50 protein-coding genes, 1 tRNA gene and 3 riboswitches (2 of these 54 running past the window's edge) are annotated in these 57,671 nt (G+C 62.5%); of the genes, 22 read left to right on the top strand and 29 right to left on the bottom strand.

Annotation, left to right across the window (positions count from 1 at the left end; genetic code table 11):
- The 3 genes from CVS28_RS04445 to speB all read right to left on the bottom strand — a co-directional run.
- Positions 1-499: the 5' portion of a CG0192-related protein gene (locus CVS28_RS04445; protein ID WP_103480785.1), read on the bottom strand. The gene continues 143 nt to the left of window position 1, outside the view; 499 of the gene's 642 nt are visible here — the first part of the coding sequence; it begins with the start codon at positions 497-499; its stop codon lies off the left edge, out of view.
- Between the two features lie 123 nt (positions 500-622).
- Positions 623-2,317, bottom strand: a complete 1,695-nt coding sequence (locus CVS28_RS04450) for a thiamine pyrophosphate-binding protein (RefSeq protein ID WP_103480786.1) — start codon at positions 2,315-2,317, stop codon at positions 623-625.
- A complete protein-coding gene (gene speB / locus CVS28_RS04455) occupies positions 2,314-3,450 on the bottom strand; it encodes an agmatinase (RefSeq protein WP_103466200.1) in 1,137 nt (378 codons plus the stop codon). Before speB ends, CVS28_RS04450 begins: the two co-directional genes overlap by 4 nt.
- A gap of 278 nt (positions 3,451-3,728) precedes the next feature.
- Here speB and CVS28_RS04460 point away from each other — a divergent pair, with 278 nt between their 5' ends.
- On the top strand, positions 3,729-5,708 hold the full coding sequence (locus CVS28_RS04460; RefSeq protein WP_103480787.1) for an APC family permease: 1,980 nt from the start codon (positions 3,729-3,731) through the stop codon (positions 5,706-5,708).
- Positions 5,709-5,831: 123 nt separating this feature from the next.
- Here CVS28_RS04460 and CVS28_RS04465 read toward each other — a convergent pair whose 3' ends face one another.
- The 4 genes from CVS28_RS04465 to CVS28_RS04480 form a co-directional block, all read right to left on the bottom strand.
- A complete protein-coding gene (locus tag CVS28_RS04465; RefSeq protein WP_207797158.1) occupies positions 5,832-6,851 on the bottom strand; it encodes a DUF2804 domain-containing protein in 1,020 nt (339 codons plus the stop codon).
- A complete protein-coding gene (locus tag CVS28_RS04470) occupies positions 6,848-8,722 on the bottom strand; it encodes a glycoside hydrolase family 2 protein (RefSeq protein WP_103480788.1) in 1,875 nt (624 codons plus the stop codon). The genes CVS28_RS04465 and CVS28_RS04470 overlap by 4 nt, the downstream gene beginning before the upstream one ends.
- Positions 8,719-10,104, bottom strand: coding sequence for an MFS transporter (locus CVS28_RS04475; RefSeq protein ID WP_243399691.1), 1,386 nt, complete (start codon positions 10,102-10,104; stop codon positions 8,719-8,721). The genes CVS28_RS04470 and CVS28_RS04475 overlap by 4 nt, the downstream gene beginning before the upstream one ends.
- Before the next feature lie 70 nt (positions 10,105-10,174).
- Positions 10,175-10,762 carry a helix-turn-helix domain-containing protein gene (locus tag CVS28_RS04480; RefSeq protein WP_103480789.1) on the bottom strand — a complete coding sequence of 196 codons (588 nt, stop codon included), beginning with the start codon at positions 10,760-10,762 and terminating at the stop codon, positions 10,175-10,177.
- A 197-nt stretch (positions 10,763-10,959) separates the two neighbouring features.
- On the opposite strand from CVS28_RS04480, the gene CVS28_RS04485 reads away from it, so the two are divergent.
- Positions 10,960-12,432, top strand: a complete 1,473-nt coding sequence (locus tag CVS28_RS04485; RefSeq protein WP_243399707.1) for a sodium:solute symporter family protein — start codon at positions 10,960-10,962, stop codon at positions 12,430-12,432.
- A gap of 169 nt (positions 12,433-12,601) precedes the next feature.
- A riboswitch (SAM riboswitch) is annotated at positions 12,602-12,715 on the top strand.
- Positions 12,716-12,728: 13 nt separating this feature from the next.
- Complete coding sequence (locus tag CVS28_RS04490) at positions 12,729-13,016, top strand: hypothetical protein (RefSeq protein ID WP_103466126.1); 288 nt, start codon at positions 12,729-12,731, stop codon at positions 13,014-13,016.
- A gap of 110 nt (positions 13,017-13,126) precedes the next feature.
- On the opposite strand, the gene CVS28_RS04495 is transcribed toward CVS28_RS04490, so the two are convergent.
- The gene (locus CVS28_RS04495; RefSeq protein WP_103466125.1) at positions 13,127-13,354 is read right to left on the bottom strand and encodes a biotin/lipoyl-containing protein; all 228 of its coding nucleotides are present in this window, start codon (positions 13,352-13,354) and stop codon (positions 13,127-13,129) included.
- A 208-nt stretch (positions 13,355-13,562) separates the two neighbouring features.
- Between CVS28_RS04495 and CVS28_RS04500 the strand changes: the two genes are divergently transcribed.
- The gene (locus CVS28_RS04500) at positions 13,563-14,654 is read left to right on the top strand and encodes a VIT1/CCC1 transporter family protein (RefSeq protein ID WP_306418495.1); all 1,092 of its coding nucleotides are present in this window, start codon (positions 13,563-13,565) and stop codon (positions 14,652-14,654) included.
- 80 nt (positions 14,655-14,734) lie between these two features.
- Here CVS28_RS04500 and CVS28_RS04505 read toward each other — a convergent pair whose 3' ends face one another.
- Entirely contained in the window at positions 14,735-15,856 is a 1,122-nt protein-coding gene (locus tag CVS28_RS04505; protein ID WP_243399692.1) for an LOG family protein, read from the bottom strand.
- A 98-nt stretch (positions 15,857-15,954) separates the two neighbouring features.
- Here CVS28_RS04505 and CVS28_RS04510 point away from each other — a divergent pair, with 98 nt between their 5' ends.
- Positions 15,955-16,260, top strand: a complete 306-nt coding sequence (locus tag CVS28_RS04510; protein ID WP_103480791.1) for a rhodanese-like domain-containing protein — start codon at positions 15,955-15,957, stop codon at positions 16,258-16,260.
- Positions 16,261-16,346: 86 nt separating this feature from the next.
- Here CVS28_RS04510 and CVS28_RS04515 read toward each other — a convergent pair whose 3' ends face one another.
- Positions 16,347-17,174, bottom strand: coding sequence for an aldo/keto reductase (locus tag CVS28_RS04515; RefSeq protein ID WP_103480792.1), 828 nt, complete (start codon positions 17,172-17,174; stop codon positions 16,347-16,349).
- Positions 17,175-17,199: 25 nt separating this feature from the next.
- A complete protein-coding gene (locus tag CVS28_RS04520; RefSeq protein ID WP_103480793.1) occupies positions 17,200-18,387 on the bottom strand; it encodes an MFS transporter in 1,188 nt (395 codons plus the stop codon).
- Positions 18,388-18,540: 153 nt separating this feature from the next.
- Between CVS28_RS04520 and CVS28_RS04525 the strand changes: the two genes are divergently transcribed.
- Both CVS28_RS04525 and CVS28_RS04530 read left to right on the top strand, forming a co-directional pair.
- Positions 18,541-18,999: a MarR family winged helix-turn-helix transcriptional regulator gene (locus tag CVS28_RS04525; protein WP_103466120.1), complete on the top strand. Its 459-nt coding sequence runs from the start codon at positions 18,541-18,543 to the stop codon at positions 18,997-18,999.
- 46 nt (positions 19,000-19,045) lie between these two features.
- On the top strand, positions 19,046-20,416 hold the full coding sequence (locus CVS28_RS04530; RefSeq protein ID WP_103480794.1) for an NAD(P)-binding protein: 1,371 nt from the start codon (positions 19,046-19,048) through the stop codon (positions 20,414-20,416).
- A gap of 117 nt (positions 20,417-20,533) precedes the next feature.
- Here the strand turns inward: CVS28_RS04530 and sucD are convergent, their stop codons facing one another.
- From sucD to CVS28_RS04560, 6 genes are all read right to left on the bottom strand, one after another.
- Positions 20,534-21,436: a succinate--CoA ligase subunit alpha gene (gene sucD, locus CVS28_RS04535; RefSeq protein ID WP_103466118.1), complete on the bottom strand. Its 903-nt coding sequence runs from the start codon at positions 21,434-21,436 to the stop codon at positions 20,534-20,536.
- Positions 21,437-21,451: 15 nt separating this feature from the next.
- Complete coding sequence (gene sucC / locus CVS28_RS04540) at positions 21,452-22,621, bottom strand: ADP-forming succinate--CoA ligase subunit beta (protein ID WP_103466117.1); 1,170 nt, start codon at positions 22,619-22,621, stop codon at positions 21,452-21,454.
- A gap of 172 nt (positions 22,622-22,793) precedes the next feature.
- On the bottom strand, positions 22,794-23,537 hold the full coding sequence (locus CVS28_RS04545) for a hypothetical protein (protein WP_103480795.1): 744 nt from the start codon (positions 23,535-23,537) through the stop codon (positions 22,794-22,796).
- Between the two features lie 84 nt (positions 23,538-23,621).
- On the bottom strand, positions 23,622-27,569 hold the full coding sequence (locus CVS28_RS04550) for a beta strand repeat-containing protein (protein WP_103480796.1): 3,948 nt from the start codon (positions 27,567-27,569) through the stop codon (positions 23,622-23,624).
- A 78-nt stretch (positions 27,570-27,647) separates the two neighbouring features.
- On the bottom strand, positions 27,648-30,209 hold the full coding sequence (pcrA, locus tag CVS28_RS04555) for a DNA helicase PcrA (protein WP_103480925.1): 2,562 nt from the start codon (positions 30,207-30,209) through the stop codon (positions 27,648-27,650).
- A gap of 160 nt (positions 30,210-30,369) precedes the next feature.
- Entirely contained in the window at positions 30,370-31,218 is an 849-nt protein-coding gene (locus tag CVS28_RS04560; RefSeq protein WP_103480797.1) for an inositol monophosphatase family protein, read from the bottom strand.
- Positions 31,219-31,250: 32 nt separating this feature from the next.
- Here CVS28_RS04560 and CVS28_RS04565 point away from each other — a divergent pair, with 32 nt between their 5' ends.
- The 5 genes from CVS28_RS04565 to CVS28_RS04585 all read left to right on the top strand — a co-directional run bounded on the left by CVS28_RS04565 (position 31,251) and on the right by CVS28_RS04585 (position 33,938).
- On the top strand, positions 31,251-31,877 hold the full coding sequence (locus CVS28_RS04565; protein WP_103480798.1) for a hypothetical protein: 627 nt from the start codon (positions 31,251-31,253) through the stop codon (positions 31,875-31,877).
- 62 nt (positions 31,878-31,939) lie between these two features.
- Positions 31,940-32,011 (top strand) — tRNA-Arg (locus tag CVS28_RS04570).
- An 83-nt stretch (positions 32,012-32,094) separates the two neighbouring features.
- Entirely contained in the window at positions 32,095-32,985 is an 891-nt protein-coding gene (gene rarD / locus CVS28_RS04575) for an EamA family transporter RarD (RefSeq protein WP_103480799.1), read from the top strand.
- Positions 32,986-33,044: 59 nt separating this feature from the next.
- On the top strand, positions 33,045-33,380 hold the full coding sequence (locus tag CVS28_RS04580; protein WP_103480800.1) for a YnfA family protein: 336 nt from the start codon (positions 33,045-33,047) through the stop codon (positions 33,378-33,380).
- A 147-nt stretch (positions 33,381-33,527) separates the two neighbouring features.
- Entirely contained in the window at positions 33,528-33,938 is a 411-nt protein-coding gene (locus CVS28_RS04585; protein WP_207797159.1) for an NUDIX hydrolase, read from the top strand.
- Between the two features lie 396 nt (positions 33,939-34,334).
- Here the strand turns inward: CVS28_RS04585 and CVS28_RS04590 are convergent, their stop codons facing one another.
- Entirely contained in the window at positions 34,335-36,227 is a 1,893-nt protein-coding gene (locus CVS28_RS04590; protein ID WP_103480802.1) for an ABC transporter ATP-binding protein, read from the bottom strand.
- 305 nt (positions 36,228-36,532) lie between these two features.
- Between CVS28_RS04590 and CVS28_RS04595 the strand changes: the two genes are divergently transcribed.
- The 7 genes from CVS28_RS04595 (at position 36,533) to CVS28_RS04625 (ending at position 40,755) form a co-directional block, all read left to right on the top strand.
- Positions 36,533-37,348 carry a transporter substrate-binding domain-containing protein gene (locus tag CVS28_RS04595; protein WP_103480803.1) on the top strand — a complete coding sequence of 272 codons (816 nt, stop codon included), beginning with the start codon at positions 36,533-36,535 and terminating at the stop codon, positions 37,346-37,348.
- 50 nt (positions 37,349-37,398) lie between these two features.
- Positions 37,399-38,058 (top strand): amino acid ABC transporter permease, encoded by a 660-nt coding sequence (locus CVS28_RS04600; RefSeq protein WP_103466105.1) that lies wholly within the window; start codon positions 37,399-37,401, stop codon positions 38,056-38,058.
- On the top strand, positions 38,045-38,848 hold the full coding sequence (locus CVS28_RS04605; protein ID WP_103480804.1) for an amino acid ABC transporter ATP-binding protein: 804 nt from the start codon (positions 38,045-38,047) through the stop codon (positions 38,846-38,848). Before CVS28_RS04600 ends, CVS28_RS04605 begins: the two co-directional genes overlap by 14 nt.
- A gap of 152 nt (positions 38,849-39,000) precedes the next feature.
- Entirely contained in the window at positions 39,001-39,396 is a 396-nt protein-coding gene (locus tag CVS28_RS04610; protein ID WP_103466103.1) for a hypothetical protein, read from the top strand.
- 45 nt (positions 39,397-39,441) lie between these two features.
- A complete protein-coding gene (locus tag CVS28_RS04615; protein ID WP_103466102.1) occupies positions 39,442-39,858 on the top strand; it encodes a hypothetical protein in 417 nt (138 codons plus the stop codon).
- A 50-nt stretch (positions 39,859-39,908) separates the two neighbouring features.
- Positions 39,909-40,328: a hypothetical protein gene (locus CVS28_RS04620; protein ID WP_103466101.1), complete on the top strand. Its 420-nt coding sequence runs from the start codon at positions 39,909-39,911 to the stop codon at positions 40,326-40,328.
- Positions 40,318-40,755 (top strand): hypothetical protein, encoded by a 438-nt coding sequence (locus CVS28_RS04625; protein WP_133159050.1) that lies wholly within the window; start codon positions 40,318-40,320, stop codon positions 40,753-40,755. Before CVS28_RS04620 ends, CVS28_RS04625 begins: the two co-directional genes overlap by 11 nt.
- 55 nt (positions 40,756-40,810) lie before the next feature.
- Here the strand turns inward: CVS28_RS04625 and fdhD are convergent, their stop codons facing one another.
- The gene (gene fdhD, locus CVS28_RS04630; RefSeq protein ID WP_103466099.1) at positions 40,811-41,644 is read right to left on the bottom strand and encodes a formate dehydrogenase accessory sulfurtransferase FdhD; all 834 of its coding nucleotides are present in this window, start codon (positions 41,642-41,644) and stop codon (positions 40,811-40,813) included.
- 63 nt (positions 41,645-41,707) lie between these two features.
- Between fdhD and CVS28_RS04635 the strand changes: the two genes are divergently transcribed.
- Positions 41,708-44,035 carry an FdhF/YdeP family oxidoreductase gene (locus tag CVS28_RS04635; protein ID WP_103480806.1) on the top strand — a complete coding sequence of 776 codons (2,328 nt, stop codon included), beginning with the start codon at positions 41,708-41,710 and terminating at the stop codon, positions 44,033-44,035.
- A gap of 85 nt (positions 44,036-44,120) precedes the next feature.
- On the opposite strand, the gene CVS28_RS04640 is transcribed toward CVS28_RS04635, so the two are convergent.
- Positions 44,121-45,149, bottom strand: a complete 1,029-nt coding sequence (locus tag CVS28_RS04640) for an ornithine cyclodeaminase (protein ID WP_103480807.1) — start codon at positions 45,147-45,149, stop codon at positions 44,121-44,123.
- 123 nt (positions 45,150-45,272) lie between these two features.
- On the opposite strand from CVS28_RS04640, the gene CVS28_RS04645 reads away from it, so the two are divergent.
- Complete coding sequence (locus CVS28_RS04645) at positions 45,273-45,704, top strand: Lrp/AsnC family transcriptional regulator (protein WP_103480808.1); 432 nt, start codon at positions 45,273-45,275, stop codon at positions 45,702-45,704.
- Positions 45,705-45,775: 71 nt separating this feature from the next.
- Here CVS28_RS04645 and CVS28_RS04650 read toward each other — a convergent pair whose 3' ends face one another.
- From CVS28_RS04650 to CVS28_RS04680, 7 genes are all read right to left on the bottom strand, one after another.
- A complete protein-coding gene (locus CVS28_RS04650; RefSeq protein ID WP_103466095.1) occupies positions 45,776-46,729 on the bottom strand; it encodes an alpha/beta hydrolase family protein in 954 nt (317 codons plus the stop codon).
- The gene (locus CVS28_RS04655; RefSeq protein ID WP_103480809.1) at positions 46,720-47,928 is read right to left on the bottom strand and encodes a molybdopterin molybdotransferase MoeA; all 1,209 of its coding nucleotides are present in this window, start codon (positions 47,926-47,928) and stop codon (positions 46,720-46,722) included. Before CVS28_RS04655 ends, CVS28_RS04650 begins: the two co-directional genes overlap by 10 nt.
- Positions 47,929-47,932: 4 nt before the next feature.
- Positions 47,933-48,232, bottom strand: coding sequence for a DUF6457 domain-containing protein (locus tag CVS28_RS04660; RefSeq protein ID WP_103466094.1), 300 nt, complete (start codon positions 48,230-48,232; stop codon positions 47,933-47,935).
- Positions 48,233-48,240: 8 nt separating this feature from the next.
- On the bottom strand, positions 48,241-48,972 hold the full coding sequence (gene mobA, locus CVS28_RS04665; RefSeq protein ID WP_103480810.1) for a molybdenum cofactor guanylyltransferase: 732 nt from the start codon (positions 48,970-48,972) through the stop codon (positions 48,241-48,243).
- A gap of 126 nt (positions 48,973-49,098) precedes the next feature.
- Positions 49,099-49,881, bottom strand: a complete 783-nt coding sequence (locus CVS28_RS04670) for an NlpC/P60 family protein (RefSeq protein WP_103466194.1) — start codon at positions 49,879-49,881, stop codon at positions 49,099-49,101.
- A gap of 4 nt (positions 49,882-49,885) precedes the next feature.
- Positions 49,886-50,087: riboswitch (cyclic di-AMP (ydaO/yuaA leader) on the bottom strand.
- Between the two features lie 151 nt (positions 50,088-50,238).
- Entirely contained in the window at positions 50,239-50,982 is a 744-nt protein-coding gene (locus CVS28_RS04675; protein WP_103466092.1) for a M23 family metallopeptidase, read from the bottom strand.
- Between the two features lie 68 nt (positions 50,983-51,050).
- Positions 51,051-51,281, bottom strand: a riboswitch (cyclic di-AMP (ydaO/yuaA leader).
- 119 nt (positions 51,282-51,400) lie between these two features.
- Positions 51,401-52,096: an iron-dependent transcriptional repressor DtxR gene (locus tag CVS28_RS04680; protein ID WP_103480811.1), complete on the bottom strand. Its 696-nt coding sequence runs from the start codon at positions 52,094-52,096 to the stop codon at positions 51,401-51,403.
- 251 nt (positions 52,097-52,347) lie between these two features.
- Here CVS28_RS04680 and serC point away from each other — a divergent pair, with 251 nt between their 5' ends.
- Positions 52,348-53,475, top strand: coding sequence for a phosphoserine transaminase (serC, locus tag CVS28_RS04685; protein WP_103480812.1), 1,128 nt, complete (start codon positions 52,348-52,350; stop codon positions 53,473-53,475).
- Between the two features lie 97 nt (positions 53,476-53,572).
- Here serC and CVS28_RS04690 read toward each other — a convergent pair whose 3' ends face one another.
- Positions 53,573-57,268 (bottom strand): beta-xylosidase family glycoside hydrolase, encoded by a 3,696-nt coding sequence (locus CVS28_RS04690; RefSeq protein ID WP_165788066.1) that lies wholly within the window; start codon positions 57,266-57,268, stop codon positions 53,573-53,575.
- A 207-nt stretch (positions 57,269-57,475) separates the two neighbouring features.
- A protein-coding gene (locus CVS28_RS04695; protein ID WP_103466193.1) for a DUF3027 domain-containing protein crosses the window boundary here: on the bottom strand, positions 57,476-57,671 show its end. It continues 335 nt past the right edge of the window; only the last 196 of its 531 coding nucleotides appear in the window; the start codon falls outside the window, past its right edge — the gene reads right to left on this strand; it ends in the stop codon at positions 57,476-57,478.

The following is a 57,671-nucleotide window of genomic DNA, read 5'->3' on the forward strand; positions in this document are numbered from 1 at the left end:
CGGGGATGGACGTGACACCGCCCGCTGTGAGAGGCGTGCCCAGGTCCAACGCCGGCAGTTCGACGTCGGATGCTCCCGTGCTGCTGATCTGCGCTGTTTCGGGCAGGGTTTCCATTTTCCCGTCCGCTTCCCGGAATTGGGCGGCCTGCGGTTTGCCGATCAGCAGTGCCGCGGCGAGCTCGGCCACGTACACCGGATCGCCCGTGGCGTCATAGACCCAGCGGCGACCCAGGACCGAATGCTCCATGGTGCCTATCAGGAACGCCTCGGCACCAGCCAGCGGCGCTCCGCGGTAGGTCAGCGGTGCTTGGTAGACCTGATTGCCGGCACCCACCAGCTGGGTCTCAATGCCCACTTCACCTGCGGGGTCGTCGAAGCGGAAGGACCCCAGCCGCACCAACGGTGAGTCACCGCCGTCGAACCAGTCCTGCAGCGGCAGCCAGTCGGCCAGGAGTTCCATTTTGCTGGGCCGCAATTCGGCCGCGTATACGATCGCCATGGCCTCAGTCTATTGCGGCACCCGCCCGGTCCCGCCTGCCGAACGGGCAGTAGTTGTTGATGTTTTTGTAAAACATCAACAACTACTGCCCGCTCACGAGGCAAAAAGGGGGGAGGTGAGAGGTTAGAGGTCCAGGTGGGTGGGGCCAAACATCTTCAACAGCACGTCAACCACGACGACGTTGGGACCGTCTGCAGCGAAGCCCGCCTTGAGCGCCTCCCCCACATCCTCGGCCTTCACTCGCTGGGCCGGCACACCAAAGGCCTCCGCCAGTTTCACAAAGTCGGGCCGCGCCAACTCGGTGTGCGTGGCCTTGCCAAAGGTGTCGATCATGTATTCGCGCAGGATGCCGTAGCCGCCGTCGTCCACAATGAGCCAGGTGACGGGGGCATTGTGCTGCTTGGCGGTGGCCAGCTCCGAGATGGAGTACATGGATGAACCGTCGCCGGCAACTGCCAGCACACGGGACGGTTTGCCTTGGCTTTGCAGGCCAAGCGCCCCGCCGATGGCTGCCGGGAAGCCGTAGCCCAATCCGCCGGCGCCCTGGGCGGAGTGGAATTCCCCGTCCTTGGCATCCCAGCAGCTCCAGCCCCAGTAGGCGGAGATGGTCATGTCCCAGAACGTTTGCATGTCGGCCGGGACTGCCGCACGAATGTCGGCCATGAACTTGCGCTCCAGGCCCAGGTCCTGTCCGTCGAGGCGGGCCTGCACCTTCGCCAGCGTGTCCGCCACAACGGCCTGCGGCGTGGCGCCGTGCCAGTCCGCATTTTCAGCAGGGGGTTCGGTCAACGCGGCATCGAGCATTCGCAGGGCCTGGCCCGCGTCGGCCCTGATGCCCAGCGCAGGGCGGTTGGATTCGAGCACCCGGGGTTCGGCATCGATCTGGATGATGCGCCCGCGCGGCTCCATGGTGAAGTAGTTGCTGGAGACCTCACCCAGGGAGGAACCAATGACCACCAGCACGTCGGCGTCCTCGAGAACCTCGGTGACATACCTGTCCTCCACCCATGACTGGAGGGAGAGTTCGTGGTTCCACGGGAACGCGCCGTTGCCGCCGGGCGTGCAGACGACGGGGGCGTTGAGCTTCTCGGCCAGCGACAACAGCGGGGCGTGGGCGCGGCCGCGCCGCACACCGCCGCCAGCCACAATGGCAGGTCGCTTGGCAGCGGAAAGCCACTTCACAGCTTCGCGGACCAGCTCAACGCGGGGCGGGTTGTCGAAAGGCTCAGCCAGGGCATCTTCGACGGCGGGCACAAAGATGGGATCCAGCAGCACGTTTTGCGGCACTTCAAGCCAGACAGGACCCTGCGGGGAGGAAACGGCTTCCGTCCATGCGTCCTGGATGGCTGAGGGAATGCCGGACGCGTGCTGGATGAGGCGCTGGCTTTTGGTCACGTTGGCGGCCGATGCCTTCTGGTCATCCAGCTGGTGCAGCATGCCCTTGCGGCGGGCGCCCAGGCCCTCCAGCGGGATCTGGCTGGCCACAACAATCATGGGCACGCCGGTTGCGTAGGCCTCCTGCAAGCCGGCCAGGGCTGTCAAAGCACCGGGGCCGGTGGAGAGGAACAGCACGCCCACTTCGCCGGTGGCACGGGAGTAGCCGTCGGCGGAGAACGCCGAGTTGTTCTCCACCCGGGAGGAAATAAAGTGCAGCGGGGAACGGCTCAAGGCGTCAAACAAGCCCAGGGCATGCTGGCCGGGTATGCCAAAAACAGTCTTGGCGCCCAAGGCGGCCAGGGTTTCCACCACCAGGTCACCACCATTGCGCTGAACTTCAGCCGGCTCAACCACGGAGGTCTCGCTAACCGGGGCGGTCACTTGTTTCCACCCTCGGTGAGCTGGGCCCCCAGATGCGAGGGGTCCCCGGCCGAGCCTGCGAGGTTGGGGAGCGTCTGGGGAGGGGCAAAGCCGGCCGGCCGGCGTCGTCCTTCAGCATCAAGGGCCTGGGCAGCGTAGCCGTTCGGGGCGCCGAAGCGGTCCCCCGGAACAAAATTGTCAGCCATCAGGGTCACCAGTTCGTAGCCCACGTGACTTGCCGCGATGCCCGTGATTTCGGCGTGGTCGTAGGCCGGGGCCACCTCCACAATGTCAGCACCCACCAGGTTCATGCCGCGGAAGCCGCGAATGATCTCGATGAGTTCGCGGCTGGTGAGGCCGCCAGCCTCGGGGGTGCCGGTGCCGGGGGCATGCGCCGGGTCCAGCACGTCAATGTCAACGGAGATGTACAGCGGGCGGTTGCCGATCCTGTCGCGGATCTTCGCCACGGTTTCCAGCACGCCCTGGTAGTAGACGTCGGCGGCCGTGACAATGCCAAAGCCGAAGCGGTGGTCGTCGTCCAGGTCCTTCTTGCCGTACAGCGGGCCGCGGGTTCCCACGTGGGAGATGGCCTCGGTGTCCAGGATGCCTTCCTCCACAGCGCGGCGGAAGGGGGTGCCGTGCGTGTATTCGGCACCAAAATATGTATCCCAGGTGTCCAGGTGCGCGTCAAAGTGCAGCATGGCAACGGGCTCGCCGGCGCGCTCTGCGGCGGCACGCAGCAGCGGCAAGGCAATGGTGTGGTCGCCACCGATGGTCAGCAGCTTGGCGCCGTCGGCCGTCAGATCCAGCGCATTTTGCTGGATGGTCTCAATAGCCTCATTGATATTGAAGGGATTCACGGCCATGTCGCCGGCGTCGGCCACCTGGCAGTTTTCAAACGGGGAAACGTCCCAGGCCGGGTTGTAGGGACGCAGCAGACGCGATGCCTCACGCACATGGTTGGCGCCGAAGCGGGCACCCGGACGGTAGGAAACGCCGCTGTCGAAGGGAACTCCGACGACGGCCACATCGGCCTTGGAGACCTGATCAAGGCGCGGGAGGCGTGCGTACGTTGCGGCGCCTGCGTAGCGCGGAATCCGGGAGGAGTCGATGGGGCCTAAGTTGCCGTTGGCCTCAGTACGGAGCTCTTTCATGGACATCCTCAATTCATTCTTCACTGGTGTCATTCACGTTTTATGCGCGGAGTAGACGTGGGTCACATCCAAGCAGTTGTTCACCATAGTACAACTGATGTTGCCTAATGGGAACCAAATGTTTTCTCTGGGATACATTTCCCCCGCCTTGGGAGTGACGCACGTCCCAATGCCAGCCGTTCGCGTATAGATTTCGTCAAGACCGGGACCTTTGCTCCCCCGCCGGGGCTAACCTCTATAAGCTGCCAATGAAAGGCGCCTCAACGAAAGGCCCACGCGTGACATCGCTTGCAAAAGCTCCTGCTGAACCCGGGGACAACGGGAAGCCCCATGGCAAGGCTGCCATGCGCCAGTGGCTGCTTGAAGGCATGCCCGAAAGCTCCGGCAAACGCCAAGGGCCCCACGGGCGCCCGGCCGCCGACCACAAGCGGCATTCGTGGTGGCAGGTCATGTGCCTGACGGGTCTGGACTACTTCTCCACCCTTGGTTATCAGCCGGCCATTGCAGCACTGGCTGCCGGCGTGCTGGCACCTTTGGCCACAATTGTGCTGGTGCTGGTTACGCTCCTTGGCGCGCTTCCGGTCTACAAGCGGGTTGCCCGGGAAAGCCCGCACGGCGCCGGCTCCATCGCCATGCTTGAGCGGCTGCTCCCGCGCTGGTGGGGCAAACTGTTTGTGCTGGCGCTACTGGGCTTTGCCGCCACGGATTTCATGATCACCATCACCCTTTCCGCCGCCGACGCCACAGCCCACGTCATTGAAAACCCCTTCGCCCCCGACTTCCTGCAGGGGCACAACGTGGGCATCACCTTATTTTTGATTGCCGGACTCGCAGCCGTGTTCCTGCGCGGATTCAAGGAGGCCATGAGCATCGCCGTGGCGCTCGTGGCAGTGTTCCTCACGCTGAACCTTGTGGTCATCTCGGTGGCCCTGGCCAAGGTCACCCAAAGCCCGCTGCTCACGGCCGACTGGTGGGGCGCCCTGACCACCCAGCACGGCAGCCCGTTCATGGTTATCGCCGTGGCCCTGCTGGTTTTCCCGCGCCTTGCCCTGGGCCTGTCAGGCTTTGAAACAGGCGTCGCCGTCATGCCACAAATCAAGGGCCGCTACAGCGACACTGAGCAGAATCCGGAGGGCCGCATCAAGGGAGCCCACAAGCTGCTCACCACGGCGGCGCTAATCATGAGCACCTTCCTGATCACCTCCTCACTGGCCACCACCATCCTGATTCCGGCAGCCGAATTCCAGCCCGGCGGTGAAGCCAACGGGCGCGCCCTGGCCTTCCTGGCCCACGAACTCCTCGGCGAAGGCTTCGGCACCGTCTACGACATCAGCACCATCGCCATCCTGTGGTTCGCCGGGGCCAGCGCCATGGCCGGACTGCTGAATTTGGTGCCGCGCTACCTGCCGCGCTTTGGCATGGCCCCCGAATGGGCTTCCGCCGTCCGCCCCCTGGTGCTGGTGTTCACCGTCATCGCCGTGGTGATCACCATTCTTTTCAAGGCCGACGTCGATGCCCAGGGAGGTGCCTACGCCACGGGTGTTCTGGTGCTCATCACCTCGGCAGCCATTGCCGTGACCCTGTCCGCCAAGCGCAAGGGCGAGAAGGGGAAAGTGATCGGTTTTGGCGCCGTCTCGCTGGCGTTTGTCTACACCACGGTGGCGAATTCCATTGAGCGCCCCGACGGCCTGAAGATCGCAGCGTTCTTCATCCTGGGTATTGTTGTGGTGAGCCTGCTTTCGCGGATGCGCCGCGCCTTTGAATTGCGTGCCACCTACATTCGCATGGATGAGGCGGCCATGAACTTTGTGGCCGCAGTGGATGAGGGCACCATCCGGATCATTTCCCATGACCCCAAGACCCGCAACGCCGCGGCCTACCGCCGCAAACTCTCCCATGCCGCGCAGGTCAACGACATCGGGGATCCGCGGGAGGTGCTGTTCATGGAGGTCATTGTGGATGACTCTTCAGACTTTGAAACAGCACTCGAGGTTCATGGCATTACCCGGCACGGCTTCAAAATCCTGCAGGTCCACTCCTCCAACGTGCCCAACACCATTGCCGCGGTGCTGCTGCACATCCGTGACGCCACCGGGCTGATCCCGCACATTTACTTCCGCTGGACCGAGGGCAACCCCATCACCAATCTGCTGAAGTTCCTGTTTATTGGCGAGGGCGAAATTGCGCCCGTCACCCGCGAAGTGCTGCGTGAAGCCGAACCGGATCTGACGCAGCGACCCTGGGTGCACGTCGGGTAATCCCCACCCACTTGAACTAACCCGCAGAAAACGCCGAAAATTCACGATTTTGACGTGTTTTTCGGCGTTTTCTGCGGGTTAGTTGGAAATTTGAAGGGATGTGGATTTGGAAGCGGAGGTGCGTCACCAGCGGTTGTGAACGTCCTCCGCCCAGCCCAGGATGCCAGCCACCTTGATGCGGTTCCCGTCGCTGTCGGCGATGTCGCCGTCGTAATGGCCAAAGCACTGGTGGGTGTTGTTGCTCAGCACGCCAAGGTTGATCGCGGAAACCTTGTCGTAGAACGGGGTGAAGACCAGATCCGCACTGGCGCCGTGAATGTGCCACGGCGCCAGCCAATCGGTGGTGCTGTAGTCCCACACCAAACTCTCACTGATCTTGTGCAGGCGTCCGTCAACCAACAGCGCGTTCTCGGTTGCCCCGGTGCCGTCGGTCCACTTGGAGCCCAACTGAAGGCCAATGGTTCGCCCGTCCGTGGTCCCCGAGCCAGCTCCCCAATTCCAGTGCATCGAGTAGGGCCAGCGGCCGCGGCCGTGATCCAGCACAGCCCATGAGTCGCCGGCCGCAAGGTGGTGGCTGCGCCCGTCCACGGAGACGGTGCCGCTGGCAGGCCGGGCCACATCCTTGACGGTGTATTGGAATTGGCGATCGTTCCAGGGCACCACAACGCCCAGTGATTCGTGCCCTTCGGGCTTGGCCGCCATGATGTCCAAGCGGACTCGGGCCGTCGAGGCGCGCAGGCGTGTCCCGCCGGGAACCTCGGCAATGTCGATCGTCAGCTTCCCGGTCTTGGCCCGCGCGGAGCCATCCCCCAACGAGGTAGGCAAGGTGGCGCTGCCGCCGAGAATACCCGTCACGTTCGCGCCAACGGATTCCCCGGTGGCACGGTCCAGCACCCACAGTTCATGCACGGCGGCATAGTCCAGCGAGGACACCGTCAGGGCAATGATGTGCGTTGGCGAGGTGATGGCCCAGTATTCCCAGCGTTTGTTCCGCCCCCACCGTTGCAGCCCGCGGCCAATCCCGGAGGTGTCATGCAGCGGCGTGCGGGTCCAACCCACGGCGGCCGGATTGAGCTTGCCATTGGGTAGGGTCAGGGCGACCCGCGAGGTAATTTCGGTTTCGTTGAGCATGCCCGCTGTCATGACGTTCCTCGCCTTTGTGAGAGTGGTGCCTGTGAGAGTGGTTGATGTGCGTGGGGATTCAGGGTCAATTGCGCCGTCACAGCCTGAACGACCGCGTCGGGCAACTTGGCCACCCGCCTGTCGTAGCTGAGTAAGCCGTTGAGCTCATCCTCCACATCGGTCAGCTGGGTATAGACGACGGCGGCAAGCCCGTCCGCGATGGCTGGCACAATCTCCCGTTCATGAAGCCGGGTGAACGCTTTTCCAAGATCGGCAACGCTGCGGTAGCGCCGGTAACCAAATTCGCGGGCACTGAAATCGTGCCCGGCAATCCGCAGGCTGTACCCGCCATACTCCGAGAGCACCACCGCCCGGGGATCCTTTTTCCAGCGTGCGCGCAGCTTGAAAGGCGTGAAATAAATATGCAGGCTCTTAAGATCCCCACCGCCTTGGTCATGCCATCCGCTGGCGTGGTCAATGGTGCGGCTGGGATCCAGGCGGCGCAGTTCAGCCGTGGCTGCGAGCGCATCGAACTGCCCCCACCCCTCGTTAAAGGGAACCCACACGGCCAGCGAGGCCACATTGCGCAGCAGTTCAACTGTTTGTTGTAGTTCTGTCATGAAATCGGCCCGGCCCTGGACCGATGTCCGGCCAAAACGGGCGTAGTTGTTGTCCTTGAGCCGCAGGGGCAGCACCACAGGTGCCGTAATGATGGGCGCCTTGTAGTTGGTGCCGCCGTTAACCATGTCCTGCCACACCAGCATCCCCAGCCGGTCACAGTGGTGGTACCAGCGCAGCGGCTCAATCTTGATGTGCTTGCGCAGCATGGTGAAACCCAGCCGTTTGGCTGTGGCGATGTCATAAATCATGGCCTCATCGGAGGGTGGCGTCAGGAAACCGTCAGACCAGTAGCCCTGATCCAACAGCCCGGCATGAAAGTATGGTTCACCGTTGAGCAATAGCCGCAGGTGGCCGTTGGCGTCCGGGCCCACGCCAAAGGAGCGCAGACCAAAATAGCTGCTGACATGGTCATCACCCAAAGACACCTGAACGTCATAGAGAAAAGGATCCTCCGGAGACCACCGATGGGCCCGTTCCAAGTGAATTCGTGTGGGCACATTCGCCTCCACCGAGACTTTGGTGAGTTCACCGGCGTCGTCCGCAATCACCACGGTTGCGGTCCCGGCGGCGCCCGTCACGGTAACTTCGACGGCGGACCCGGCAAGGTCCGGGACCAGCGTCAGCTTTTCAACATGGGTTTCGGGGACCGATTCCAGCCACACCGTTTGCCAGATGCCTGACTGGGCTGTGTACCAGATCCCGCCCCGCTTGAGCTTTTGCTTGCCACGGGAATGATGGGAGGTGTCGCTGTCGTCCTGAACGTCGACGGACAGGGTGTGCGGGCCCGCCGAACCCTGGGCGCCGTGCTGCAGCGCTGCGGTGATGTCCAAGGTGAAAGGCAGGAACCCACCGTGGTGTCCCCCCACGTCCTCACCATTAATTCTCACGCTGCAGCGCTGGTCAACGGCCCCAAAGTGCAGCAGCACACGATCTTGCACGAATTCAGCGGGAAGGGTGAAGCTCCGCCAATACTTCAAATTCTCCCCCGGCTGCAGTTGGCGGCTCACACCGGACAGCGGGGTTTCCGGGGAAAAGGGCACCAGAATCTGGCCGTCCGCGCCTTCCCCGGCTCCGGCATTCACGCGGGCTACCTCCTCATGGGGAGAAGCTCCTGGCGTGGAGATGGCATACTGCCACAGCCCGTTGAGGTTGAGATAGCTCGAGCGCACCAGCTGTGGTCGCGGGTATTCCTGCAGGACCGCGTTCGGGTCCAGGGTTTCTCCCCACGGTGTAAAGCGATCCGGACGCGCCGAGCTCAGGCCCCCGCTCATGCCCCAGCCACCGCGGTTGCGCGGCGCAGACGCAGCACGGGAAAGACAGTGAACACGGCGATGACCGCTGCGGCGAGGAAGATCCACGGCGTGGGAACCGATTTCACCACGCCAAGGTCGACATACGTTTCGGCGGCGCCGGCGATGACTGCGGCACCCGCAAAGGGGCCCAGCACCATCGGCACCATGACGGCAAAGATCATGCGCAAGCCCTGGACGTTACCCACCCGCTCCGGCGGCGTGTAGTCGCGCACCAAACCGGAGATGGCCGCCGTCGTCAGCATAAATCCGGCCATCATGACGGTTCCGGCCACCATGACCGGGCCCATGCCGCGGGCAAAGAACATGCCCACGAGTCCGGCCACCAGGATCGCAGTTGCGGGCAGGACCGAGACAAGCTTGCCCACCTTGTCGATCAGGCGTCCGCCGAGGATGCTCAGGACCGCCGCTGAAACGAGGACGACGGCCAGAATGATGGCATAACCGTCGATCCGCAGATACCGCTGGATATAAATGATCAGGTAGGGAAGAAACACTTGGGTGCACGTGCCCACCACGAGCCAGGCGGCAAGTGCCCAGTAGAGACGAGGGTTGGTGCGCATCACCGAGGGGCGCAGGCCGTGGATGACCGAGCGCAAGTAGCTGTCGCCACTGACCACCAGGGTGGACGAATCGCGGAGCATGAACCACGCGAATACACCAATCAGCGCCGTCACGGCTCCGATGATGCCAAAGAATAGTTTCCAGTGCCCATCCTGCGTCAGCCCGTCCAGCAGACCAAAAATGACCAGCATGGACAGCAGCGGCAGGATGGACAAGACGCCTTCCACCTTGCCTCTGTTGGCGGGCGCGGTGGATTCAGTGACCCAGGCGTTGAAGGCGGCATCATTGGCGCCCGATCCAAAGAAAGACATGACCGCGTCTAGGAGCACGATGGCGATGATGGCCAGCACCACGGCGTTGGCGCCGGGCAGGAAGGCGGCCGCTGCGCTGGTCTGGACAAAGCCGAAAGCGGCTGTGCTCAGGCCCCAAAGAATGTAGCCCCCGGCGATGAACGCCCGACGGCGGCCTGCCCTATCCGATGCGGCCCCCACCAAAAACGTTGCCACAGTCGCGACCACTGCGCTGGATGAAACCAGCAAGGCCAAAACAGCAGGGTTGGTGCTGATGGTGTTGTAGACAAACACGTTGAGATACATGTTTTCCACGGTCCACGCGAGCTGCCCGGCGAAGCCCACAATAATCAAGGTCAGCCAGGTGCGGGTCCCAATCAGGGGTTCGCTGGGCGGCACCGGGCCAGGCCGCACTTGGCCGGGCCGCACGGTGACAGGCTGCGCGGCTGCAACTCTCTGTGTGGCCGTCTTGGGCGAGATCTTTGGCAAGGCTGTCCCCTTATGTGAATTGACTCACATAAACATTACCGCCGAGTAGCCAATTCTCAAGACGCATGGGCTAGTTTCCGCCGGATCCGGACGCCGCGGGAACCAGAATCCACAGGGCTTCCACCGGCTGGGCCGAGCGGTTCTCCCAGCTGTGGGGCTCCCGCCCGGGGAAGGACAGGGTGTCCCCCGCCGTCAAGTCATAGGATTCCTGGGTCATGCGCAGGGTCAGTTCGCCGCTGATGATATGCAGAACATCCACGTCACAGTCCACCGCGTACAGTTCGGTTTCGCCGCGCCCATAGGGCTCAATCGTGGCGGCAAGAATTTGCAGGCGCCGCTCGGAGCGCGAGGTTAGCAGGCGCTCAACAATGCCTTCGCCACCTAGGGAGATCCGCGGACCTTCACCTTTTCGGCTCAAGTGGGTTTCCGGTACCGCGAAAAGTTCGCCGATGGAGATCGAGAGGACCTGGCACAGGGTGACCAGTGAGGCAACGCTGGGTGAGGTGAGGTCACGCTCCACCCGGCTCAGGAATCCCTTGGTCAGCCCCGTGGCGTCAGCCACCTGCTCAATGGTCAGCCGCTGGTCTTGGCGTGCGGCACGGATGCGCGACCCAATGGCCACGGGGTTGGTGCTCGGTTCCAGGGGCAAAGCTTTCATGGCGGCTCCTCACGACACGTCCAGCCGTCAAGATTTTCAAGCGGCACATTGACTGTAACTACCATCACAGTTTAGCCTAATAGACAACAAATGTTGCTTTACGGGCAATAATGACTCGGGGCTTTCCCCTACTTCTTCCTACACTGGAGCATCTCGTGGACTTAAACGTCGCCATAGTTGTCATTTATTTGGTGGCCATGCTGGCCTTTGGCTGGTGGGGAAAATCGCGCACTAAGAATAACAGCGACTTCCTTGTTGCCGGACGCCGGCTGGGCCCCTTCCTCTACACCGGAACCATGGCCGCCGTCGTCCTCGGTGGCGCCTCCACGGTGGGTGGTGTGGGGCTTGGCTACAAGTTCGGCATCTCCGGCATGTGGCTTGTTGTTGCCATTGGTGTTGGCGTGCTCCTGCTGAGCCTGCTGTTTGCGCCGACGCTGCAGAAACTGAAGATCTACACCGTCTCGCAAATGCTGAGCCTGCGCTACGGCCAGGAAACTACCAAGGTTTCGGGCATCGTCATGCTGGCCTACACCATCATGATTTCGGCAACTTCCACCGGCGCCTACGCAACCATCTTTGTGGTGCTGTTCGGTTGGGACAGGTGGCTGGCCATCGCCGTCGGCGGCGCGATCGTCTTGGTCTACTCGACCATTGGCGGCATGTGGTCCATCACCTTGGCAGACCAGGTCCAGTTTGTCATCAAGACCGTGGGCGTCTTCATGCTCATGCTGCCGTTTGCCTGGAACGCTGCGGGCGGCATTGACGGCATCCGTGAGCGCGTGGATGCAAGCTTCTTCCAGTGGGACGGCATCGGCACCCAAACCATCATCACCTACTTTGTGGTTTACACGCTGGGTCTGCTGATCGGCCAGGATATTTGGCAGCGCGTCTTTACGGCCCGCACCCCGGAAGTCGCCCGATGGGGCGGCGCCACCGCCGGTATCTACTGCATCCTCTACGGTGTGGCCGGTGCACTGATCGGCATGGCAGCCTCCGTGGCCCTTTCCGCAGATGTGGAACTCAAGGACGACGTCTATGCCCTCGTGGCCACGGAACTGCTGCCCATCGGCGTTGGCGGCATCGTACTGGCCGCCGCCGTGGCAGCCATGATGTCCACGGCATCCGGCTCACTCATTGCCGCCGCCACAGTAGCCCGCAAGGACGTTGTGCCCTTCGTGGCCAGCTGGTTCGGCAAGGACATCGACAACTCCGATTCCGCCAACCCCGAACACGACATCAGGGCAAACCGCTGGTACATCTTGGTAATCGGCATGCTTGTTGTGCTGATCTCCATCGTGGTCAACGACGTGGTGTTCGCCCTGACCATCGCCTACGACATCTTGGTAGGCGGCCTTCTCGTGGCAATCATTGGCGGCCTCATCTGGAAGCGCGGCACGGGCCTGGGCGCAGCATGGTCCATGGCCGTTGGCTGCTTGGTCACCATCGCATCCTTGGTCATCTACGCCACCGGCATCATCCACAGCGCCGATGGCATCTACGCCAACGAACCCATCTACTTCGGTTTGGCATCCTCGCTCATCGTCTACGTTGTGGTTTCCCTGCTGACCCCGGCCACCCCGGCCCACATCCGCAAGGTCTGGGACGACCGCCTCGCTGCAGCAGCCACGGATTCCAACCCGGAAGACGTGCCTGCGCAGCTTCAGAAGTAGCCCCGCTTTTCCAACTGACCCGCAGAAATCGACGAAAATACGCGTTTTTTACGCCATTTTCGGCGATTTCTGCGGGTCAGTTGTTCTTTAATGTACGACGGCGGGAGGTGACGTAATTTATGACGTCACCTCCCGCCGTCGTACGTTTAAGGAGTAACGTAAGGGACAGCTTCAAGAGATGCGATGCCAAGCTCCGACTGGTCGCACGCCAACCCCATGTTCACAGGGTGGCTCGGATGAGGAAGCGGCCGGCGGTGACTGGATCCGCGGGCAAGAGCAATCACAAAGGCCCCGCCATGACTTTCATCTCCGTCGCCCATGCACAGCGCGCCAAGACGTCCAAGAATCCCAACGGCATTCCGGTGCTGCCCGCCGTGGACGTGAATTTGGGCACCGTCACCTTTTTCACCCCCACCGGGCACCGCGCGTACTTCTCCGCAGACCCGGCCCTGCTGGTGGATGCCCTCGCCGCTGCCGTGCGGCCCGCGCACTGGATTGCCGAGCTCGGAACGTTGGTTGTCACCGTGGCCCAGACGGGTTCCCGGGCCGGGCGTCGGCTGGGCTTCAAGCTCGAAAACTACTGAACCGTTAGGTGCCGGTTCCGAATTCGGACGGCACTGGCGCAAAAAGACGGCGCTCTACCGCCATCTTTAAGCGCGAACGCCGTCTCTTTTCACAGTTGACTGGCACCGGCCTACTCGATGGTGGCAATGACGGCACCTTGGGCCACTTCGTCACCCTCCTGGACTTGCCACCTCAAGGTGCCGGCTGCGGGGGCGTTGATCTCGGCGTCGAACTTCTCGATGGTCACCTCGGCGATCACCTGGTAGGCGGTCACCGTGCTGCCGTTGGGCGCACGCCAGTCGATGAGGACGCCGCAGTCCTGCGGGTCCCCGGTCATCATCGGAAACAGTACTTCCATGGCCAGCGCGCCTTCCGGGACGTGGCCGCAGTGTGCGCGGCCGTTGGAACTAGAGCCTATGCGAGTTCGCCGGTGCAGGGAATGCCAATATTGGCTGCGGAGCGGAGCGGCCACGTTGCGGTGCACCTAAACTTTTTCGCTAGGGGAACCGGCCGAAAAACCGCGGGAATCCGGGCTACAGTAGGGGCTGAGTCGAGGAGATCCCCAAGTGTCAACAAGCAATCCGAGCCCCGCACAAATCAAGCGATGGCGGCAATATCTGGCCGACGAGCGCGCTGAAGCCGCCGTCTACCGTGACCTGGCCAAGCGCCGCACCGGCGAAGAAAAGACTATCCTGACGGCCTTGGCAGCTGCCGAGGGCAGGCACGAGCAGCACTGGTTGAACTTGCTGGGCGACCATGCCCACCCGCCCCTGCGCCCGTCCGTGCGCAACCAGCTCTTAGGCCTTTTGGCACGGCGTTTTGGTTCAGTGTTTGTCTTGGCTCTGGCCCAACGGGCGGAGTCCAGATCCCCCTACGCCTCCGATGCTGACGCTACCGATGCCATGGCGGCCGATGAATCCATCCATGAAGAGGTCATTCGTGGCTTGGCAGCCAGGGGCCGGAACAGGCTTTCCGGTTCGTTCCGGGCAGCCGTTTTTGGTGCCAATGACGGCCTTGTCAGCAACCTTTCCCTGGTCATGGGCATGGCCGCAACCGGTGTAGGCAGCCAGGTGGTGTTGTTCAGTGGCATTGCCGGTTTGCTGGCCGGGGCCCTGTCCATGGGTGCCGGTGAATTTGTTTCAGTCCGCTCCCAACGCGAGTTGCTGGACGCCTCCCAACCCACCCAGATCACTCTCTCTGCGGCGGCTTCGCTGGACCTTGAAAACAATGAACTGGTGCTGGTCTACCTGGCCCGCGGCATGTCCCGCGACGTCGCCGAGCACAGGGCTGCCGAGCGCATGGGCCAGTTCAGTTGCGACTGTGATCCCAGCTTGTCGCTGCAGCCCGAGCAGTTTGAAGCGACAAACAGCCACGAAACCCTGGGCACGGCGTGGGGCGCCGCCGGCTCCAGTTTCTGCTTCTTCGCCTCCGGAGCCATCATTCCCATTCTGCCGTTCCTGTTTGGCATGACGGGCATGGGCGCCCTGGTGCTCGCCTGCGTCTTGGTGGGCATTGCACTGCTGGGCACGGGCGCAGTGGTTGGCCTGCTGTCCGGGGCATCGCCACTGTGGCGTGGCCTGCGACAGCTCGCCATCGGCATGGGCGCAGCGGCAGCAACCTACCTCCTGGGCCTGCTCTTTGGCACTGTGGTGGGCTAGCAACCTCAACAACTGGCCCGCAGAAAACGGCGAAAATCGCATCAAAAGCGCGTATTTTCGTCGTTTTCTGCGGGCTACTTCTAGTTGGTGGTGAGCAAGGCGCAGGCTTCCTCCACCGTATCCACCACATGGACCATGGTGTCCATGGCCCTCCCCCTCGCCAGCGCGGTCAGCAGTGGCAAGACGGGCAGCTCGGTTTCCCAGTAGCTTCGACCAACAAGGATCATCGGTGCCACTGCTGTTTCGGCCGCATAATAGTTTTCGCAGGCGTCCTGGAAAATCTCCTGAACCGTCCCGGCAGCACCGGGCAAGAACACAATGCCACCGCCTGAGCGGTCGAGCAAAACCGCTTCTCGGAGGGCGTTGGTGAAGTACTTGGCAATTTTGGTGGCGAACATATTGGGCGGTTCGTGGCCGTAAAACCAGGTGGGAATTCCCAACGTTTGGGCGCCGTCCGGATACGCCTGAACCACCGCGTGTGCCGCCCGGGCCCAGTCGCTGACCGAAGGCCGGAAGCCGGGGACGGCAGCCAAGGTGGACAGGGCACTTTCCAGGGTCCCGCCGTCGTACGGGGAAAGGTAGGCGCCCAGATTCGCGGCCTCCATGGCACCGGGTCCGCCGCCGGTTGCCACCAGAAAGCCGGCCTGGCTCAGTGCGCGCCCCAACTGCGCAGCCTGCGCGTACTGCGCACTTCCCCGCGCCGCCGCGTGGCCGCCCATGACGCCCACCACGGGACGGTCAAGATGCTCCAGAAACTCGTCGAGGGCGTCGGAAATGGCATGGTCGTGCATGGCCGTGGCAAGGGTGGCGTGGAGGGCGGGCGCGTGACCTGCTTGCATGCTCCACTGGTAAATCCGGGCGTCGGGCACACTTTCATACTGCGCCGTACCGATCCCCTCGAAGAGTTCGGCGCCGGTGTACAGGTGGCCACGGTACGGGTTGAAAGGGATGTGCGGCAGCGTGGGGAAGATCAAGGCGCCGCGGCTGCGCAGCAATTCCTCCACGCCCTGGGCAAAAGTGCAGCCCATAAAGATGGCCCCCGAGGCCCTCAGTTGCACCAGTTCGGCCGACCGTTCCCTCAAATCCACGGATTGAAAGTGCCACCCGTGCATGGATTTGGTGCCGTGGGCCACCAACGCATCAAAGCGTTCCAGCTCTTCAATCTCAACATTGCGGGCACGGGGTGCAAGAGGCGCGTTCACGCCCCAAGCTTAGTGGCTTGCGCCTAGTCTGGAAGTAACAGTTTCCATGTTCGACGCCGGCCCCTGGCTGCCCGCCGAACCCACCTTCAGGAGCACCCGTGCAGGAAATCACCCCCACCGACATTTTGGCAGCAGACCCGGATGTCCAGATCGTCGACGTACGCGAGGCCGCCGAGCTCGCCACGGGCATGATCGAGGACGCCGTCCACATTCCCTCGGGCGAGGTTCTGGCTCGTGTTGGAGAGCTGGATAAGTCACGGCGCATCATCGCCGTTTGCCACGGCGGCGGCCGCAGCGGCCGGGTGGCACAGGCGCTCACTGATCTTGGCTACAACGCAGACACTCTTACGGGCGGAATGAGCGGCTGGGAGGCCGAAGGGCTGCCCATGGTGCCGGTGCAGTAAATACCCCACGCTGTCGAAACGGTCATGCGCTGCTGATAAATCAGCAGCGCATGACCGTTTCTGTGTCCTAGCCGTGTTGGCCGTGGTTAGCCGTTGAACTCCGCCGGGTGCGGACCCGTGCGGCCGTCCCGTTCCAGAGCATCGAGGGCGCCCATCTCCGCAGCCGACAATTCAAAGCCCAGAATGTCCAGGTTTTCCGCGATGCGGGCCGGGGTCACCGACTTGGGGATGATGACGCGGCCCTGCTGCAGGTGCCAGCGCAAGATCACCTGCGCCGGGGTGTATCCGTGGGCCACAGCAATGGCCACTACGGCCGGATCACTCAGCACGGCGCCCTGCGCCAACGGGCTCCAGGCCTCGGTGGCAATGCCGTTGGCGGTGTTGAACGCAGCAATGTCCTGCTGCTGCAGGGCGGGGTGCAACTCAATCTGGTTGACCGCAGGCACTGTGCCGCCCAGGGCAATGATCTTCTCCAGGTGCTCGGGCAGGAAGTTGGAGACGCCAATGGCGCGCACCTTCCCGGCCGCCAGCAGTTGCTCCAGAGCCTTCCAAGACTCCAAGTACAGCTCAGTCGCCGGCGCCGGCCAGTGAATCAGGTAGAGGTCGAGGTAGTCCAGGCCCAGCTTGGCCAAGCTGACATCAAACGCAGCCAGCGTTGCTTCAAGTCCCAAGTCCGCGATCCAGGCTTTGGAGGTGACGAACAGTTCCTCGCGGGGCAGTCCGGATCCGGCCAGGGCGCGACCCACGCCTTCTTCATTGCCGTAGATGGCGGCCGTGTCGATGCTTCGGTACCCGGCAGCCAGAGCCGCCGCGACAGCCTGCTCGGTTTCGGCGTCGGGCACCTGAAAGACGCCATAGCCAATCTGGGGCATGTCCACGCCGTTGTTGAGGGAAAGGGTGGGGATGGAATTCATGGTGTTCTCCTTGTGATTGAAAGAATTAGACGTGGGAAAGTTCGACGGCGGCGGGCTGGCTTGCGGTGGCAAGCTTCCGCCCGTTCGCTGCGGCGTAGGCCATGACGATGACGGCCAGTGCTGTTAGTCCGGCCCCGGCCCAGATGGGTGAGGTGTAGCCAAGTCCGGCCGTGATGGTGACCCCGCCCAGCCAGGCGCCGAGGGCATTGCCCAGGTTGAAGGCGCCAATGTTGGCACCGGAGGCGAGAGTTGGCGCCGCTGCAGCGTATTTCATGACGCGCATCTGCAGGCCGGGCACCGTGGCGAAGCCAAATCCGCCCATGAGGAACAAGGACGCGATGGTCATGATCTGGCTGGTGGCCGTCAGGGCAAAGACGGCCAGAATGACCACCAGGATGGAGAGGACCACCAGCAGCGTCTTGTCGACATTCTTATCCGCGGCCTTGCCTCCGAGTGTGTTGCCGATGAACAAACCGACTCCGAAGAGGATGAGCAGCCACGGGACACTGCTTGCCGCGAAGCCCGTGACGTCGGTCAGCGTGAACGCTATATAGGTGAAGGCACCAAACATGCCGCCGTAGCCAAGCACCGTGACAGAAATCGACAGCCAGACCTGGCGGGACTTGAAGGCGCGCAGTTCACCGCGCAGACCCGCACCGCGTTCGTGCTTCAGGTTGGGCACCAGGACCAGGATGCCAATCAGTGCAATGACGCCAATGGCCGTGATGGCCCAAAATGTTGAGCGCCAGCCGGCGTGCTGTCCCAGCAGAGTGCCGAAGGGAACGCCCAGCACGTTGGCGGCCGTGAGGCCTGTGAACATGATGGCAATGGCTCCGGCCTTCTTGCGGGGGGCCACCATGTCTGCAGCCACCACCGCGCCAATGCCAAAGAACGCACCGTGACACAGGGCCGCGATGACGCGCCCGATCATCATGGTGGTGTAATCCGGTGCCATGGCCGAGATCAAGTTGCCCACAATAAACAGGACCATCAAGCCCGCCAGAACGGGCTTACGCGGAAGTCGCGTGACAGCAGCTGTGAGGAACAGCGCCCCAATAACAACACTCAGGGCATACCCGGAGATGAGCCAGCCGGCGGTGGCTTCACTGACGGAAAAGTCCGCCGCTACTTCGGGGAGCAACCCCATGATGACGAATTCGGTGAGTCCAATGCCGAACCCTCCGAGGGCTAGGGCTATCAAGCCGAGTGGCATGATTCTCCTTCTAGGGGCTTGGGTAAAATAAATAAGGAGCGTAAGCTAGTAGTTGCAAGCGCTTCATAAATTGTTGCACACGCAACTATAGCGCGCAAGCAACTAAATTGCTTTTGTGCTGCATTGCACATTTCCCGTGAAAGGAATCCGCCCATGGGCATCAGGGACGACGCCGTTGAAATTCGCGCCCAAGGGTGGCGGACACTGGCCGCGCTCCATGGCTTGATCGAGGCAAGCATGGAGAAAGCCCTGACCAACGCCGCGCAGCTTTCAGTAGTGGAATACACCGTCCTGGACGCCCTGAGCCGGCAGGACGGCTGGCACATGCGCATGCAGCAGCTGGGCCGGGCCACGGCGCTGAGCCCCAGCGCCACCACACGCCTGGTCAACCGGCTTGAGGATCGTGGGTTGCTGACCCGCATCCTGTGCGCCGACGACCGCCGTGGGATCTACACGGAACTGACGGCAGCGGGCTCGGAACTGTTGGACACGGCACGCCCCGTTCACGACGAAGCACTGGAGTGCGCACTGGCCGAGGCCGCCCTGTTGCCGGAACTGGCCCCGTTGGTTCAGGCACTCCCCCAACTTCACGCCGTCGTACCTGCCCAGTAAGCCCCACCCCATTGCTCCGCCACCCTTAGGGTGCTTGGATTAGTCCATGGAGCGCATTGTGGATGCGGACTATCTTGTGGTCGGGGCGGGTGCCACGGGCATGGCGTTCACCGACGCGCTGATTGACCACACCAAGGCTCGCGTGGCCCTCGTGGACCGGCGCCACGGGGTTGGCGGACACTGGCTCGACGCCTACCCCTTTGTGCGCCTGCACCAAGCTTCCGCCTTCTACGGCGTGGCCTCAACATTGCTCGGCGGCGGCCTCGTGCAGAGCCGCGGGCCGGAGGCCGGGCTGCACGAGCGGGCCGATGCCCCCGAAATTTGCGCCTACTACTCCCATCTTCTGGGCGGCCGCCTGCTGGAGTCCGGCCGGGTTGAGTTCCTGGCCAACTGCGACTACACCGCAGATCGCCGGGTCCGTTCACGCATCTCCGGAAAACAGTTCACTGTTCCGCCGCAGTGCCGGATTGTCGACGCGCGGTACCTCGCCCCGAGCATCCCGGCGGACACAGCGCCGCCGTTCGAGGTCGCTGACGGCGCCCGCGTGATTCCGGTCAACGGTTTGGCGCACCTGGCCGAGGGAGCCAGCCAGTATGTGATCGTCGGATCCGGTAAATCCGCCACAGACGCGTGCATCTGGCTCCTTGCCCGCGGCGTGGACGCAGCTCAGATCTGTTGGGTGCGGCCCCGCGATCCTTGGATGCTCAACCGGGCGGTGGTGCAGCCAGATCCAACGGTGGTCCTGGGCATGGCCGCGGACATCATGGAGGCGGCTGGGACCGCCACATCGCTGGAGAACTTGTTCCTCCGGCTTGAGGATGCTGGCATCATGGTGCGCATTGACCGCGCCTTTACACCCACCATGGCGAAGACACCTACGCTGGCCACGTGGGAGCTGGAGCAACTGCGCACCATTGAGCATGTGGTGCGGTTGGGGCATGTCCGCTTGGTTCAGCGGGGACGCATCACCCTCGAAGAAGGCGCAGTCACCCTAGCCAAGGATGCGATCGTGGTGCACTGCGCCGCGTCCGGCTTGCAGTACCCACCCAACGTACCTATCTGGGGCCGTACGGCGATCACGTTGCAGCCCATCCGGGCCGGATTCCCCTGCTTCGGGGCAGCCCTGGCGGGGTATGTGGAAGCCACGCGCAGCGACGATGCCGAGAAGAACCGGCTGTGTCCACCAACGCCGTATCCCAATTCGCTGGCGGACTGGGCAAGAATGAACCTGCTGGGCACCCGCGCCACCATGTCGTTTGGGTCCCAACCAGACATCAAGGAGTGGGCTAACGGCGTGGCACTCAACCCGGCACGGGTCCCGCCGGAGCAGGACAGGTCCGCGGCATTAAATGCTGTGCTCGCTCGCCTGCAAGTCCAGGTTCCTCGCGGCTTGGCGGCACTTGCCGAGCTCATCTGAGCATCGTCGCCGAGTCAGCGAAAAGAGCGGCGAAAGGAACCTCGGAGGACACAAAAAAGCGCGGCCGCCACACCATTAATGGTGCAGGGGCCACGCTTTTTATGCGTTACAGAATACTTACAGTGCTGCGAAAACTTCGCGCAGCAGTGTGGCGGTCTCGGAAGGCGTCTTGCCGACCTTCACGCCAGCAGCCTCGAGGGCTTCCTTCTTGGCCTGAGCGGTTCCTGCGGAGCCGGAGACGATGGCGCCGGCGTGGCCCATGGTCTTGCCCTCGGGAGCCGTGAAGCCTGCAACATAACCAACAACGGGCTTGGTGACGTGGGCCTTGATGTATTCGGCTGCGCGCTCTTCAGCGTCGCCACCAATTTCACCAATCATGACGATGGCCTTGGTCTCCGGGTCCGCCTCGAACGCAGCAAGTGCGTCGATGTGGGTGGTGCCGATGACGGGGTCGCCACCGATGCCGATGGCGGTGGAGAAGCCCAGGTCGCGCAGCTCGAACATCATCTGGTAGGTCAGGGTGCCGGACTTGGAAACCAAGCCGATCGGGCCCTTCTGGGTGATGTTGTTCGGGGTGATACCAACCAGCGCTTCACCGGGGGTGATGATGCCGGGGCAGTTCGGGCCGATGATGCGGGTGATCTGGTTTCCGGAAGCGTCAACCTTGGACTGGGCCAGGGCCCAGAACTCGGCAGCGTCCTGTACCGGCACGCCTTCGGTGATGACAACAACCAGCGGAACGCCGGCTTCGATGGCCTCAACAACAGCATCCTTGGTGAATGCCGGGGGAACGAACACGATCGAGACGTCGGCGCCGGTCGTGGCAACGGCCTCGGTGACGGTTCCGAAGACGGGCAGTTCAACGTCGCCGTGAACAACAGTGGTGCCGGCCTTGCGTGCATTCACGCCGCCAACAACCTGGGTGCCAGCCTTGAGCATCAGAGCGGTGTGCTTGGTGCCTTCGCCGCCGGTGATGCCCTGGACGATGACCTTGGAATCTTTATTCAAGAAGATAGACATAAGTTTTCTAAACCTCTACTTTGCTGCGTGGGCGAGTTCGGCAGCCTTGTCGGCGCCCTCGTCCATCGTGGCGGCCAGGGTGACCAACGGGTGGTTGGCTTCGTTGAGGATGCGACGGCCTTCTTCAACGTTGTTGCCGTCGAGACGGACAACGAGGGGCTTGTTCGCAGCAGAACCGAGCTCGGCCAGTGCGCCAACAATGCCCTTGGCAACAGCGTCACAGGCGGTGATGCCACCGAAGACGTTAACAAAGACGCTCTTGACCTGGGGGTCGTTGAGGATGACGTCCAAACCAGCGGCCATGACCTCTGCGGATGCTCCACCACCAATGTCCAGGAAGTTGGCGGGCTTGACGCCACCATGGTTCTCGCCTGCGTAAGCAACAACATCCAGCGTGGACATAACCAGGCCGGCACCGTTGCCGATGACGCCAACTTCGCCGTCGAGCTTGACGTAGTTCAAGTCCGCAGCCTTAGCCTTGGCTTCCAACGGGTCAGCCGCAGCAGCGTCTTCGAGCTTGGTGTGGTGGGGGTGGCGGAAGTCGGCGTTCTCATCAAGAGAAACCTTTCCGTCCAAGGCAACAATGTCGCCAGCGCCGGTGCGAACCAGCGGGTTGACCTCAACCAGTGTTGCGTCTTCCTTGACGAAGACGTCCCACAGCTTGATGATCGCGTCGGCAACCTTGGGAGCGAGCTCCGCGGAGAAGCCTGCAGCGGCGACGATCTCGTCAGCCTTGGCCTGATCGATGCCCACGGCGGGGTCAACGGCGACCTTTGCCAGGGCCTCGGGGCGCTCAACTGCGAGTTCTTCGATCTCCATGCCACCCTCTACCGAGCACATGGCCAGGTAGTTGCGGTTGGCGCGGTCCAGCAATACGGAGAAGTAGAACTCCTCGGCAATGTCTGCACCCTGGGCGATCATGACCGTGTTAACGGTGTGACCCTTGATGTCCATGCCAAGAATGGCGGAGGCGTGCTCGAACGCTTCGTCAGCGGTTTTTGCAACCTTGACGCCGCCGGCCTTGCCGCGGCCACCGACCTTTACCTGTGCCTTGACGACTGTGACGCCGCCAATCTTCTCGGCTGCTGCTTTTGCTTCTTCAGGGGTGTGCGCCACGATGCCGGCCAACACGGGAACGCCGTGAGCCTCAAACATGTCGCGCGCCTGGTATTCAAACAGGTCCACGGATTGGTGTCCTTCTACGTCGAAGTAGTGATTTCGAGGGGCGTTGACCCCTTCCACACATTACCGCGTCGATGTCAAAGCACATACTTGGCCAATTCGCCACAGTCATGGCGAGTTATTCACCTCACAAAGTGCCCCTTTTGGCGCCCGACGGCGTTACTTTCCTTACGTTTTACCCTGAGACCGGCGCTGGGCTGCTTTGGGCGGCCGTTGCAGGTGGTTTCCCGGGGCCAAAGATTTCGTATTTTTCGGCGGCGAGGAAAAAGCCCAGCCCGCTGGCCAGATTGGCGCACGCAACGCCGTCGTCCATGGGGGCACAGCGGTAGCCCTGGGATTCCATGGCCGCACCCGGCACCAGGGCGGGGATGCTGCCCATGAGTTGGTTGACGGTTCCGCGGGCACCAAACGCCGCCTCCACGGCCGTCACGCCCGCCCGGCAGCCGCCATAGACGGCCTCCTCGGGCAGGAGGGTGGCAACCCCGCCCAGGTAGCCAACGTTGCTTCCGGCGCAGCTGTCCTGCACATCGGCGGCATGGACCTGCGGGTAGCTGACCATTTGGCAGTTGACAGCAGGGATGATGGGCGCCGCTGCGTTGGCGCTGTCATTGAAGTTGTTCGGCTCCCACGGCTGGTTCAAGTGCCCCGCCCGTGAGGTGGTGAAAACGCAGGCGATGTTGCGAGATTCGGTGATGAACTGCGGCAGTTCGGTGGTGGCTGCATCGTCGCTGGGCTGCGCAACGGGCGTGGCCTTGAGCCTGTCAACGTACGTCAGCGGCGCAGTGGGGCCAGCCGTGGCTGTGGCTTCGCCGCCGCCGACTGGCACGGTAATACAGCCGGCCAAGCTCAGCGCCGCCACTGCAGCCAGCACGCTCCATAACGCAGTTGGGCGGGCGGCCATCCGGTTGGGCTTGTTCATGGAACAAGCTTGCCGCATTGATGGCCGTCCGCCCAACTGTGCACATGATGCTGTGCAATCAGATGCTGCCCAATCAGCCCGTGGCTAGCTGCGGGTGCGCCTGCGCAGGGCCCCCATCGCCAGGAGACCGAGCACCAGGGCGCCACTGCCCACGACCATCCAATGGGTCGTTGTTGTTCCCGTGGTGGCCAGATTGCCGCTTCCTTGGGCCTGGTTCTTCTTCACCGCAGGAGCCGGGGTGGTGGCTGCGGGACTGGTGGGTGCCGGCGTTGGGGTTGGCACGGCTGCCGGAACAATCGTCAGGGCCGCGCTCACCTCACTGGTGGAGCCGTACGCATCTTTGACCATCAGGTTGATTTGGAAGTCACCGGTCACGGTGGGAGTCCCGCTCAGCACGCCGGCACTGCTCAGTGCCAGTCCCGCAGGCAGGCTGCCTGCTGCTGCAGCGGCGCGTGCCATCCGCTGGCCCGCGCCGCTCAGGGCGAAGGTATACGGTGCGGTTCCTCCGGTGACAGCGAGCTGGGCTGTGTAGGCCTGCCCGGCCTGGGCCTGGGTCAGTGTGCCTGTCAGTGTCAGAGGCACCGACGGCACTTCCACCGTGTAGTCCCGGCTGGCCGTCACCGGCACGGGGTCATTCGATGTGCCCGTGTCCGTTGTGGTGACGGTGAAGTCGAAGACTCCCACCGCCGTCGGCGTTCCCGAAATGATTCCCGTGTCCTGGGCCATTGCCAGTCCTGTGGGCAGGCTGCCTGCTGTGACTGCAAAGGTGAACGGGCCGATTCCTCCGGTGGCCGTCAGCTGTGCCGAGTAGACGAGGCCGGCTGTTGGGACGGGCAACGAGGCCGGACCCACAACAACTGCGGCCGGCTTCACGGAAACGGTGTAGGCCTTGGTGCCGGGGAAGCCGCCAGCGTCCTTGGCCGTGACGGTAAAGCTGGAGCTGCCGTGCACTGTGGGGGTTCCCGAGAGGGCACCGTCCGCGGCCAAGGCCAAGCCGGCCGGCAAGGACCCGGAGGTGACCGCGAAGGCGTACGGTCCCGTACCTCCGGCCGCAGTGAGTTGCTGTGAGTAGCTGCTGCCGGTCTGGCCGCCGGCAAGAGTCCCCGGTGCTACCGCAACGAGGGGAGCAATTGTCAAGGATCCGGTGAGGTTGCTGACGGATCCGTAGGCATCAGTCACCTTCACGGCGACGTCGAAGGTGCCCGCCAGCGTGGGGGTTCCAGTCAGGAGCCCGTTGGCGGCCAGGGACAATCCTGCGGGCAGCGTTTCCTGAGGCTGCAGGGCGAAAGTGTAGGGGCCTGTTCCACCGCTTGCCGCCAGTGCGCCCGTGTAGGCGCTGCCAACGTGGGCCTGCGGCAGCTGCCCCATCAGCTGGAGCGGAACCGACGGCACCACCACGGTGTAACTGCGGTTCACCGACACTGGGTTGGCGCCGCCTGCTGTGGCAACGTCCGTTGAGGTGACAGTGAAGCCGTAGCTGCCCACCGCCGTCGGGGTTCCCGAGATGAGACCCGTGCCCGTGTCCAGCGACAGTCCCGTGGGCAAGGTGCCGGAGGTGATTGCGTAGCTGAATGTCCCGTAGCCGCCAGTGGTGGCCAGCTGCGCCGAGTAGGCGTCACCGGCGGCGGGGGCGGGAAGGGATGCCGGCCCCAGGACCAGCGCAGCCGGCGTGCTGAACAGGCTGTACATCCGCGAACCGGTGAATCCCAGCTTGTCAGTGGCTGTGATGGTGAAGTTTCTGGTGCCAGGTGCGGTTGGCGTTCCGGCAAGCTTGCCAGCCGCCGTCAGCGTCAACCCTGCCGGCAGCGAGCCGGCGGACACCGCAAAACTGTAGGGCGCGGTCCCGCCTGTGGCGCCAGCATCAACGGAGTAGATCACACCAACATTGGCGCCCGGCAATGTTGCTGACGTGACGGCGATGACCGGTGCCGCAATGGTGATGGTGTAGTTCGTGGTATTGCTCAGGGTGCGTGCGTCCGCCACCTTGACGGCCACTCGGAAGGTTCCGGCCTCTGTTGGAGTGCCGCTGAGCAGGCCCGCCGAGGACAGGCTTATGCCCGCTGGCAGTTCGCCGGAACCAACTGAGAAAGTGTACGGCGCCACACCGGTGGCCCCGCTGAGCTGCTGTGAGTAGGCAATCCCACCCGTACCTGCCGGCACCGTGCCAGGTGTGATGGAGGGAAACGTTGGGGCAGCCACGGTGAGCTGGTAGTCCTTGAGACCGCTGTAGGGTCCTCCCCCCGTGGTGCTGTCCGTGACGCTGACGGTGAAGCTGTAAGTTCCAGGACCAACGGTGGTTGTCCCGGACAAGGTTCCATCGGACGCCAACGTGATCCCGCTGGGCAGCGCACCACTGGTCCTTGAATAGGTGTATGGGCCCACGCCTCCACTGACGGTCAAATCAACGGAATAGGGGCTGTACGCAGTAGCTCCGGGAATGGTGGCAGGAGCAAAGGAAAAGGTTGGCCGGCCCATGAAGAACGGGAATTGCCGGATACTTTCCCGGCCACGCGAGTCTGTGACCTTAAGCCCGGGAAGGAAGGAGCCACCCGCAGTGGGTGTACCTGAAATCAGGCCCGCACTGTTCATGGTGATACCGGCAGGCCACGCGCCCGAGTCCAGCTCGAAGGTAAAGGGCCCCACACCGTTCACACCAGTCAATTGCTGCGAGTACGCCATCCCCACCACAACGCTAGGCAGCGTGGTGGGGATGATAACGGGAAGTTGCGGTGCGGCCACTGTGCCGCTGTACGTCCGGGCGGCCAGGTACGGGCCGGCACCGGTGCTGCTGTCCCGAGCCTGCACCGTGAAGGAGTATGGGCCGGCGGTGGTGGGTGTTCCGGTGAGTGCACCGGCGGATGACAGCGTCACTCCGGCGGGCAGGGCACCGGCAGTGACGGTGTACGCATAGGGGGCTGTCCCGCCATTTGCGGTGACTGTTGCGGATACAGGGTCAAGCGCCCGCATCGCCGGCATGACTGTTGGCGCAATGCCTATGGTCGGCGCAGCCACCGACAGGGAGTAGGCCCGGGTGCCCGTGAAACCGCCGGTGTCGGTGGCCTGGACATCGAAGGTGAAGGTGCCACCAGCGGTGGGCGTGCCGCTGAGGACTCCAGCGGAGCTCAAGCTCAAGCCGGCGGGCAGGGCACCTGCTGTAATTGCGTAGCTGTACGGGCCAATGCCGCCGGCTGCAACCATGCTCTGGTTATAGGCGCCAGCGACTGTTCCGGCCGGCAAGCTGGTGGGCCCCACGGAAATGGTCGGGGCCGCAACGGCAAGCCCCAGGTTCCTGGCCGCAGTCTTGCCCTGTGCATCGGCGACTGTCACGGCTGCAGTAAATGTCCCAGCTTTCGTGGGCGTTCCCGAGACGACACCGGCTGCGGACATGCTGAGCCCCGCGGGAAGTCCCGTGGCGCTGAAGCTCAAGGGGGCGGTGCCGCCACTCGCGGCTACGGTGCTGCTGTAGGCAGCACCGTAGCCGCCCTGCGGAAGTGAAGAGGTGGTGATTGCCGGAAGGGCCGCCTCGAGGGCCACCGTGCCCAGGCTCGTGGTCACGCTGACGTTGGCGGTGACACCGGCGCCCGGATTGTCGCTGGCCAGCACCAGGTACCAGGTCTGGTCCGGGAAATCCGGAAGTTCGGAGTTGTTGTAGCCGGTGTTGGTGACTATTGCCTGTCCGGCGGGCTGGTTCCAGGCATAAAAGTAGCAATTGCCAATGTACGGTTCTGCTTGGAAGACGCCTTGGAACAGCGTGGCGGTAACGGGACCGGATGTTGTGACGTTCAGCCCCATCGCCATGTTGCCCACACCCTTGGTGGAGTACTTGACCACCGCATAGTGCGCCGTGGTGCCGGATTGGCTGCAGCTGCCGGCACCAATGCGGTTCATGGTGGGTGAGGACGAGTTGATGCTCACCACTGTGGAAGCGGTTGCGGCCTGCGCAGGCAAGGCGACCACCCCCACCGATGTGAGACTTAGCAAAAGGGCCAATAAAATGCCCATGACAGAGGTGGAGCGGACACGCGAGACCATGACGTTCCTAGGGTTTATTCGGTTGTTTTCACCCCAGCTAAGCAGCTACGCAAACCACAAACCATAGACCTATGTCCCCTAGTCGATTTTCACCACGGGCGCGTACCGCAGCAAAAGGCGCTTCTCACCAATGCTGAAACGCACCTTGGCCACCGTTTTATCCCCCACCCCGGTGACTTCCAGGACTGTGCCATCACCAAAGGAGGTGTGGTTGACCTTGTCCCCCACACTGACCGAGATCACTTCCTTTTGCGGCTGCACCCGCCCGGCTGCCGTGCGGGCTGAAATGCTCGGCGGCAGGATGCCAGAATCCCGGCCGCCCACGGCAGAGCCCGCACCCCAGGATGATCCCGAGTAGCGGCTGGTGCCAAAATCTCCTGCCGGCGGGGCCACCCGTGCGGTGCCTTCGCGCTTCCACTCGATCAGTTCGGCCGGGACTTCATCAATGAACTGGCTGGGCGGGTTGTACTGGCTCTGGCCCCACAGGCTGCGCACCTCTGAGCGGGTCAAATACAGGCGCTTGCGTGCGCGGGTCAGCCCCACATATGCCAAACGCCGCTCTTCTGCGAGCTCCTTGGGATCCGTTGCCGAGCGCGAATGCGGGAACAATCCGTGTTCCATGCCGGTCAGGAAAACTACCGGGAATTCCAGGCCCTTGGCCGTGTGCAGCGTCATGAGCGTGACAACACCCAGCCGTTTCGCCTCGGCCACGGCTGCAGCAGCCTCGGCCTCGGACCCGCCGGGGGCATCGGGGATCTGGTCGGCGTCAGCCACCAGCGAGACCTGCTCCAGGAACTCCCCCAGCGTGCCTTCAGGGTTTTCCTGCCCAAATTCCCGTACGACGGCGAGAAGTTCAGCCAGGTTTTCCACGCGGGACTCATCCTGGGGGTCAGTGCTGTTACGCAACGCTGCCAGGTAGCCGCTCTGCTCCAGGACAGCTTCCAGCGCCGTGGCGGGGCTGGCGGTGGCCGCCACCTCGCCAAGGTCCGCCATCATCTTGGCGAAAGCATTGACAGCGTTCAGGGAGCGCGAGGCAATGCCGGGCGCTTCCTCGGCACGGGCCAGGGCAGCCGAGAAGGAAATTCTTTCCCGTTCGGCCAAGGCCGCCACGGCACCCTCCGCGCGGTCGCCGATCCCCCGCTTGGGTTCGTTGAGAATCCTGCGCAAGTTCACGTCGTCGTCCGGGTTGACCAGGGCACGCAGGTAGGCCAGTGCGTCCTTGATTTCCTTGCGCTCGTAAAAGCGCGTGCCGCCCACCACCCGGTACGGCAGGCCCACGCGGACCAGGATGTCCTCAATGGCGCGGGACTGGGCGTTGGTGCGGTAGAAAATGGCCACGTCACCGGGACGAATGTCAGTCTCGTCCTGGAGCCTGTCAATCTCCTTGGCGATGAAGCGGGCCTCGTCGTGCTCGGACTCGGCAACATAGCCCACGATCTTCTCGCCGTCACCCTCTGCCGTCCACAGGCGCTTCTCGCGACGGTTGGGGTTGCGGGAGATCACGGCGTTGGCGGCGCTGAGAATGTTCTGCGTGGAGCGGTAGTTCTGCTCCAACTTGATGGTGTCCGCGGACGGGTAGTCCTGCTCAAACTCCACAATGTTGCGGATATCGGCCCCGCGGAAAGCGTAGATGGACTGGTCGGAGTCGCCCACCACCGTCAGCTCCGCCGGGGTAACGGGGATCGAGCCTGACGCGACTTTGTCAACGTGGTCGGTGCCCACAATTTCCTTCACCAGCGCGTATTGCGCATGGTTGGTGTCCTGGTACTCGTCCACCAGCACGTGGCGGAAGCGGCGCCGGTAGTACTCGGCAACGCCGGGGAAGGCCCGGAACATGTACACGGTCTGCGCAATGAGATCGTCAAAGTCCATGGCGTTGGCCTGGCGCAGGCGCTGCGCGTAACCCTTGTAAACTTCCGCCACAGCGGCCTCGAAGGGCTCGTTGAAGTTGGTGTTCATGGAGTTCTCATCCTCATCGATGAGCTCATTCTTCAAGGCCGAAATCTTGTGCATCATGGCCTTGGGCGCAAACTTCTTCGGATCCAGGTCCAAGCCCTTGGAAACCAGTGTGATCAGGCGCAGCGAATCCGACGAGTCATAGATGGAGAAGTTGGAATTGAGCCCAATGACCTTTGCCTCGCGGCGTAAAATCCGCACACAGGAGGAGTGGAAGGTGGAAATCCACATGGACTTCGCGACGTCGCCAATGAGCGCCTCGATGCGCTCACGCATTTCCGCGGCAGCCTTGTTAGTGAAGGTGATGGCCAGAATCTGGCCAGGATGCGCCTGCCCCGTAGCCAGCAAATACGCGATCCTGTGGCTGAGCACCCGGGTCTTCCCCGAGCCGGCCCCCGCCACAATCAGCAGCGGCGCACCGGTGTGAACCACTGCCGCTTCCTGCTGCGGGTTCATGCCCTCAAGCAGCTCGGCCGGATCCGGCCACTGGCGCGCGGCAGCAACAGGCCCGGCACCATACTGCTCATCCTGCGCGAACGGCTGGGGCGGCGTTGGCACCCCAGCGTCGCCAAATTCGGGCGCGTCAGCACCGGGATCGTCCTGCTCAAAAGGCTGCCACACTGGCAGTCCGGCGCCGGGACTGGGCGTAGATTTGGGCTTTTGCGGGTAAGGGTCAAACAACATATCCATGGTGGCATCCAGTCTAGTTGCCCCCGCTGACATTCCCCACGCCCTCCCATCTGCTCGCAAGCTCGCAGCGGGACCCTCGGACGCGTGGCCCCACCCACGCCGTCCCATCTGCTCGCAGATCCCAGACGCTCCCACTGCTCGCAGATCCCAACAATCAGGCTGGCAGGGTGCCCTGTTCCAGCGCCGCCTTGATTTGCGCCACGGCGGCAGCCGGCCCCGCCATGAACCAGTCAAGGCCATTGACCCGGACGACGCCGGTGTCCCCGCCTGCCGCCGCAACGATCCCCTTGCCGGGGAGCCAGTCCCAGGACGGGCAGCTGTGTTGGAACCACACGCCCAACTCCCCTTGAGCCACCCGGGCCAGGTCGCAGGACCCCGAACCGAGCATGCGCAAGGTGCCCGGGAGGACAGCCGCCTGCTGCCAAGGCAGAGCAGCCCTGGGTTCGGCCAGCCAGGTCGGGTGCAGGTAGGAGCCGGCGGAGAGCTCGGCCAGTTCGTGGCGTGCATCAACATGTATGGGTTGGCCATTGAGCGTTGCCGGATAGGCCGAACCTCCCAACCACAACTTATCCTCCTGGTGTTGGTACACACCGCCCAGCAGCACCTCGGCGTCACTGAGCGTGTCCGGCGTCGCACTTGTTCCAGCAGGCAATTGGGCCAGGGCAAGGGCTGCACACCAGTAGGTGGATCCGCTGGCGAAGTTGAAGGTTCCATCCACCGGGTCAATGACCCAGACGCGGCCCGAGTTGCCTGTGAAACTGGCGCCTTCCTCGCCCACAATGGAATCGTCCGGGCGGGCACGGCGCAATTGCGTGAGAATGTAGTCCTCCGCGGCCAGATCGGCGGCAGTGACAAAGTCCGAGGCGTTGCTCTTGATCCGGCCGCCGTCGCGGAGACCGCCCAGGCTTTCGGCGCGGATGGCGTGGGCCAAGGCTCCAGCGTGGCGGAGCAGCTTCGTCGCCAATTCGATGTCGTTGAGCGCGGGGTCAAGTTCTGTTGCCATGGCACCAGCCTAATCTGGGCGATAATGGTTTCATGGCTAAAACTCCCGCTCAACGTGCCGCAAAACACGGTGGGGCCGCTACTCCGCCCAGCGCGCCCGTGATCAATTCCAGCACCTTGCGTTCACCGCGAAAGGCGCAGAACAACGCGAATCTGCTGCTCATTGCCGGTTCCGTGGCGAGTTTGTTCCTGTTCTGGTACTTCCATTTGTGGACGCTGAATCAGATGACTGACCTCTCCGGCGGCCTGGCCATGCCGGATTCCATGATTTTCGGCTTTGACGTCGCCCACATTGAGGCGCTGCGGGCGGCCATGGATTCCGACGCCATGGGCCAGCTGCAATTTGTTCACAAGACCGCCGGGACTCTGTTCCCGCTGGTGTTTGCCCTCAGCGCCCTGACCTTGATCGCCATCAATGTGGCCCAGAAGGCTGTACGCCGCGTGTTGTGGGTGTTCCCCATATTGTTTGCCGTGGTTCAGCTGTGGGCCAATATTGCCATCGACAACATGCTCGGTGCCGAAAAAATTGATCCCTCAGCCGTCTCCTTGGCCTCGGCATTGGTCACCGCCAGCTGGTTCCTGCTGGTGCTTTCGATGGCCGGACTGGGTGTGGCTTTGTTCCTTGGACGAAAGAAAAAGGCTGTCCCCGCCGAGGGGTAGCGGGCCCCGCTCCTGACACTCGTTTTTTGCTTGGTTGCTAGTTCCGCTAGGCTTGGTGACGCGCCTCTGTAGTCCAATGGATAAGACAGCCCTCTCCTAAAGGGCAAATCCGGGTTCGATCCCCGGCGGGGGCACTCTTTTCTTCCCGCAAGGCCCATGCTGGCGCCGTTTTTGGGCCACCAGTTTCCTTGCGGCTGTGAACCGTGAGGATCCTGTGATGAGCACTGGCACAGCTGCCCGCGGCGTGGCAGTCTCCATCACGGCGTCGGTCCTCTTTGCGGTGATCTTCCTGCTCGCGGGCCTGCTGCCAGGCTGGGGCGCCGAAGAAATCTTTGGCTGGCGCGTTGTGCTCACACTTGCCACACTGGCCTGCATCTTCCCTTTCCTTGGCGCGGCACGTGCCGAGATGGGCACCCTCGTGACGCGTGTTCGACGTCGTCCGTCCCTCCTGGTGCCGGGCGTCCTGGCCGCAGCGATGGTGGGTGTGCAGCTGTGGCTTTTCATGTGGGCGCCGCTGAACAATATGGCGTTGTCGGTGTCCTTTGGCTACTTCCTGCTGCCGCTGACCATGGTGCTCGCTGGCCGGGTGTTCTTTGCCGACAAGCTCAGCGTGCTGCGCAAACTTGCCGTTGGCGCCGCAGCACTGGGCGTGGCCCATGAGGCTGTTGCGGCCGGCGGGCTGGCCTGGCCCACCCTGCTGGTCTGCTTGGGCTACCCCGTGTACTTTGTGCTGCGCCGCAAGATCGGCTTCGACAATCTGCCGGCCTTCGCCGCCGAGCTGTTGTTGCTGCTGCCGCTGGGCAGCTACTTCATCCTGACGGGTCCGCACGGCATATCTTCCGGCGGCCTGGGAAACCTTGACGGCGTTTGGATGGCTTGGGCCATCGGCGTGCTGGGCGGGATCGCCATGGCCCTGTACCTCTTGGCCAGCAAATGGCTGCCGCTGTCCTTGTTTGGCCTGCTCAGCTATGTGGAACCGGTACTGCTCGTTGCGGTCTCCTGGATCTTGGGGGAAACACTGGGCTGGGCTTCCCTGCTGACATATGGGCCCATCCTGCTGGCATTGTTGTTCCTGGCTGTGGACGGACGCCGCGGAGTCCTTCGCTAAGCTGCCCTCACGCTTTGCGTTACACCCTGGACTCACGCCGTCGCCTGCGAGAATGGGGCATGACAGTCACCAAAACCATCATCTTGTTTGTCCTGGCAGCAGTGGCAGAGATCGGCGGCGCCTGGTTGGTGTGGCAGGGCGTCCGCGAGGACAAGGCGTGGTGGTGGGCGGCGCTGGGCGTGGTGGCTCTTGGCGCCTACGGTTTCATTGCAGCACTGCAGCCCGACGCCAATTTTGGCCGGGTTCTTGCGGCCTACGGCGGGGTGTTCATTGTCGGATCCCTCATCTGGGGGATGATCTTCGACAAATTCAGCCCCGACCGCTGGGACATCACCGGGGCCCTGATCGCCATGGTGGGCGTCAGCGTCATCATGTTCGCTCCGCGCCCCGCCTGAAGGGCGCCTCCCACGACCTGCGCGCCTGCCTGCCTGCCGAACGGGCAGTAGTTGTTGATGTTTGGCGCGAACATCAACAACTACTGCCCGTTCGGCAGGCGAGATGGGAGAGAATCGCCGGCTCCGGGGTTGGATAGGATCGAAGGCGTGAAGAATGTTCTGAAAGTTTCAGCAGTTTGCGTTTACGACCCCGCCGGAAGGCTCCTGACAGTCCGCAAGGCTGGCACCAGCAAGTTCATGCATCCCGGCGGCAAGCCTGAGCTCGGCGAAAGTGCAGCCCAGGCGGCTGTCCGCGAATTGTCGGAAGAAGTGGGCATCCATGTCGATGCGGCCGCACTGGAACTCATGGGCGTTTGGCACGGCACAGCCGCCAACGAATCCAACACCGATATTGAGGCAACAGTGTTCACGGCGCCAGGCAGCTGGGAGGCGCAAGCAGTGCTTCCCACCGCCGAAATAGCTGAGCTGCGCTGGATGGACGTAGCCGCAGGCGCGGACTTTGACGACCTCGCACCGCTGCTAACTGAGTTCGTCCTTCCCCGGCTGAACAGCAACTAAAACTAAAACTGACCCGCAGAAAACGCCGAAAAATAGAGGAAATCCCCGATTTTTCGGCGTCTTCTGCGGGTCAGTTGCTGGGCGGCGTTGCCGCGCCAGTGGCACCTGAAAATTCTGCCGTGGCTTATGCGCAGCCGCGGAAACCAGTGCGGCGCAGCTGTGACACTGGCGCCATGCCCGGTATCAGTGGCGCCCATGGCCAAAGCGGCACCAACTCTTAGGCTGTCGCATAAGCTGCCAGCACCGCGCATAAGCGCCGGTGGTTCACTGAGTTCGTCCTCCCCGCCTGAGCAACAACCAAAAAACTGACCCGCAGTAGTGGTCGAAAACGCCGCGAAATCGCGATTTTTCAGCCACTATTGCGGGTCAGTTGAATGCCTGGACACCAGAGTCCTGTTACTTCTCCTCGGCCTCGATCACGGCGGCCACGGCCTGGGCAAACTGGGTTCGGTGCAGTTCGGCGTAGCGCCCATCGCGAACGATGAGCTCGTCGTGGGTTCCCTGCTCCACGATGCGCCCGGCTTCCAGCACCAAAATGGCGTCCGCTGAACGGATCGTGGAGAGCCGGTGCGCAATGACCAAGGCTGTCCGCCCCTCCAACGCCTCGGCCAAAGCGGCCTGAACTGCCACCTCATTCGTGGAGTCAAGGGCGGCTGTGGCCTCGTCCAAAATCACCACGGCGGGTTGCACCAGCAGCAATCGGGCGATCGTCAGGCGCTGGCGCTCACCACCGGAAAGCCGGTAACCTCGCTCGCCCACCACTGTGTCCAAACCGTCCGGCAGCGCCTCCGCGAAAGCCGAGAGGCGCGCCCTTTTCAGCACGTCCCAAATCTCCCCATCCGTGGCCGTGGGCTTGGCCAGGCGCAGGTTGGAACGGATCGATTCGTGGAACAGGTGCCCGTCCTGGGTGACCATGCCCACCCCTGCGCGGAGACCGTCAAAGGTCAGGTCCCGCACGTCCACGCCGCCAATGCGCACACTGCCGGAATCGACGTCGTACAGGCGCGAAAGAAGCTGCGCAATGGTCGACTTGCCCGCACCGGAGGAACCGACCAAGGCAATGGTCTGCCCCGGCTCGGCACGGAACGAAATCCCGTGCAGCACGTCGTCGCCGCCGCGGGTGTCCAGCACCGCCACGTCCTCCAGTGAAGCCAGCGAGACCTTGTCGGCCGAGGGGTAGGCGAACGTCACGTCGGAGAATTCAATGCCCAGTCGCCCGGCGGGGACCGAGATAGCGGTTGGCTTCTCGGAGATTAGCGGCTTCAGATCAAGAATTTCAAACACCCTGTCAAAGCTGACCAGCGCGCTCATGATGTCTACCCGGGCGTTGGCCAGGGCCGTGAGCGGCGCGTAAAGGCGGGTCAGCAGCAGGGCCAGTACGACGACGTCGCCCGCGTTGAGTGCCCCCTCGATGGCCAAGGTGCCGCCCAGGCCATACACGAGCGCCAGGGCCAGGGAGGAAACCAGCATGAGAGCCGTGAAGAACACAAACTGCATGACGGCCGTGCGCACGCCAATGTCGCGAACCCTGTTGGCCCGCGCAGCAAATTCGCGCGATTCCTCGGCCGGGCGTCCAAACAGCTTCACCAGTGTGGCTCCCGGTGCGGAGAAACGCTCCGTCATCTGGGTGCTCATGTCGGCGTTCAGATCCGCGGCCTCACGGCGCAGACCGGCCAGTCGGCGGCCAAAACGGCGGGCCGGCATCAAAAAGATGGGCAGCAGAACCAGTGCCAGCAAGGTCACCAGCCAGGAGGTGTTCAGCATGACAATGAGCGTCAAAACCAGCTGCACCGAGTTGGACACAATGCCGGAGAGGGTGCCGGAGAAGGCCTGCTGGGCGCCAATCACATCGTTGTTGAGCCGGCTCACCAAGGCACCGGTGCGGGTCCGGGTGAAGAAAGCTATGGGCATGCGTTGCACGTGGTCAAACACCGCCGTGCGCAGATCCAAGATCACGCTCTCCCCAAGGTTGGCCGAGATCCACCGGATCACCAGGGACAGCCCGGCATCCAAAACCGCCACGATGGCAATCAGGACGGCCAGCCGCACCACCACATCGACGGCAGTCTTGGCCACAATCGCATCGACCACCTGGCCGGCAAGCACCGGAGTGGCCACCGCCAGAGCAGCTGAAAACACCGAAAGAACCACAAAAACCAGCAGTTTCCGGCTATACGGCTTGGCAAAACGGATAGTCCGGCGCAAGGTGTCCTCAGAGATTCCACCATTGCTCTTGTCCGAGCGCATGGAACTCCAAAGTGAGCTCCAGGCCGCGCCTTCCATACTCATGCGTGTAGTCCTTAATCATTAAGAGGGCAAGCTACCAGCCTAATCCTCCTAGTGGTGCCAAGGGAATTCCCGGCTCCATGCTTCCGCGCAACATTCAGCGCACGAGGCAGCATGCAGGGAACCTGCAATGTCGCCTGATACCCTAAATATCCTCTGTGAGTCAATTCACGTTGTTAACAATTGCGTCATATGATGAAATATTGCCTCTTGTTTTGAGGTTTAGCAATGATAGCGTCCATTCATGGGCCGTCCGTGACCCACCATCTTCGCGGGCACACGAACCTGCACAGCAAAGGAACACTGAAATGAATCGTCGGAGCTTTGGACTCGTTGGCTTACTCGCTGCAGCATCGATTGCCCTTGCTGCCTGCGGCGGCACCGGAACCACTGGCTCAGGCACCGACTCCGGCACGGACACGTCCCTGAGCCAGGTCAAGGACGCCGGGGAGATTGTGTTCGCCACGGAAGGCACCTACAAGCCCTTCAGCTTCCATGAGGGTGGCGCCGGGGACTTGACCGGGTACGACGTCGAGGTTGCCACGGCTGTTGCTGCCAAGCTGGGGGTCAAGGCCAAGTTTGAGGAAACCCAGTTTGACTCCATCTTTGCCGGGCTGGAGGCCAAGCGCTTTGACGCCATCGCCAACCAGGTCACTGTGAACCCCACCCGCCAGGAAAAGTACGAACTGTCCACCCCCTACACAGTGTCCAGGGGCGTGGTGGTAACCAAGGAAGACAACGCCGACATCTCCAGCATCGCTGATCTCAAGGGCAAGACCACGGCACAGTCACTGACCAGCAACTGGTACACCTTGGCCACCGAAAGCGGGGCCAACGTGGAGGCCGTAGAAGGCTGGGCCCAGTCAGTGACGTTGCTCAAGGATGACCGTGTCGACGCCATTGTCAATGACAAGCTCACTGTCGTGGACTACCTGAAAACCAATCCCGGCTCGGGATTGAAGATCTCCGCCACCACCGAGGAATCCTCCGATTCGTCCTTCGCCTTCCGCAAGGGCGCCAAGGCCCTCAACGACGCCGTCAACACGGCGTTGGCGGATTTGGCCGCCGACGGCACGTTGACCACCCTGAGTGAAAAGTACTTTGACGAAGACTTCAGCAAGTAAGTCCGGTCGCCTTGAATACAGTTCCCCGATGCGCGGGTTAGAGTTCAGCCATGGACTTTGACTTGTTCTGGAGTTCCCTTGGTCCGCTCCTGCTGGGGGCCGTCAAGGGCACCATTCCGCTGGCGCTGGCCTCCTTTGCACTGGGGCTGCTGATCGCCCTGCTGGTGGCTGTGATGCGCATCAGCACCAGCAAACTGGCCAATGGCGTGGGCCGAGTGTATGTCTCGCTCATCCGCGGCACTCCCCTGCTGGTGCAGCTGTTCGTGATCTTTTACGGATTGCCCGCTGTGGGCGTGAAGATCGATCCCTGGCCCAGCGCCATCATCGCCTTCTCCCTCAATGTTGGCGGTTACGCCGCAGAGGTCATTCGCGCAGCCATCCTTTCGGTGCCCCAGGGGCAGTGGGAGGCCGGCCACATGATCGGGATGTCGCGCAACCAGACGCTGCTGCGCATCATCTTGCCCCAGGCCGCGCGGGTTTCCGTCCCGCCGCTATCGAACACGTTCATCTCGCTCGTGAAGGACACCTCCCTGGCGTCGTTGATCCTTGTGACAGAGATGTTCCGGGTGGCCCAGCAGGTGGCGGCGTTCAGTCAGGAATTCATGCTGCTTTACTTGGAGGCCGCCATGATTTACTGGGTGATCTGCCTTGCCCTGTCAACCGCCCAGACCCGCGTGGAAAAGAGGTTGGACCGCTATGTCGCCCACTGATTCAGTTCTTCAAGTTCGGGGCCTGAGCAAGTCCTTCGGCGCCAACACCGTGTTGCGCGGCATTGACTTGGAGGTCCCCCGCGGCAAGGTGGTGGCCCTGATTGGTCCTTCCGGTTCCGGCAAAACCACCATTCTGCGCTCGCTCAATGGCCTGGAGCTGCCCGACGCCGGTTCCGTCACCGTGGGTGCCAGCGGCGGCACCAGCACCGGCGTCGAGCCTCAGCGGCCGTCACTGACCCTTGATTTCGATGCCAAGGTGAGCCCCAAGGAGGTCGCGGCCCTCCGCGACCGCAGCGCCATGGTTTTCCAGCACTACAACCTGTTCCCGCACATGACGGTGCTGCAAAACGTCATCGAGGGCCCGGTTCGGGTGCAAAAGCGTCCGCGCGCAGAAGTTGTGGCGGAGGCCGATGCCCTGCTCAAGCGTGTGGGCCTGTTCGAGAAGCGCGACTCCTACCCCTTTGAGCTCTCCGGCGGACAGCAGCAGCGCGTGGGCATTGTCCGCGCGCTGGCGTTGAAGCCGCAGCTGCTGCTTTTTGATGAGCCCACTTCTGCCCTGGACCCGGAGCTGGTGGACGACGTCCTGGCCGTCATCAAGGAACTGGCGGATGAGGGCTGGACCATGGTGATTGTCACCCATGAGCTTGCCTTTGCCCGCCAAACAGCCGACGAGGTGGTGTTCATGGACGGTGGCGTGGTGGTGGAGCGCGGCCCGGCCAGCCAAGTGCTGCGCAAGCCGCAGGAAGAGCGCACCCAGCAGTTCATTCGCAGGCTGCTGCACGAAATCTAGCGCCCCTGCCTCAGGCTCTGCTCCGGCCATGGGGTGTTGTGCCCATCGAAGCAGCTGCGGTGCTGGCGTAGCGTGGCATCCAAGTACACATCTGCCGCGGACGGCTCGCCAATTATTGGATGATTCTGTGGCAACAAACAAGGGATCCCCTGTTGCGACGAATCATTGCAGTTGTTCTGACTTTCATGGCGGCCGCCCTCTTGGTTAGTTGCAGTAGCGGCTCCACGGTCGTCAAAAACGTGGATTCAGCTTTGAGTCAGGTGCCCGGCGTTGTCTCGGTCAAGACCGAATACAAAAACAACGCGGGCGTGAGCAAACGCATCACTGTACGCATCACGGCTTCCCCTGACTCGGTTCTGGAAACCGTGCTGGATGACTCCCTGCTTGCCTTTGCAGGTGCTTCGGACTCCACCAGGGGGACCATTTCCGTGTCGTACTACGTCTTCCCCGAGGGCGATGAGGAAAACGGGATCCGCCCCGACGCCTTCGGTCTGGGTGTGACACCCACGGTGCAGGAAATTCGGGACTATGCCAGCTCAAACGGCTAGCTTTCGGGTCAACCCGGACAACTAATTCCCCCAAGGAGCCACCACTTGCTGCATAAACTAGGCGCTGCCATCTTTGCCGCCCTGCTCGTCTTTTCGCTGGCCGCCTGCAGCTTGGGCAATCCGCAGAAAGCCGGAGACACCTTTGTGGCCGACGCGAGCGCTGCCATTGATGCAGTACCCAATGTTGTGAGCAACAAGACCCGGTTCACCGATCCCGGTGGCATGGGCGCCGTCATCAATGTTCGGATCACAGCTGTTGAACATACCGACCTCGACGCCGTCTTGCGGGATTCATTGCACGCTTTTGCCGACGCGTCAGGATCCCTCAAGGGCGTGAGCAGGGTTGAGTTCTACGTTTTCCCCGAGGGCGAAGCGGACAACGGTATCCGGCCGGACGTGCTGGGTCTGTCGCAGTCGCCCACGGTGCAGGAAATTCGGGACTACACCAGCTCAAACGGTTAGCCACCGACGTACGCCAGAACTACAACAACTCTTCAGAAGGAACCCAGCACATGTTCAAGAAGACCACCATGTTCATTCTCATGGGACTGCTCGCATGGACGCTGGCCGCCTGCGGAGGCGGAAGCGGCAAGACGGGCGATTCCGGCACCGTGGCAGTGAATCTGAAGGCCGCAATCTCCCAAGTTGCCGACGTCGTGGAAGTGAGGGCGAGATACAACGTCAACACCGGCATGGGATCCACAGCAAGTGTGCTCATCAAGGCAGCTGCCGGGACCGAGTCACTGGAGACGGTTCTGCGCGATTCCCTCATCGCCTTTGCCGGCGCTTCTGCTGGCATGAGACCGAGCACGAGTCTCTCATTCCAAGTGACCGAGGAGGGGCAGGCGAACACCATCAACCCCACAGCAGTCGGACTGCGGCAGTCACCGTCGGTCCAGGACATCATCGATTTCGCGAACAATGCAGAGTAGACCGAACCGCTCCTTACTGGGCTTACTCACCACAATTGTGGTTTTCACGCTGTTCCTGGCTGCGTGCGGAAGCGGCAAAACGGGCGATTCCGGCACCGTGGCGGAGAGCATCAAGGCCGCCATATCGTCGGTGCCTGGCGTAGCCGAAGTTGAGGCCCGCTACAACGTGAACACGGGCATGGGCTCAACCCTGAGCGTCCGCATCCAGGCCGACGCCGGAACCGCAATCCTTGAGCCCATCATGACCGAATCATTGATGGCCTTCGCCGGTGCCACCCGCGAAATCAAGGAACTCAATCCACGGATGGGCATTTCCTTCCAGGTCACCGATGTGGGCCAGAAAAACACCATCAATCCCACGGCAGTCGGCCTGCCGCAACGGCCCACGATCCCCGAGATCATCGACTTCGCCAACAATGGAGGTTAGTCCGATCCGTGCAACGTTGAGCGCCGACAGCTGACGTCCGAAAGTCCGGCTCGTATCAGCCCACGCGCCCCGCGTGCGTGTACACATTCAGCGTGTTGCCGCGGCTAAAACCCACTAGAGTCACCCCGGCGCTCTGCGCCAGTTCCACCGCTAGGGACGACGGCGCACTCACGGCCGCGAGCACCGGAACCCCTGCCATCGCGGCCTTTTGAACGAGCTCAAAGGAGGCCCGTCCGGACACCTGCAAGATGGTGTTGGACAGCGGCAGTTGCTTGTCCCGGAACGCTGCGCCAATGACCTTGTCCACGGCGTTATGACGGCCCACGTCCTCGCGCAAGGACAGCAGCTCGCCGTCGGGGGCGAACAAGCCTGCCGCGTGGACGCCGCCGGTCTTATCAAACAGTTTCTGCTGTTCGCGCAGGATCTCCGGCAGGCCGGCCAGCACGTCCGCAGCAATCAGCGGCTCCGCGACAGCAGCCGCCATGCCAAAGTGAGAGGACTTCCGCACAGCATCGATGGAGGCGGTGCCGCAGATTCCGCAGGCGCTGGAGGTTGTCACATGGCGTTGGGCAGCGGGCAGCGGCAGGGCCACGTCGGGGCGCAGCTGGGCCTCAACAACATTGAAGGTCTGCTTCCCGTTTTCATCCTCACCGGCGCAAAACCGCAGCGAAATAAGCTGCTCGGGCTCAAAGATGATGCCCTCCGAAAGAAGGAACCCGGCCACCAGATCAAAGTCGTCGCCCGGGGTGCGCATCGTCACGCTGAAGGAATCGTGCCCCAGCCGAATCTCCAGCGGCTCCTCCACGGCAAGGGCTTCCTCACGCACCACCCTGCGGCCGCCGGCAATATCAATCCTGGTGGCCTTAACCCGTTGGACCAGTCGTCCCATTCCATCCTCCAAAAAACAATAACGTCTAAGATCAGACTAGATCCTCAACGGTGAAGGGACCCCATGGCTGGCAAAGCGCCCCAGGAAAACATTGACGAAGCACAACTGCGCGTCACTGACGTTCAGAAGAAGGCCGTGGGCATCCCCGGCGTCGTGCACGCTCTGGAAGTATCCCTCAAGCAGATGGGGCCGATACGAAGCGCCCAGGCGCTGCTCAAAATCAATCAAAAAAACGGCTTCGACTGCCCCGGCTGTGCCTGGCCCGAGGAAGACAAACGGCACAAGGCCGAGTTTTGCGAAAACGGCGCCAAGGCCGTTGCCGAGGAAGCCACCAAGAGGCGCGTGCCGCCGCAATTCTTCGCCGAACACAGCGTCAGCGAGCTGCGCGGCTGGGATGACTTCCGGCTGGGCCAGCAGGGCCGACTGACCGACCCCATGTTTCTGGCCGAGGGAAGCGAGAACTACGTGCCGGTTTCCTGGGACTTCGCACTGGGGCTGCTGGCCGACGAGCTCAAGGCGCTCAAGGATCCTAATGAAGCCATTTTCTACACCTCGGGGCGCACCTCCAACGAGGCAGCATTTCTGTACCAGCTCATGGTGCGCGGACTGGGCACCAACAACCTGCCCGACTGCTCCAACATGTGCCACGAATCCAGCGGCTCGGCCCTGACGGAGACCATCGGTATTGGCAAGGGCTCGGTGTCACTGGAGGACATTTACCAGGCTGAACTGATTTTGATCGCCGGGCAAAACCCCGGCACCAACCATCCGCGCATGCTGACAGCCTTGGAAAAAGCCAAGAAGAACGGCGCCATCATTGTTGCCGTCAACCCGCTGCCCGAGGCCGGGCTGATGCGTTTCGAAAACCCCCAAACCGTGCGCGGGCTGGTGGGTGGCGGCATTGCCCTCGCCGACGACTTCCTGCAGATCAAACTCGGCGGGGACCAAGCATTGTTCCAGGGCTTGGGCAAATTTCTGCTCGAGGAACAGCGCCGGCCCGGATCCGAGCATGCCGGCCGCGTGTTCGACACCGCGTTCATCGACTCCCACACCACGGGTCTCGGCGAGTACTTGGAGCAGTTGGAGACCGTCACCTGGGCTGAAATTGTCACCGCCTCCGGTCTCAGCGAAGACCAGATCCGGGCCACCGGCCAGCGGCTGCTCGCGTCCAAGGCCACGGTTGTCTGCTGGGCCATGGGCCTGACCCAGCACAAGCATTCCGTGGCCATGCTCCGCGATGTGGTCAACCTGCTGCTCCTGCAAGGCAACATTGGCAAGCCCGGCGCCGGCGTGTGCCCGGTCCGCGGCCACTCCAATGTTCAAGGCGATCGAACCATGGGCATTTTTGAGCGCATGCCAGCAAAATTCCTCGACGCCCTTGATGCGGAATTCTCCTTCGCCTCACCTCGCGCCCACGGCTTTGACACCGTGGCTGCCATCGAGGCCATGCGCGACGGCAACGCCGGCGTCTTTCTGGGCATGGGCGGCAATTTTGTGCGCGCCACCCCAGACTCAGATGTCACCGAAAAAGCACTCGGAAACCTCTCACTGACCGTGCAAATCTCCACCAAACTGAATAAGTCGCACCTGGTCACGGGCAAGCAGGCACTGATCCTGCCAACGCTTGGCCGCACCGAACGCGACGCGCAGGCTGGCGGCGACCAGCGCGTCACCGTTGAGGATTCCATGAGCGCCGTGCACGCCTCGCGCGGGCGTCTGGCCCCGGCGTCGAAGAACCTGCTCTCCGAAGTGGCCATCGTGTGCCGGCTCGCAGCACTGCTTTTTGAAACGGACGACGGCGGCACCCGCCCCGGCGCGCCCCTCGCCGATTGGAGCGCCTTGGCAGGGGACTACAGCCTGATCCGGAAGCATATTGCCGCCGTCGTGCCAGGTTTTGAGGATTTTGAGGCCAAGATCGAGCAGCCCGGCGGATTTGTTTTGCCGCACGGGCCGCGCGATTCCAGGTCCTTCGCCACGGCGTCGGGACTGGCCCATTTCACCGCCAATACGCTGGAATACCCCAAGGTCCCGGCTGGTCGGCTGCTCCTGCAGACCCTGCGCTCCCACGACCAATACAACACCACCATCTATGGCAAGGATGACCGGTACCGCGGCATCAAGAACGGGCGCCGGGTGGTCTTTGTGAACAAAAACGATCTGGATGCCCTGGGCATTGCCGACGGCGCCATGGTGGACCTGGTGTCGGAATGGAAGGACGGCGTTGACCGCCGGGCCCCAGACTTCCGTGTGGTGGCGTATTCCACCCCCGTTGGCTGTGCCGCGGCCTACTACCCGGAGACCAATGTTCTGGTGCCGCTGGATTCCAAGGCCGACATCAGTGGCACCCCCACCTCCAAATCAGTGGTGATCCGTCTGGAGCCCGTTAGCTAGTCAAGGACGGCGGCAGACCGCCCCCTCCTTACCCCGGCGCTCGCGCAGCCGTGAGTGCTGGGCCGTCCGCTCCGGCCAGGGGTCATTACCCGGTGGGAGCCAGAACGCCCATGAGGCCGAACAGGTCTTTGGGGTTCGCGGGATTCGCCACCAGGTCAATCTCTGCGAAGAACTCGGTGCCGTCCACTGAATCGCGGACAAAGCGCAGGGCCGAAAAATCCTCGACAGCAAATCCCACCGAGTCGAAGATAGTCACCTGGTCACGGGCAACGCGGCCAGCGGCCTGCCCGGACAGCACCCGCCAAAACTCCGTGACGGGAAATCCCACGGGCAGCTGCTGAATTTCTCCCTCAATGCGGGTTTGGGGCTCAAACTCAACAAAGACACTGCCTCTCTGCAGGATGGCGGCCTCAAGTTCCGTCTTGCCGGGGCAGTCCCCACCGATGGCATTGATGTGGACGCCCGCTTCCACCATGTCAGCGGTGAGAATGGTGGCCTTGGTCTTGTCTGCCGTGCAGGTGGTGATGATGTCCGCCCCCCGGACAGCTGCCATGGCCGACTCGGCCAGGGTGATGTCAAAACCAAGCGGGCGCATGTTGCGCACAAATTTCTCCATAGCCGCCGGGTCGGTATCCCACACCGTAAGTTTTTCAATCCCCAGAACACCGCGAAACGCCAGTGCCTGGAATTCGGACTGGCTCCCGGTGCCGACTAGGGCGAGGTGGCGGGAATCTGTCCGGGCCAGTTTCTTGGCCACCATGGCCGAGGTTGCAGCAGTGCGCAGCGCCGTCAATACCGTCATTTCCGACATGAACGTTGGGTAGCCATTGTGCACATCAGCCAGCACACCAAATGCCGTGACAGTTTGAAACCCACGCATAGGGTTTGAGGGGTGGCCGTTCACGTACTTAAAGGCATAGCTGTCATGGTCGGCGGTGGGCATCAGCTCAATCACGCCAAACGGGGTGTGGCTGGCCACGCGAGGAGTCTTGTCAAACTCCTCCCACCGCCGAAAATCATCGGCAAGGTATTCCACCATCTCGGCCACAATGGTTTCCGGACCGCGCGCGGCAACCCAGCGAATCATATTTTGAACGTCCACAAAGCGCGTCATGGGGCTTCCTTCACATAGTTTCCTTCACTGTACGGCGCAGCGATTTGCATGTTCAATGGGCAAATCACTCACATTCCGCATGGTTTGTGCACAGAATGTAGCACCGCGTTATACAATTTGCGCATGACCCCCCTTGATGATCTGGACCGGGCACTGCTGTCAGCACTTCGTGAGAACGGCCGAGAACCCGTGGCCGGCCTGGCAAGACGGCTTGGCGTTTCGCGGGCAACCGTCAACAGCAGGCTTGAGAGGCTCCTGGCTTCCGGCACTGTGGTTGGCTTCTCCGTGCGTGTGCGTGATGAGCTGGATCCTTTAGCCATTCGCGCCATCTCCCTCATAGAAGTGGAAGGCAGGGCCACAGACCAGGTCATCGGCCAGCTGAAGGGGCTGGCCGAGATCCGCGCTTTGCACACCACCAATGGTGCCTGGGACCTGGTGGCAGAGTTGGGTGCGGAAAACCTGGCAGATTTTGACAAGGTTCTGGGCAAGATCCGTTCCATCCCGGGTGTTGTCAACAGTGAGACCAGCCTGTTGCTCAGTTCCGTGCTGCGATAGCGTTGAGGAAAAACGCCCCACTACTGCGCGAGCGTTGGGGAGAGAGCGGGGTGCACTGCCCGCCTGCCCGTCTACGCCCAGCTTCCGTCGCGGAGCCATCCCAGCGATTGTTCCCAGAACGTGTGCCTGTATCTGCTGTGGAACAAGGCGAAATGGCCCATGGCGGACTCCCCATAGTCTTCCGGGCGCAGGTGGATGATGCGGGCGGCGCTGTTGGGTGTGTATGCAACGGCCCGTTCCATGGCGGCCATGGTGGCGTAGTGGTCGTCATGAGGCGCCACGGCCAGGATGGGAGCCGTAACGGCCAACTGGTTCGCGCGCAGGGCATCACGTTCAGAGCCAGCGGGCGCCGCAGCAATAAAGTCCTTGTGGGACCGTGCCCAGTCCAAGGCCACGCCGCGCGGGAGATCCTCCATGACGCCCAGGCGCTTGGCCGGAAAATAGCCAACCACGGCCACCAGCGGCACCGTGACTAGGCACCGCACGGCGTGGTCAATTTTGTACCGGAAGCTAAAGTCACGCCAGTATGCGTGCTGCCCGCCCACCGTCAGGATGCGGGACAGCTTGCTGGCGCTTGCCGCCAACCCCACGCCAACGCCGCCAAAGCTGTGCCCCACAAAGTTCACCGGCAAGCCCTGTGAACGCTCCAGGGCCCATGCCAGTACGGCATCAATGTCCGCCGACCCCCATTCAAACCAGCGCTGGTTTTGACCGCGCAATGATCCGCCGCGGGACTGGCCAATCCCCCTGTAGTCAAAGGTGACAGCGGCGAAGCCGTGGGCCGCGAGGAAGGCTGCGTAGCGGTGGTAATAGTTGGCCAGCACTCCTGTGGCACTGCCAATGACAACAGTGCCGCGCTGACCAACACCGCTGGGCACCACAAATTCATGCCCGTGCAACACCCGCCCGTCGGCGCAGCCGAAGGAAACCGGCTGACCGCTCACGTCACCATGGCGAAGTGCCCCGGCCGCAGCCTCTCCGGCGACTGCGTCCAAGGACGCCGCGTCCCCGGCCCCTACTTCCATGGCAGCGCGAAAGCTGTGAGGGTCTCCCCCATTTTGGCCCCATGGGGCGGGACCACCATGATGCCGTCGGCAGCGGCCAGGCCCCGCATCATGGCGGAGTCCGTGTGCGCGCACGGCGATGCCAGCCCGTACACCAGTCGGTACGGCATGAGTCTGGTGGGGCCCTGGAACTCCTTGATGGGTGTACCGCAGGGGACCTCAAAGGTGCCTGGCATGGGGGCGCTGCCCAGTTTTGCCAGCAAGGGGGCGGCCACACTCAGCAGCGCCACCATGGCCGCCAGGGGATTGCCGGGCAGGCCCACCAGGAAGCGGCCGTCGGGCAGCTCGGCCAGCAAGGTGGGGTGGCCTGGGCGCATGGCGATGCTGTTGATGTGGATGGTGCCGCCCATTGCTGCAATGGCACGGCGCAGAAAATCCGCTGAGGAGTTTCCCGTGGCCCCCGTGGTGATCAGGACATCGGCGGGATTATCGGGCGATTCTTCCAGGGCCGCCAAGACGGACTCAAGGGTGTCGTTGGCCCGCTCCAGACCCACCACCTGGCCGCCCAAAAGAGTCACCACGGCCGGCAACAGCGGCGAAAAAGCGTCGCGTACCGCGCCAGGTTCCGGAATCCCGGACGCGATCACCTCGTCGCCTGTCAGCACCAGCTTGACCATCGGCTTGCCCAAAACATGGAGTTCATCAGACCCGCCCAAGGCGGCCAGGGAAATGTGGGCCGGGTTCAGCGTGGTGCCGGATTTAATCAAAACCTCAGCCAGGGCAGCCTCTTGTGCCACGGGGCGGATGTGCTGGCCGTTTTTGGGTTCCCCAGGCCGGGACTCGGAGCCAAGAACCAAAACTGGCAGGCCGTCGTCGTCGTTCTTAACCTGGCCCGACTCGCTGCGTAAAACAGCCTTGGCACCGGCGGGGATCAAGCCGCCCGTGACAATGGGAATCGCCTGCCCGGCCACGAGCCGGCGCCCCTCTTGGGCAAAGATCCACGGCGGGCTGCCCGCAACCGCCCATCCGTCCATGGCGGATGAGGCGTAGTGGGGCATGGGGTTCAGTGCCTGCAGATCGCCTAACAATATCCGGCCCATGGCCTCCGCCAGTGGCACAGGGTGGGCCGGCAGCGCCTCGGGGAGCGCGTAGGCAAGCGCCCTGGCCTCATCCCATGTATGCGGCAACATGCGTGGCGTTTCTGCCGGCGTGGAATCCATGGGGTTATTGTTCAGCTGGTGTGCCGGGCGCAGGCTCGGCCCGTTCTGCCGCTGCCAGGGACTTGGCCAGCCCCAGGGCCGCCTTCATGGCCGTGGCCTCATCCGTCTGCCCGGACCCTGCGGCCAAGCCTGCCGCCAACCCTGCCACAAAGGTGGTCAGGGGTGCGGCAGGACGAACAATCGAGTGCGCTGCCACGCCGGCAACATTCAACACGCCCTGGATGTCCACCTCAATGTCGGCAATCTCAAAAGCTTCTTGCAGCTTGGTCATCCACGCCTGCAGAATCTGGTCCTGATTTTCCAACTGGTTCCTCATTCCTGTCCGCCGCCGGGCACCGCAATGCCGTGGCTGCGGGCGTCATCCCACGTGTCGATGTCCGCGGTGATTCCCGCAGGGACAGCACATTCCTTGATAGCCACACTAGCAATGAGTGAGCGCACGGACGCGTTCGCCAGCCGCTGTGACACCCGCGCCGCATCAACGGCAGCCAGTAACTGCCGCACGGGGTAGATTCCTGCCAGCGGCTGCAGCCGGCCGTTGTCCACGGCTAGCACGGCGTGTGGTGGCGCAGCGCTGCCTGCTTCAGGGCTGTCCGCCCCAAGGCCATCCGCTGCGAGCAGGAGTTGGGCCACCTCAGCAGCCGCAGGCATATCACACGCCAGAATCAGGACCCTTTCTGCAGGGTCCTCGCTGCGTGGCAGGGCAGCCAATCCGGCAGCGATTCCCGCTGCAGGGCCGGCATAAGGCGGATCTTCCTGCACGGCCACCACTAGCTCACCCAGTTCCACTGTTCCCAGCCACCTGGCAATGCTCTCCACGGGACCTACGACGGCGATGCGGGCCTGGGCACCCACCTCACCCTGCACTGCGGCCGGGTCAAGAATCCGTCCCGCAGTTTGCAGACTCGCTTCCTGGGCGGCGATCACCGCCGCCGCAGCCGCAACTGTGCGGGCCAGCAACGTGCTGCCTTCCACGAGGAGACCTGCCTTGGGCACACCACCCAGACGCCGGGAGAGCCCACCGGCCAAAATCACTGCCTGCATGGGTGTGGGGTCAAAGTCAGCATGTGGCCATGCTACCGCGCACCAACGGAGCCTCACGGGCTGGCGCGCGGCGTTTAAAGCAATAAACCCCGTCCAAGGACGGGGTTTATTGGGTATAAAAAGTTCTTAGTGACCCATGGCGATGAAAACGGGGCCTGAACCGACGTTGGCGGAGAAGACAGCGGTCATGCCGCCGCCCCATCCACCGTGTACGGCCTGGCCGTTGCCAATGTAAACAGCGATGTGGGCCATGCCCATGCCGCCATCTGCATAGTAAATCAAGTCACCGGGCTGAGCTTCGGCTGCGGAAACCGTACGACCCAAGCTCAAGTAGCCAGCGGGCCAGTCGTGGAAGTTAATTCCAGCGGCAGCCAAGGAGTTGCTGGCAAGTGCTGTGCAGTCCTGGGCAACGCCAATCTGAGCCAAGGCGGCGCTGGCAATGGTTGCGCCAATCCCGCTCTGGGTAACAGGCTGTGCTGCAGGGGCCGTTGTGGTTACCGTTGCAACCGGTGCTGCGGCGGGTGCCACTGCCTCTTCTACAACTGGTGCTGCAACAACGTCGCTGCTCTTTGCCTCTACAACTACCGGAGCCTCAACAACAGGGGCCGGGGTGGAGGTGATTGCGGGGGTGGCGAAGGAGATCTTCACCGTGGAAGCTGCTGTGATGGCGGACGCAAGTTCCGTCTTCATGTTCAGCGTAGTGGCACCGTCAGAAGCGCGCTCCACCGTGGGAGTAGCCGCGTTTGCTGCGATACCGGATGTAAGTACCAAACCTGATGCAGCTGCGATAACAGCCGCCTGACGACCAACCCCGCCGACGTTGAAGCTGACGGCTTTCGTGAGGGTGGAGATCGGGCTGGACTTAACAACCTCGGCGCGGTGGCGCCCAAGGGCAGTATTTGAAGCCAAGAAGGTTTCCTCTCCCAATGCCTGCGAGGTAAGCTGTCGGATTCGGATGGGAGTCACCCGGCCGCTCCACGTTATGGCGCACACAAAGAAACATTTCTTATGCGTGGTTTAACGCTTCGCGGCTTCACCCCAAGGACTTCTGCAATAAATGCGAAGCCCGATTATTGGTTCCCCCGCCCCTGCCAGACGATTGATACGAACGGACCACGAGCAGTGGCAGAGCTAGGCAATCCACTCATGGACGCCCGCTTGATTCGAAGTTGGCGCGATTACGACGTTACAACAGATTTTTGGCAATGTCACGTTCAGGTCACGGTCGTGTGACTAAGTCGTAATCAAAAGTTGCCTGTGAATGAATTAAAGCCAGCCCATGGGATCGACAGTTTCGTCGTTGACGATAACCTCGAAGTGCAGGTGGGGGCCGGTCGATGCACCGGTGGAGCCGCTGATGCCCACCAATTCGCCCCGCTCAACCTTTTGGCCAACCTTGACTGAATTGCTACTCATGTGGTTGTAGGAGGTTGAGAGCCCGTTGCCGTGGTCCACCACTACCCTGTTGCCGCCACCGTAGGTGTGCCAGCCCGAAAAGGTAACGGTTCCGCCGGCGGCCGCAAGCACTTCGGTGCCGCTCGCAACAGCGAAGTCCTGGCCGGTGTGGTGTTCATCAATCTGGCCTGTGATGGGGCTTACGCGGTCACCAAAGGGAGAGCTTGGAGCCAAGACTTTCAGCGGCGCTGACAGCGTTCCCTTGGAGGCGGCGGGGGCGACGTTGGAGGCGTTGACCTGCAACGTTTCCTTCAGCTGGCCATCGGGGTTCAATTTGCTGCCAATTTCCGGGGCCGCAAAAGTGATCGGGATATCAGCGGATGCACTGACCAGAGTCTGCGCCGAAGCGGCAAATTCCGGTTCCATCGGCTGCTGGTCAACCGCCTGGGCCGAGGGCAAGGTGACGGCCAGGACCAAGCCCGTGGCGGCCATGGCGACGCCCATTTTTTGGCCTGCGCCGCTGGCGGCTCCGGCACGCAGCAAAGCGGCTACGGAAACGCTCGATGATGAATTGGCGCGCTCAACGGCAAGTGCTTCGCGGCGGCTGCCGGTCATAACTACGAGCTCATGAGTAGCCGGCGACGACGCCCGACGGCGTCCCCGCTGCTTATCTTCTGACACTAAAAACCTCTCTTTGATGCACCTGCGGAGTTAGCTGTCGGATTCGGATCAGAGAGTGAAACTTTTGATCCGGCCCAGCCTCGAGACACAGATCTATCCAAGGCACTGCCCAAAAGGACAGTGTCAGCGAATAGTTTGCTGTGTTTTCGATGACGGGCTTCACCCCAAGGCAGGCTGCAAGCCTGCCGAAAGTGGTTCCCCCGCCCTTGCCTAAATGATTGCTGTCCGTTGTGCGAAGGCAAGGTTCGGTGTCGCCCAACGGTAACGCTTTGATTACAGCGCCTGTTTATTACTATACGGTACGAGCGGTAAACGTAATAATTCCGTTACCTTAGTTATCAATAACTGTGAGTCAACTCATGGAGACGAAAATATGGGAAGCCACCTCGGGCGGCAGTTCCAACGCCCCTTCGATCCCCGGCACGCGGACCGAAATGTACTCCCCGACCTGGGCCAAGGAAATCTGTGCGCCCGGGCGCAGCCCGCCTTCGTCAAGCTGGACCAACAATTCCGGATCCACCTGGATGCGCTCAGAAAGCCGGTGGATGATCACTTGCTGCTCCGGGGAGTAACTGCTCATGGCCTCAACCAGTGTGACGAGTCCCGCGGCAAACAAGGGCGAGATCTCCCCGCCAAGTTCTTCAAGCCCGGGAATGGGATTGCCATAGGGGGATTCTTCGGGCCGGCCCAGGAGGTCAAACAAGCGCTGTTCCACCCGCTCGCTCATGACGTGTTCCCAGCGGCAGGCTTCCTCATGGACGTAGGCCCAGTCCAACCCGATCACATCGGAGAGCAGCCTCTCAGCAAGCCGGTGTTTACGCATCACGCGGGTGGCTTTGTCCCGGCCGGCAGGGGTCAGTTCCAGGTGCCGATCACCGGAGACGATCACCAGGCCGTCACGTTCCATGCGTCCAATGGTTTGGGAAACTGTGGGACCTGAGTGGTGCAGGCGTTCGGCAATGCGTGCCCGCAGGGCCACAATGTTCTCTTCTTCCAACTCCAGGATGGTCCGCAAATACATTTCGGTCGTGTCAATCAGATCGGCCACGGCAGTATCCTCCTGTTGTTGGGTGAGATTTTGGGCAAAGCCTTTTCATCTCTACGTTAGCCTGAGTGGCGCTACGGAAGGAAACCTGGGGCAGCTGCGCGCCAGTCATGGGTGCACGGGGAACGGCCATGGGTGGGCGGTTTGTTCAGTACATGTCAGCATTTTTCCGCTGAGCGAAGTTCTACGGCAGAATTGGCAACAGCCCTTGGGTCTTAAACCAACTTCCATCTTTTAATTTTTTGGAGCAACTTGTGAGCGAATCCACGCCCCTCACCATTCCCGCCAATCTGCGCCCGGCCGACGGGCGTTTTGGCGCCGGCCCCTCCAAGGTTCGCCCCGAGCAGATTGCTGCACTCTCCGAGGCTGGCGGAACGCTCCTGGGCACCTCCCACCGTCAGGCGCCCGTCAAGAACCTTGTGGGCGATGTGCGCAGCGGCCTGAAGGACTTCTTTGGCGCCCCTGACGACTACGAGGTCATCCTGGGTGTTGGCGGCTCCACGGCGTTCTGGGACGTTGCAGCGTTTGGCCTGGTGGAGAACAAGGCCCAGCACCTCTCCTTCGGCGAGTTCGGCTCCAAGTTTGCCTCCGCCACCAACAATGCGCCGTTCCTTGACGCATCCTCCATCATCACCTCGGCCCCCGGCACCCGGCCGGTGGCTGTTGCCGAGGCTGGCGTGGACACCTACGCCTGGCCGCAGAATGAAACCTCCACGGGTGTTGCCGCTCCCGTCAAGCGCGTTGCAGGTGCTGACGACGGCGCGCTGGTGCTGGTGGATGCCACCTCCGCCGCGGGTGGTTTGGCAGTGGATGTGCGTGAGAGCGACGTTTACTACTTCGCCCCGCAAAAGAATTTCGCCTCCGACGGCGGCATTTGGCTGGCGCTGTTCTCCCCCGCTGCGCTGGAACGCGCCGCCCGCATCGGCGCGTCCAACCGCTGGGTTCCTGACTTCCTGAACCTGACGACAGCCATTGACAACTCCTTGTTGAACCAGACGTACAACACGCCTGCGCTCTCCACCCTGGTCACCCTGAACAACCAGGTCCAGTGGCTCAACGCCAACGGCGGCATCGACTTCGCCTCGGCACGCACCGCCGACTCCGCCGGCCGCCTCTACTCCTGGGCCGAGTCCTCCCCCATCGCCTCCCCGTTCGTGGTGAACCCGGACGACCGCTCCAACGTCATTGTCACGATCGACTTCGACGAGTCAGTGGACGCCGCAGCCGTGGCCAAGGTGCTGCGCGCCAACGGCATTGTGGACACCGAGCCGTACCGCAAGCTTGGCCGCAACCAGCTGCGCATCGCCACCTTTGTAGCCATCGACCCCGAAGACATCACGGCACTGACCAAGTGCATTGACTACGTGATCGAAAACATTTAGCTCCACGCATCACCAGGCATATCAAGGAGGCGGCTTCCCCTGCGGAAGCCGCCTCCCTTGTGCCCGCCTGCGAACCCTCCCCAAGCGCCATGCAGACCTAGTGGTTGGCTGCCCTCCGTCGGGTAGTCCAGAACAGGACCAGACCGCCCAGGACAAGGGCGACGGCGAGCCCGCCCACCACGGAGCCGCTGGCTCCCGTGCTGGCCAGGTCATCCGCTGCCGCGGCGGCCGTCTTTGCCGCAGCGGTTGTTGCCTCGCCCGTGGCAGTGCCGCCGGCAACTGTCACGGCGATGCTGACCTTGGCCGCCTCACCGTTGATGCCGGTTCCTGTGATGACCACGGTGTGGGCACCAGCAAGAGCATTGGCCGGCACCGTGGCAGTCAGGGACACCGTTCCATCAGCTGCAACCACGGCCGTTCCCAAAACCACCGGGTTCGAATGCAGCGTGAACGTGGCTGTTGTGCCCGGCTTGAAGTTCTTGCCGGTCACCGTCAGCTCGCCACCGGCAGAGACCGTTTCCGCGTCCACTGAACCGGACGGCGCAACAGTGGCCGGAGCGGTCGTTGCAGGCGGAGTGACGGACGGGCTGGTCGTTGTCGGCGGGGCCGTCGTCACCGGCGGCAGCGTCGGAGGTGCGGTGGTGGGCGCAACAGTTGTTGGTGGCGCAGTAGTTGGTGGCACAGTAGCTGGCGGCGTTGTGGGCACCACAACCGGTGCACAGACCAAGTTGGCGCCCGGCTTGTTCAGCGCACCTTGACGGGAAATGACCCAACGGTAGGTTTGCGAGGAGACGCCGTCGCTGCCCATGGTTTGGACCTGGACCACGTTGGCCCCGGGCAGCAGATTGAAGGTGTAGGCACCTCCTGAGCCGGCTGTGGCAACCTTGTCATTGAATTGCACCTGCAGGCCGGTGGAGGCATCGGCTGCCGTGAACTTCGTTGAAACAGACTTGGTGGCTGCGGGCACGGACGCCAGCGCGGCCAGCGGCGAACTGGGCGCAGCAAACTGCACACCAGTCCACACGGGGGCCGCCAGGCCCGCCACCAACTTTGCCGGTTCCGGCGCGTTCACCTGCTCAAAGAACGGCTGGGCCACGGTGTTCACCAACAGGTCAGTGAACGTGAACGGCGCGTTTGCGCTGCTGGCGCCAACAGCCAGGATGCCTGTTTTGCCGTTGGTCACCGTTGCATTGGTGACGGTCCCGATGGTGGTGAAAGTGACATTGTCGGTGGAGTAGCTGGCCGTGTACTGGTTGCCTGCGCGGACCAGCTTCAACCACACGTCAGCAGCAGCCGGAGCCGCCACCTTGGTGTTTTCATTGGGGCTGCCACCGGTTTCCGTGACCAGTGCCAGCACGGGCGAACCGTTGGCATGCTTGCGCTGCAGGGCAACATAGTTGTCATCGTCGGAGTAGAGAATCAGCCCGGCTTCTTCGTACTGGGACGCGGTGGCGCCGCTCATCTTGACCACCATGGTGGCGTCACCCACCAGGGGCGCATTCTGGCGCAGGATGTTCACAGCAGCGTTCTGCGTAGCCCACAGGCCGCTGGAGCCTGCCTTAAGTGTCACCGTGTTCTTGTCCACGGCCGTCCATTTGGAGACATCTTCGCGCACCCAACCCATACCGGTGGCCAGGGGCGACGCCGGATTGCCCAGCGGGGTGATGTTGTCGCCATTGTTCACAATCGCATCCGGCGTACCTCTAACCTCTGCGGCATCCATGCCGGAGGTGTTGGCCCGCAGGTTGAAGCCCTTTTCATACGTGTTCCCCGCAATGTCGATGTCAGCACTGGAACTGAAATTGAACAACGCCTTGGACGAGCTCACCGAGACGGGATTGGTGGGCGCATAGTGATTGACGGTGTTTGCGGTGAAGTCCAGCCCGGACACCGACTTTGCGCTGACCAGCTGGCCGCCGGGGAGCACCGAGAAGCGGTTCCCCGCAATGTTGATGCCGTGATGGACTGCCTTGCCGGCTTCGCTCTGGCTGTTGGTGGGATCCACAAAGATGGTCGCGGAGCCCGTGCTGGGGCGGTCAAAGACATTGTTGCGGATGTTTACATTGTCCACTCCGCTGGATTCGTACCACGAGGCCGCATCGGCAGAAATGTAAATGCTGGCCATGCCCATCTGGTCGAACACATTGCGTTCAATGAGCACCTCACGAGGGGTGGTCACCAGGATGCCCCGGGTGGGCACCGACTGGAACGTGTTGCCGGCAATGTACACCTCGGGCGTGTAGGTGAGGTTCTCGGCCACGAACTGGCTCGCCGCCAGATTTGTCGGGAGCTCGCCGTCGAGAGTCACAGTCATCTGCGTCAGGTTCTTGGTGGAGTCCTTGCCGGTGGGGCCGTCAACGCTGGCCACCTTGAAGGTGGTGGCACCCTCGGGCAGCATGGTGGCCTTTTTGACGAAGCGCAGTTCATCTCCTGCATAGAACTGCGGGAAACCGGCCGTCTCATTGTGCATGTATTGCAAGGTGACGGTCTTGGCCGCCCGGTCCACGGCCTTGACCTCAACGTAGGTGCCGTGGATGTTGATGGGATCGTCGTGCGGGTTGTCAAAGAGTGAGTTGGTGATCTGCACCTTGCCGGCAATGCCTGACATCTGGATGAAGTCGGCAAAGGCGGCTGTTTGGCGGCCCGTGCCAAAGTCTGTGCGCAGCGTGATCGCATCCAGAGCCACGTCCTTGCTGAACTGGCCCACAATGCCAAATCCATGCAGGTAGTGCAGTTTCATGTTCTTCAGGGCCGTGCGCTGGGATTCCCAGATCAGCCCACCAGGAGTGTCACGGGTGGTCTTGCGGATCTCGTACGCCTTGCCGGTGCCGCCCGGGTCGGCTGCGTTGTTGTAACTGACCCGGTACACACCGTTGCCAAGATCGGTAACGGCCCGCGAGTTGTTCCACAGCTGAACTCCCGTGCGCAGGGTCTGGCCTGTGGCGAGGTCCCGGGTCTGGTTGTGTCCGCCGGTGGCTCCCGAGGGTGCATGTGTCCAGTACGGCAGGCCTGTTGCGGGACTGTTTTCACCATTGAAAGTGGCTGTTGCGCCATTGATGGCGACGTTGACACCCACGGGGACCTGGATGTCCCGGTACCCGAAACCGTCGGCAACACCACTGCCCACAACGGGCAGGTCCAGGGTTCCGGCGGCGTACCAGTCAGTGTCCAGGTTTTGGATGGTGACGTCAGTGGAGCGAATGTTGGCAAATTCGGTTTGGCTGCCATGGAAGGTGAGCTGCGAGCCCATGCCCTCCACAATCACATCTTCCATGTCCTCGATCAGCAGGCCGATGGACTTTGTTTTGTAGTTTTGGTCGGCGCCAACCGTGTTGGAAACGTAGAGTTCACGCTTCGGAGCATTCTCCGGATACATGGAGTAGACGCCACAGGGGAAAAGAATGGTGGTTGGCTTGTGCAAGCTCTTGGCGTGCACAATCGCGTCATTGACCGCCTTGGCCGAGTCCTTCACACCCGTGGGGTCGGCCCCGAAGGTGGTGACGTCAACAATCAGACGGTTGGCGGCGTGCTTGGGCAGTGCCGCCTGATCCAAAGCCACTGGCTGATTGGCGTGGAAGCCAACGGTTTGAGAACTCAGTCCTGTGGCAGGAAGCGCAGTGCCTGCCGCCCACGGCGTGGCAACTGTTGGCGCATTCACCTCATTGGCAATGGCCGGCATGGCCCCCGCAGCCAGCGCGGCACCCAGGCCAAAAACAATCACTCCGGCGCCCCAGCCCCGCAACCTTGCCGGCGTCACCGTTGAGTGACCCGGCTCACATCCATATTTTGTCATGGATAACATCCTATGTTTGTGCGTTTTAGTTGTCCACGAGTTCCACTCTGTGACTTTTTGCCTTATTCGTTTGGCATGAAACGGCAAGGGAACGCCGCCAACGTCCGCACAAACCACGCTAGGGCCGAGCCTCTCCGACCCCTCGCAGACATCAGATGAAAGAAGCCCCACCAGTAGCTGGTGGGGCTTCTTTAGCACTACATGTCTCTAGTTCTGCTCGTCGGCGTCAGTCTCGCCGGGCGCGCCGTCGTCCGCAGGAGACTCATCACCGTCGTCGTCAGCGTCAGCCTCGGAATCAGCGTCAGCCTCGGCGTCGGCCGGTTCAACCAGGCCATGCTCCTCCTCAGGAGCGGGCTGGTCCTCGGGGCGCACCCGCTCGGACCAGGGCACCCACGGGGGCGCC

Origin of the sequence: Arthrobacter glacialis (assembly GCF_002909415.1) — a bacterium.
Lineage (GTDB): Bacteria > Actinomycetota > Actinomycetes > Actinomycetales > Micrococcaceae > Specibacter > Specibacter glacialis.

What these genes read in the sequence shown, in the direction of transcription:
- speB (WP_103466200.1), bottom strand. Translation starts at nt 3,450, where the DNA reads ATGAAAGAGCTCCGTACTGAGGCCAACGGCAACTTAGGCCCCATCGAC.
- CVS28_RS04465 (WP_207797158.1), bottom strand. Translation starts at nt 6,851, where the DNA reads ATGACAGCGGGCATGCTCAACGAAACCGAAATTACCTCGCGGGTCGCC.
- CVS28_RS04470 (WP_103480788.1), bottom strand. Translation starts at nt 8,722, where the DNA reads ATGAGCGGGGGCCTGAGCTCGGCGCGTCCGGATCGCTTTACACCGTGG.
- CVS28_RS04480 (WP_103480789.1), bottom strand. Translation starts at nt 10,762, where the DNA reads ATGAAAGCTTTGCCCCTGGAACCGAGCACCAACCCCGTGGCCATTGGG.
- CVS28_RS04485 (WP_243399707.1), top strand. Translation starts at nt 10,960, where the DNA reads ATGCTGGCCTTTGGCTGGTGGGGAAAATCGCGCACTAAGAATAACAGC.
- CVS28_RS04490 (WP_103466126.1), top strand. Translation starts at nt 12,729, where the DNA reads ATGACTTTCATCTCCGTCGCCCATGCACAGCGCGCCAAGACGTCCAAG.
- CVS28_RS04495 (WP_103466125.1), bottom strand. Translation starts at nt 13,354, where the DNA reads ATGGAAGTACTGTTTCCGATGATGACCGGGGACCCGCAGGACTGCGGC.
- CVS28_RS04515 (WP_103480792.1), bottom strand. Translation starts at nt 17,174, where the DNA reads ATGAATTCCATCCCCACCCTTTCCCTCAACAACGGCGTGGACATGCCC.
- CVS28_RS04520 (WP_103480793.1), bottom strand. Translation starts at nt 18,387, where the DNA reads ATGCCACTCGGCTTGATAGCCCTAGCCCTCGGAGGGTTCGGCATTGGA.
- CVS28_RS04525 (WP_103466120.1), top strand. Translation starts at nt 18,541, where the DNA reads ATGGGCATCAGGGACGACGCCGTTGAAATTCGCGCCCAAGGGTGGCGG.
- CVS28_RS04530 (WP_103480794.1), top strand. Translation starts at nt 19,046, where the DNA reads ATGGAGCGCATTGTGGATGCGGACTATCTTGTGGTCGGGGCGGGTGCC.
- sucD (WP_103466118.1), bottom strand. Translation starts at nt 21,436, where the DNA reads ATGTCTATCTTCTTGAATAAAGATTCCAAGGTCATCGTCCAGGGCATC.
- CVS28_RS04545 (WP_103480795.1), bottom strand. Translation starts at nt 23,537, where the DNA reads ATGAACAAGCCCAACCGGATGGCCGCCCGCCCAACTGCGTTATGGAGC.
- CVS28_RS04550 (WP_103480796.1), bottom strand. Translation starts at nt 27,569, where the DNA reads ATGGTCTCGCGTGTCCGCTCCACCTCTGTCATGGGCATTTTATTGGCC.
- pcrA (WP_103480925.1), bottom strand. Translation starts at nt 30,209, where the DNA reads ATGTTGTTTGACCCTTACCCGCAAAAGCCCAAATCTACGCCCAGTCCC.
- CVS28_RS04560 (WP_103480797.1), bottom strand. Translation starts at nt 31,218, where the DNA reads ATGGCAACAGAACTTGACCCCGCGCTCAACGACATCGAATTGGCGACG.
- CVS28_RS04565 (WP_103480798.1), top strand. Translation starts at nt 31,251, where the DNA reads ATGGCTAAAACTCCCGCTCAACGTGCCGCAAAACACGGTGGGGCCGCT.
- rarD (WP_103480799.1), top strand. Translation starts at nt 32,095, where the DNA reads ATGAGCACTGGCACAGCTGCCCGCGGCGTGGCAGTCTCCATCACGGCG.
- CVS28_RS04580 (WP_103480800.1), top strand. Translation starts at nt 33,045, where the DNA reads ATGACAGTCACCAAAACCATCATCTTGTTTGTCCTGGCAGCAGTGGCA.
- CVS28_RS04590 (WP_103480802.1), bottom strand. Translation starts at nt 36,227, where the DNA reads ATGAGTATGGAAGGCGCGGCCTGGAGCTCACTTTGGAGTTCCATGCGC.
- CVS28_RS04595 (WP_103480803.1), top strand. Translation starts at nt 36,533, where the DNA reads ATGAATCGTCGGAGCTTTGGACTCGTTGGCTTACTCGCTGCAGCATCG.
- CVS28_RS04600 (WP_103466105.1), top strand. Translation starts at nt 37,399, where the DNA reads ATGGACTTTGACTTGTTCTGGAGTTCCCTTGGTCCGCTCCTGCTGGGG.
- CVS28_RS04605 (WP_103480804.1), top strand. Translation starts at nt 38,045, where the DNA reads ATGTCGCCCACTGATTCAGTTCTTCAAGTTCGGGGCCTGAGCAAGTCC.
- CVS28_RS04620 (WP_103466101.1), top strand. Translation starts at nt 39,909, where the DNA reads ATGTTCAAGAAGACCACCATGTTCATTCTCATGGGACTGCTCGCATGG.
- CVS28_RS04625 (WP_133159050.1), top strand. Translation starts at nt 40,318, where the DNA reads ATGCAGAGTAGACCGAACCGCTCCTTACTGGGCTTACTCACCACAATT.
- fdhD (WP_103466099.1), bottom strand. Translation starts at nt 41,644, where the DNA reads ATGGGACGACTGGTCCAACGGGTTAAGGCCACCAGGATTGATATTGCC.
- CVS28_RS04635 (WP_103480806.1), top strand. Translation starts at nt 41,708, where the DNA reads ATGGCTGGCAAAGCGCCCCAGGAAAACATTGACGAAGCACAACTGCGC.
- CVS28_RS04640 (WP_103480807.1), bottom strand. Translation starts at nt 45,149, where the DNA reads ATGACGCGCTTTGTGGACGTTCAAAATATGATTCGCTGGGTTGCCGCG.
- CVS28_RS04645 (WP_103480808.1), top strand. Translation starts at nt 45,273, where the DNA reads ATGACCCCCCTTGATGATCTGGACCGGGCACTGCTGTCAGCACTTCGT.
- CVS28_RS04650 (WP_103466095.1), bottom strand. Translation starts at nt 46,729, where the DNA reads ATGGAAGTAGGGGCCGGGGACGCGGCGTCCTTGGACGCAGTCGCCGGA.
- CVS28_RS04655 (WP_103480809.1), bottom strand. Translation starts at nt 47,928, where the DNA reads ATGGATTCCACGCCGGCAGAAACGCCACGCATGTTGCCGCATACATGG.
- mobA (WP_103480810.1), bottom strand. Translation starts at nt 48,972, where the DNA reads ATGCAGGCAGTGATTTTGGCCGGTGGGCTCTCCCGGCGTCTGGGTGGT.
- CVS28_RS04675 (WP_103466092.1), bottom strand. Translation starts at nt 50,982, where the DNA reads ATGACCGGCAGCCGCCGCGAAGCACTTGCCGTTGAGCGCGCCAATTCA.
- CVS28_RS04690 (WP_165788066.1), bottom strand. Translation starts at nt 57,268, where the DNA reads ATGACAAAATATGGATGTGAGCCGGGTCACTCAACGGTGACGCCGGCA.